The following is a 56,771-nucleotide window of genomic DNA, read 5'->3' as shown; positions in this document are numbered from 1 at the left end:
TCTTCTGGACACATTCGGGAAAAGACAATGAAACACATCATCTCCGTTTTGCTGGAGAACGAACCGGGCGCGTTATCGCGCGTCGTCGGGCTCTTTTCGGCACGCGGCTATAACATCGAAACGCTGACGGTGGCGCCGACCGAAGACAGTTCGCTGTCGCGGCTGACCATCGTCTCCATTGGCTCGGACGACGTGATCGAACAGATCACGAAGCACCTGAACCGCCTGATCGAGGTGGTGAAAGTGGTCGACCTGACAGAGGGCGCCCACATCGAGCGCGAGCTGATGCTCATCAAGGTAAGGGCGGTCGGCAAGGAACGCGAAGAAATGAAGCGCATGGCGGATATCTTCCGCGGCCGCATCATCGACGTGACCGAGAAGACCTACACGATGGAACTGACGGGCGCGTCCGACAAGCTCGACGCGTTCATCCAGGCGCTCGACGCCACGGCGATCCTCGAAACGGTTCGCACGGGCAGCTCAGGCATCGGCCGGGGCGAGCGGATTCTCAAGGTCTGACGCCTTTCCAGTCAAAACGAAGCAAAGTAGCGCAACCAAATTCAACGCACGATCAAGGAACCACCATGAAAGTTTTCTACGACAAGGACGCCGACCTCTCCCTCATCAAGGGCAAGCAAGTCACCATCATCGGTTATGGCTCGCAAGGCCATGCACACGCGCTCAACCTGAAGGAAAGCGGCGTGAACGTGACGGTCGGCCTGCGTAAGGGCGGCGCATCGTGGAGCAAGGCCGAGAACGCGGGCCTCAAGGTGAAGGAAGTGGCCGAAGCCGTGAAGGGCGCGGACGTGGTCATGATGCTGCTGCCGGACGAGCAGATCGCTGAAGTCTACAAGAACGAAGTGCATGACAACGCCAAGCAGGGCGCGGCGCTCGCGTTTGCGCACGGCTTCAACGTGCACTACGGTCAGGTGATCCCGCGCGCCGATCTGGACGTCATCATGATCGCGCCGAAGGCGCCGGGCCACACCGTGCGCAACACGTACACGCAAGGCGGCGGCGTGCCGCACCTGGTCGCCGTGGCGCAGGACAAGTCCGGCTCCGCGCGCGACGTGGCGCTGTCGTATGCGGTGGCGAACGGCGGCGGCCGCGCGGGCATCATCGAAACGAACTTCCGTGAAGAAACCGAAACCGACCTGTTCGGCGAGCAGGCCGTGCTGTGCGGCGGTACCGTCGACCTGATCAAGGCCGGCTTCGAAACGCTGGTGGAAGCCGGCTACGCGCCGGAAATGGCGTACTTCGAGTGCCTGCACGAACTGAAACTGATCGTCGACCTGATCTACGAAGGCGGCATCGCCAACATGAACTACTCGATCTCGAACAACGCCGAATATGGCGAATACGTGACGGGTCCGCGCATCGTCACGGAAGAGACGAAGAAGGCGATGAAGGCCGTGCTGAAGGACATCCAGACGGGCGAATACGCGAAGAGCTTCATCATCGAGAACCGCGCCGGTGCGCCGACGCTGCAATCGCGCCGCCGTCTGACTTCGGAGCATCAGATCGAGCAAGTCGGCGAGAAGCTGCGCGCGATGATGCCGTGGATCGCGAAGAACAAGCTCGTCGACCAGTCGAAGAACTAAATCTTTCGCTAGTCACGCTTTTTGCTGCATCGAAAGCCGCCCGGATGCCCTGTGCGCCGGGCGGCTTTTGCTATCCTACGGTTTTTATAAAACACAGAACTCGTTCATGAACTATCCTCATCCGATCATTGCCCGCGAAGGCTGGCCGTTCATCGCCATCGCGGCTGTCGTCGCCATCCTCGTTCAGGCGATCGGCGGCTTTGGCTTCGCCTGGATCTTCTGGCTGATCGTGATTTTCGTCGTCCAGTTCTTCCGCGATCCGGCCCGCCCGATTCCGACCCAGCCCAACGCGGTGCTGTGTCCGGCGGATGGCCGCATCGTCGCGGTCGAAACCGCGCACGATCCGTACGTGGGCCGCGAAGCGCTCAAGATCAGCGTGTTCATGAACGTGTTCAACGTACACTCGCAGCGCTCGCCGGTGGACGGCGCCATCACGAAGGTGCAGTACTTTCCGGGCGCGTATTTGAACGCGGCCGTCGATAAAGCGTCGACCGAGAACGAGCGCAACGCGGTCGTGCTGCAGACGGCGGGCGGGCATACCGTGACGTCGGTGCAGATCGCGGGCCTCATCGCGCGACGCATTCTCTGCTACGTGCATGTGGGCGAGCCGCTCACGCGCGGCCAGCGCTACGGCTTCATTCGCTTCGGCTCGCGTGTCGACGTGTATCTGCCGGTTGGCAGCCGGCCGCGCGTGTCGATCGGCGAGAAGGTTTCGGCTTCGTCGACGATCCTCGCCGAATTCGCGGAATAACGCGGAGGATTCGATGGCGGCATTCAAACCGCGCCGTAATCGCGCGAACGCGACGCCTCCGCGCGCGTTCCGCCGCAACAAGGCCGCGCAGGACGTCGGCGCCGTGGAGACGCGGCGCGCGAAGCGGCAGCAGTTCCTCAGAAAACGCGGCATTTACCTGCTGCCCAACGCGTTCACCACGGCCGCGCTTTTTTGCGGCTTCTTCGCCGTCGTTCAGGCGATGAACGTGCGTTTCGAGATCGCGGCCATCGCCATTTTCGTCGCGATGGTGCTCGATGGCATGGACGGACGCGTCGCGCGCATGACGCACACGCAGAGCGCGTTCGGCGAGCAGTTCGACAGCCTTTCGGACATGGTGTCGTTCGGCGTCGCGCCGGCGCTCGTCATGTACGAATGGGTGTTGAAGGATCTCGGGCGCTGGGGCTGGCTCGCCGCGTTCGTCTACTGCTCGGGCGCGGCGCTGCGGCTCGCGCGCTTCAATACAAACGTCGGCGTCGTCGACAAGCGGTACTTCCAGGGCTTGCCGTCACCGGCCGCGGCTGCGCTGATCGCCGGTTTCGTCTGGCTCGCGACCGACAATCGCGTGCCGCTCAAGCTCGTGTGGCTGCCGTGGGTCGCGTTTGCGCTGACCATCTACGCCGGCGTGACGATGGTATCGAACGCGCCGTTCTACAGCGGCAAGGCGCTCGACGTGCGCTATCGCGTGCCGTTCGCGGGCGTGTTGCTGATCGTGGTGGCGTTCGTGCTGGTGTCGTCGGATCCGCCGGTCATGCTGTTCTGCCTGTTCGTGCTGTACGGCTTCTCGGGCTATATCTGGTGGGGCTATCTCGCGATCCGCGGACGGCCGAATCCCGCGCGCAGTTCGCAGCGGGAACACTAGGCCTCGACGCTTTCAAACAAAAAAGGCGGCAACCGATGAGGTTCGCCGCCTTTTTGCTTCTTGCGCGCCGATCAACCCGCGACCAGCGTGCCGTTCTGGATATGCACGCGCTCGCCTTGCTGGAACGGCGGCGGATTCTTGTACGTGAAGGTCCGAGTCTTGCCGTTTTCCATCCGCACGTGCACCGAGTAATCGGTTTCGCTGCGGATATGCTTTTCGACCGAATTGCCGGCCAGACCGCCGCCGAGCGCGCCGAGCAGCGTCATCGCCGTGCGCCCGCCGCCACGGCCGAACTGATTGCCAACGACGCCGCCCGCCACCGCGCCGCCGACCGCGCCGATGCCGGTGCCGTGGCCTTCATGCTTGACGGCTGAAATCGACTCGACGGTGCCGCACGTCGAGCAATACGCCGGATGCTGCGGCGGTTGCTGCGCATACGATGGCTGCGCGGGTCGTGGCTGCGCCGGGGCCGGTTGCGCCTGCTGCTGTGCCGCTTGCTGTTGCTGGGCGGCTTGTTGCTGCGCCGCCTGCTGTTGAGCGGCGGCTTGCTGCTGCGCCGGGCTCGGCGCGGCGGAATCGACTACTGGCTGCTGCGCGACCGCCGCCGTCTGTGTCTGCGGGTTCTGCGAGGAATTGCTCGATGCTCTCGGGAACAGTCCCGTCATCGCGGCGGTAGCCACGAGGCTCGCGACGATGACCGCGCCCGCCGCCGTGGCGATGAGCGGATGCAGACGCCGCTGCGGCGGCTGAGCGCTGCCGGAAGAGGGTGACGTGCCGAGTTTGCTGGTTCCGTTATCCATTATCGAACCTCCGTTTCGAGGCGAACTGCCGCTACCGATGTCGGCAATCACGCCCATTCTCGGGGAAGCGCCGACTTTCCGCTTTTTCGGCGTGTAACAAATTCCCGGAGATTGTCTCTTTCGATGAAAGCAGGAGCAATGCCAATCGCGATGGCTCGCGGCTGTGCGCCCTTCCGGGCCGAATACGGCTTGAAATTTTTACCAGCGGTTACAACAACGATCGTTCCATCGAAAAAAAACGCGCCTCGAAAGGCGCGCTTTTTTCGCTGAAAACCGAGGCGAAAGCTCAGTCCTCGCGACGCAGATGCGGGAACAGAATCACGTCGCGAATACTCGGGCTGTCGGTCAGCAGCATCACCAGACGGTCGATGCCGATGCCGCAACCGCCCGTCGGCGGCATGCCGTATTCGAGCGCGCGGATGTAATCGGCGTCGAAGTACATCGCTTCTTCGTCGCCGGCGTCCTTCTGGTCGACCTGCTTCTGGAAGCGCGCGGCCTGATCTTCCGGATCGTTCAGCTCCGAGAAGCCGTTGGCGATTTCGCGGCCCGTGATAAAGAGCTCGAAACGCTCGGTGATGCCCGGCACCGAATCCGACGCACGCGCGAGCGGGGACACTTCGATCGGATAATCGACAATGTACGTCGGCTCCCACAATTGCGATTCCGCCGTCTCTTCGAACAGCGCGAGCTGCAGCGAACCGAGACCGGCGTTGAGGAACGCGGGCTGCGTCGTATCCACACCGAACTTCTTCAGTTCCGTGCGCAGGAACGCGGCATCGGACAACTGCGCGTCGGTGTATTGCGGCGCGTACTTCTGAATCGCCTGATTGATCGTCAGACGATGGAACGGCTTGCTCAAATCAAGCTCGCGCCCCTGATACGTGATGGTGGCGGTGCCGAGCGCATCGATCGCGGCCTGGCGGATCAGTTGCTCGGTGAAGTCCATCAGCCAGCGGTAATCGGTGTACGCGGCGTAGAACTCCATCATCGTGAACTCCGGATTGTGACGCGGCGACACGCCTTCGTTCCGGAAGTTACGGTTGATCTCGAACACGCGCTCGAAACCGCCGACGATCAGCCGCTTCAGATACAGCTCGGGCGCGATGCGCAGGAACATTTGCATGTCGAGCGCGTTGTGATGCGTGGTGAACGGCTTGGCCGCCGCGCCGCCGGGAATGGGGTGGAGCATCGGCGTTTCGACTTCCATGAAGCTCGCCTGCGCCATGAAATTGCGGATCGACGTGACGGCTTTCGTGCGCGCCATGAAGGTCTTGCGCGATTCCGGCGTGACGATCAGATCGACATAGCGCTGGCGATAGCGCGTTTCCTGATCGGCGAGGCCGTGGAACTTGTCCGGCAGCGGACGCAGCGCCTTCGAGAGCAGACGCAACTCCGTGCAGCGCACCGACAGCTCGCCCTTGTTCGTGCGGAACAGCACGCCCTTGGCGGCGACGATATCGCCCAGATCCCACTTCTTGAATGCGTCGTAGGTTTCGGCGCCGACGTCCGCGGGCGTCACGAAGAACTGGATCTGGCCGCTGCCATCCTGAACCGTCGCGAAGCTCGCCTTGCCCATCACGCGCTTCAACATCATCCGGCCGGCGATCGCGACGGGCAGGGGATTCGCTTCGAGCGCGTCTTTATCCGTTTCGGCGTAGTCGCTCTGCAGCGCGGCGGCCTGATGCGTCGGGCGGAAGTCGTTCGGATAGGCGATGCCTTGCTCGCGCAACGCGCGCAGCTTGTCGCGTCGCTCGGCGATGATCTGGTTCTCTTCCAGTTCGGGAGCGGCGCCCGGTTGAATCGGTTCGGTCATGATGATTGTGGCTTTTTGATGCGAGGCGGGCTGAATTGAAAACGCGGATATCGAAGTCGATACCCGCGTCGGCGAATTAAACGCCCTGTTTCAGACTCGCGCTGATGAAGTCGTCGAGGTCGCCGTCGAGCACGGCGCGCGTGTTGCTCATTTCCACGTTGGTGCGCAAGTCCTTCACGCGGCTCTGGTCGAGCACGTAGGAGCGGATCTGATGGCCCCAGCCCACGTCGGTCTTGCTCGATTCGAGCTTGTCTTGCTCGGCCTGACGCTTGCGCATCTCGAATTCGTAGAGACGCGCCTTGAGCATTTGCATGGCTTCCGCGCGATTGCGGTGCTGCGAACGGTCGTTCTGGCACTGCACGACGATGCCCGTCGGCGCGTGCGTGAGTCGCACGGCGGAGTCGGTCTTGTTGATGTGCTGGCCGCCCGCGCCGGATGCGCGATACGTGTCCGTGCGGATATCGGCGGGATTGATCTCGATCTCGATCGAATCGTCGATTTCCGGATACACGAACACCGACGAAAACGACGTGTGACGCCCACCCGACGAGTCGAACGGCGACTTGCGCACGAGGCGGTGAATGCCGGTTTCGGTGCGCAGATAGCCGTATGCGTATTCGCCCTCGACCTTGATCGTCGCGCTCTTGATGCCCGCGACGTCGCCTTCGGACTCTTCGAGCACTTCGGTCTTGAAGCCCTTGCGTTCGCAGTAGCGCAGGTACTGGCGCAGCAGCATGGACGCCCAGTCGCACGCTTCGGTGCCGCCCGCGCCCGCCTGGATGTCGATGAAGCAGTTGTTCGGGTCGGCCGGGTTCGAGAACATCCGGCGGAATTCCATGTCTTCGACGCGCAGGCGCAGCGCATCCGCATCGGATTCGGATGCGACGAGCGTGTCCTCGTCGTTTTCCTCGCGCGCCATGCCGAACAGTTCGTCCGCGTCGCGCAGGTCGTTGTCGAGGGCGGTGAGTGCGGAGACCACGCCGTCGAGCAGCTTCTTTTCGCGACCGAGCGCCTGGGCGTTCTTCGAGTCGTTCCAGACGTTCGGGTCTTCGAGTTCCTTATTGACTTCGGCTAGACGCGCGGACTTGGCGTCGTAGTCAAAGATACCCCCGTAGCTCGCCCGCGCGGCGGCGCAGGTCGGCCAGAAGGCTTTCGATCGCGTTGAGACGTTCCGCTTCCATTGTCGATCTTCGGCTTCGTAAAAAGATGAAATTATAGCCGATCGACAGGGTTTCCCCGGCCTTCGGGGTGCGCGGCGGGCCGCTCAGCCCGCGTGCTCCACGATCAGCTGCACCCGCGCGACGCCATTCCACGAATCGCTGACGAGCCGGTACGCGACGGTCGCGCGCGGCGGCAGCGGATCGACGTGGTTGAACCAGATCGCGTTGAAACGCTGCCGCCCGCGCAACAGTGACAGCTTCAGATGCTTGTCCTTCACGAGCGCCTGCGACGCGACTTCGAACTCGCCGGAGAAGGTCGGCGCGGGAAAGCCCTGTCCCCAGACGGCGGCGTCGAGCATTTCGACGAATTGCGGCGTGAAGTACGCGTCTTCGAGTTCGCCATCGGTTTCGACGGTGCGCGACAGCGCTTCGGCCGTCAGCCATTCGCGCCCGATCGCTTCGAACGCGGCGGTGAAGCGCGGGATGTCGGCGGTGGAAAGCGTCAGGCCCGCGGCCATTGCGTGTCCGCCGAACTTGTGGATGAGGCCGGGCTCGCGTTTGGCGATCAGATCGACGGCGTCGCGCAGATGAAAGCCCGGAATGGAGCGGCCGGAGCCCTTGCTGAGCGTGCCGCTGTCGTCGGCGTGCGCGAACGTGAACGATGGCCGATGAAACCGCTCCTTCAGCCGCCCCGCGACAATGCCGATCACGCCCTGATGCCAGCTCGCGTCGTAGAGCGTGAGCGTGGCGCGCTCGCCCGGATCGATCGTCTGCAATTCGGCGAGCGCCTGCTGCTGCATGCCGGCTTCGATTTCGCGACGCTCGCGGTTCATCGAATCGAGTTGCTGCGCGAGCTCCCAGGCGCGGCCGACATCGTCGGTCGTCAGGCATTCGATGCCGAGCGACATGTCCGACAGCCGTCCCGCCGCGTTGAGGCGCGGCCCGAGTGCAAAGCCGAGATCGAAACCCGACGCCGCGCGCGCATCGCGGCCGGCGGCGCGAAAGAGCGCGGCGATGCCCGGCTGCATGCGGCCCGAGCGAATCCGCTTCAGGCCTTGCGCGACGAGAATGCGGTTGTTGCAGTCGAGCTTCACGACATCGGCGACGGTACCGAGCGCGACGAGATCGAGCAGGCCATCGAGACGCGGCTCGGGTGTGCCATCGGCATAAGCGCCGCGCCGCCGCAACTCCGCGCGCAACGCGAGCAGCACGTAGAACATGACGCCGACGCCCGCGATGCACTTGCTCGGAAACGCGCAGCCCGGCTGATTCGGATTGACGATCGCGCGCGCGGCGGGCAGCTCGTCGCCGGGCAGGTGATGATCGGTGACGAGCACGTCGATGCCGAGCGCGTTCGCCGCCGCGACGCCATCGACGCTCGCGATGCCGTTATCGACCGTGATGAGCAGATCGGGCAGGCCGCTCTTCGAACGCGACGCCAGCTCGACGATTTCCGGCGTCAGCCCGTAGCCGTATTCGAAGCGGTTCGGAACCAGATAGTCGATGTTCGCGCCGAACATCCGCAGCCCGCGCACGGCGACGGCGCATGCGGTCGCGCCGTCGCAATCGTAGTCCGCGACGACGAGCATGCGCTGTCCCGAGACGAGCGCATCGGCGAGCACGACGGCGGCGGCGTCGCAGCCTTTCAGGCCAGCGGGCGCGTGCAGGCGCTTGAATTCGGTTTCGACTTCATCGGGAGAAGTCACGCCGCGCGATGCGTAAAGACGCGCGATGACGGGATGCAGGCCGTGGCGCATCAGCGCTTCGGCATCGGCGGGAGAAGAAGCGCGCGTAACGATTCGCGTCATTGCAAAGTGCCTTATTCGATGAAGAGCGCCGCGATCGGCCGGCGCCGCCAGAACTTGCGCAGATCGGCGCGCGTGACCGAGAGCGTGACCGAGCCGGTATCGCCGCAAAGCGTGAGACTCAGGCGGCCGAGCGAGCCGTCGAGAAGCGCCTGCAGCGCGGGCGCGAACCACGCGTTTTCCAGCGCCTTGAGCGCATCGTTCCAGCGCGCCCAATCCTGTTCGATGAACGGCGCGGAGAACGCATCGAGCTCGACGAGCGTCGCGTCCTGCGCGTCGTCTTTCGAGAGCGATGCAAACGATTCCGGCGGCATCGACGGCTTCACGCCGGAAGCGAGCGCGAGACCGCGCGTCGCGGCCGCATCGGACATCACGCGCGCGAACGGGCTTTGCACGGGCCGCATCGCGCCTTGCCCGTGGAGCCAGATCGAATTGATCGCAGGCAGGCCGCGCGATTCGCGTTCCAGATTCAGCGGATGTTCGAACCATGCCATCTGCACTTCGTTCTGCAGCTTCATCCACGCGCGCGAGCGATCGCCGGTGCGGGCCTCGTGCGGCAGCCAGATTTCGATGTTGCGCCCGGTCGCGCGCAACGGCGATGCGCCCGCGAGCGCGCCCAGCGCTTCACCCGACACGTACCAGCGTAATGGCGTCGGCGCTTGCAGCGTCACGCCGAGCGCTTCGATCACCGGCCGCGCGGTCTGGAGCAGGGCGCGCGCTTCTTCCGTGTGCACGCCGAGCGTGTCGGGATCGATCAATACGAGATGATCGTGCGCGATACGGACATGAACCGGCTCGATGCAGGCCCAGAGCGCATCGCCGGGCGTGCCGCCGTCGGCGAGCAGCATGAAGGGCGCGAGCGGGGCGTCGTCGGCATAGCGCTGATCGGCGGGCGTCACCGCGCCGAAGCGGCGCGCGATCCAGCGTTCGTGCGGCAGCGTGCGCTGAAAATCCTCGCCAATGACGCGTTCTTCGAGCGTGGCGCGGGCGAGCAGCTTGTCGAGCGCCGCGCTCTCCAGTCCGTGCAGGGCGGTGGCGGCGTCCGCGGCCGAAGGCAGGGCGAACGGCAACAGGAGATGGAGATGATGAACGGGCATGATGCTCGGCATTGTAGGGCAAAGCGCCTTCTCCGATCAGGCTCGGCGCGCCGTTCCCGCCTCGCGGACGAAGGCTGCCAGTGCGTGGCTTTCGCGACATATGGCAAACTTTCGCAAATTTGCTTCACCGGACTCAACAACGCTGGAACAGCAGCAGAAAGGAATCGCTTGAAACTTCCGTACGAATGGCAGATCGGCTGGCGCTACACGCGCGCCAGCAAACGCACCACGGGCAACGGCTTCATCTCCTTCATCGCGCTCGTTTCGATGGCGGGCATCGCGCTCGGCGTCGCCGCGCTGATCGTCGTGCTGTCGGTCATGAACGGCTTCCAGAAGGAAGTGCGCGACCGCATGCTGTCGGTGCTCGCGCACGTCGAAATCTTCTCGCCGACGGGCTCCATGCCCGACTGGCAACTGACCGCGCAGGAAGCGAAGCGCAATCCGGAAGTGATCGGCGCCGCGCCTTATGTCGAAGCGCAGGCGCTGCTCACGCGTCAGGGCGCCGTGAGCGGCGTCGCGCTGCGCGGCGTGGAGCCCACGCTCGAGCCGGAAGTGTCCGACATCGGCAAGGAAATGCGCGCGGGCAAGCTCACGGACCTGAAGCCGGGCGAGTTCGGCATCGTGCTCGGCAAGGATCTCGCGGCCAACCTCGGCGTGACGCGGGGCGACAAGATCACGCTCGTCGCGCCCGAAGGCACCATCACGCCGGCCGGCATGATGCCGCGCCTCAAGCAGTTCACCGTCGTCGGCGTTTTCGAGTCGGGGCACTACGAATACGATTCGACGCTCGCGCTCATCGAAATCCGCGATGCCGAAGCGCTCTTTCGCCTGCCCGCGCCGACCGGCGTGCGCCTGCGCCTGAAGGACATGCAGCGCGCGCCCGAAGTCGCGCGCCAGCTCGCGGGCACGCTGTCGGGCGATCTGTACATTCGCGACTGGACGCAGCAGAACAAGACGTGGTTCTCCGCCGTGCAGATCGAGAAACGCATGATGTTCATCATCCTCACGCTGATCATCGCGGTAGCGGCGTTCAATCTCGTGTCGTCGCTCGTGATGACCGTCACCGACAAGCAGGCCGATATCGCCATTCTGCGCACGCTCGGCGCGCAGCCGGGCTCGATCATGAAGATATTCGTCGTGCAGGGCGTGACGATCGGCTTCATCGGCACGGCCCTCGGCGTGACGCTCGGCTGTCTGATCGCGTGGAGCATTCCATGGCTCGTGCCGATGATCGAGCATCTTTTCAACGTGCAGTTCCTGCCGTCTTCGGTGTATTTCATCAGCGAACTGCCGTCTGAGCTCGTGCCGGGCGATGTCGTCAAGATCGGCGTCATCGCATTTTTGTTGTCGTCGCTCGCCACGCTCTATCCGAGCTGGCGCGGCGCGAAGGTTCGTCCGGCGGAGGCGCTGCGCTATGAGTGATCTGATTCCGGCCAACAACATCGTGCTGCGGGCATCGGCGATTTCGAAGACGTTCGTGCAGGGCGGCTTCAACGTGCAGGTGCTCAACAACGCGCAACTCGACGTGATGAAGGGCGAAAAGCTCGCGATCGTCGGCGCATCGGGCTCGGGTAAAAGCACGCTGCTGCATGTGCTCGGCGGGCTCGACGAACCGAGCGCGGGCAAGGTCTCGCTGCTCGGCAAGCCGTTCACCGAACTGAAGGAAAAGGAACGCAACGAGCTGCGCAATCGCGCGCTCGGTTTCGTGTATCAGTTCCATCATCTGCTGCCGGAATTCACGGCGCTCGACAACGTCGCGATGCCGCTGCGCATCCGCCGCATGCCCGAGGAAGACGCGCGCAAGGAAGCGCTTGTCATGCTGGAGCGCGTGGGCATCGGGCATCGGGCGAAGCATCGGCCGGGCGAATTGTCGGGCGGCGAGCGTCAGCGCGTGGCGATCGCGCGGGCGCTCGTCACGCATCCCGCATGCGTGCTCGCCGACGAACCCACCGGCAATCTCGACGGCGGCACCGCCGATACCGTCTTCAACCTGATGCTGGAGCTGTCGCGCACGCTCGAGACGAGCTTCGTGATCGTCACGCACGATCCCGATCTCGCCGCGCGCTGCGACCGCATCCTGCGCCTGCGCGACGGCGTGCTGCACGAAGAGCCGGTCGTGCCGGTCTGAATCTTTCGCGACGCGCGGAGGCCGCCATGTGGATCGATACGCACTGTCATCTGGATGCCGACGAATTCGATGCCGACCGCGATGCCGTCGCCGATGCCGCGCTCGATGCGCTCGTGACGCGCATCGTGATTCCGGGCGTCGGGCGCTTCAACTTCGACACGGTGCGGGCGCTGGCGCATCGCATCGAAGGCGGCGCGTACGCGCTCGGCATTCATCCGCTCTTCACGCCGGGCGCGCACGAAGACGACCTGCGCGCGCTGCGCGAGGAAATCGAAGCGAGCATGGACGATCCGCGCTTTGTGGGCATCGGCGAAATCGGGCTGGATTACTTCGTGCCGACGCTCGACGACGCCCGCCAGCAGTTCTTCTACAACGAGCAACTGAAGCTCGCGCGCGAGTTCGATCTGCCGGTCATCTGTCATGTGCGCAAGTCGCAGGACAAGGTGCTGAAGGGCTTGCGCGCGCACGACATTCATCGCGGCATCGCGCATGCGTTCAACGGCAGTTTCCAGCAGGCCGAGGCGTTCATCGCGCAAGGCATGCATCTCGGCTTCGGCGGCAATCTCACGTTCGAGCGCGCGCTGCAGATCCGCCGGCTCGCGACGGAGCTGCCGCTCGACGCGATCGTGCTCGAAACCGATGCGCCCGACATCGCGCCGTCCTGGCGCTACAAGCAACGCAACACGCCGGACCAGGTCGCGCGCATCGCGCAAGTGCTCGCGCAACTGCGCGGCATCGACGAAAACGTGCTTTCCCTAGGCACAACGGCTAACGCTCACGCTGCGCTCCCACGGCTCGCGCTCGCCTCTTCATAATCGTTTCGATGGACGCATCGGCTGCATGCGTTCGCCGTGACGAGGAACGAAGAGGGAAGACGTGCGGGCGATTGTGCTGGGATTTGCATTGGGTGTCTGGTGGTTGCAGCAGCAGGCTCGCTTGCCGGATGTCATCGCGTGGTGCGCGTGCTGCACGGCGTTCGTCATCGCGATTGCGTTGGGCGCGATCGAGCCGCGTGCGCGCATCGCGAGCTTCGCGCTGGCTGCTTGCGCGCTGGGTTTCGCGTATGCGGCGATACGCGCGGATGTGCGGCTGCGCGAACAATTGCCAGCACGCTACGAGCAGCGCGACATCGAACTGACGGGTTTCGTGCGCGGCATACCCGAGCGACGGGCCGACGGTACGCGCTTTCTCTTCGAAGTCGAGGCCAACGGCGCGAAATTGCATGACTTTCCGCGCGTCGTGCGCTTGCTTTGGATGTCGGGCGATCATGTTCCGAACCTGCACGCCGGCGAGCGATGGAGCTTGATGGCGCGTTTGAAGCGTCCGCATGCCAACGCCAACTTCGGTCTGCGCGATGCCGAAGCAACGCTGCTCGAACGCGGCATTCGCGCGACGGGTTATGTATCGGCAGCACGCGAGCCGCGCCGTTTGCACGCCGATGCGTCGGGTCCGCGGCTGACGATCGACCGGCTGCGTGCGCGCGCACGCGAACGCATCGAGACCGTGCTCGGCGATGCGCCGCATCGCGGGATCATCGTCGCGCTCGCGGTGGGCGCGCAGGACGCCGTCAGCGATGCCGACTGGACCGTCATGCGCGCGACCGGCACGAGTCATCTCGTTGCGATATCGGGCTTGCATATCGGCTTCGTCGCGGGGCTGGCGGCGTTGATCGTCGGATTCGTGTGGAAGCGCGTGCGCTTGCGCGGCCTGAGCGCGCCGTTGATCGCGGCCACGCCGAAAGCGGCGGCCATCGGCGCGACCGTGTTCGCTGCGTGCTATGCCGCGCTCGCCGGTTTCAACGTGCCCGCGCAACGCACGCTGTGGATGCTGCTGCTCGTTGCGCTCGCGTTTTTCTTCGGACGACGGCCGTCGTCGTCGCTCGTGCTGCTTTGGGCGCTCGCGTTCGTGCTGATCGCGGATCCGTGGGCGGTGACAGCGCCGGGATTCTGGCTGTCGTTCTGCGCGGTGGCGGCGATTCTGCATGCGATCGCGTCGGCGGGACGTCGCGCGTCGCGGGCGCAAACGGAAGAACGGGACGACGTCGATCAATGGGATCGCGTCGATCCGAGCGAAGTCGGTCATCGTCCGCAACATGTCGCGAAGCGCAGGCCGCTCGCGATCGTCGCGCGGTTCGCCGCGCGCGCGCGGCGGTATATCGCGTCGAGCGTGCGTGTGCAGTACGCGGTGACGATCGCGCTCGCGCCGCTCACCGTCTACTGGTTCTCGCAGATTCCGCTGCTCGGTCCGCTCGCGAATGCGTTCGCGATTCCGTGGATCAGCGCGCTCGTGACGCCCGCGACGCTCGCCGGTCTCATGCTTCCCGCACCGCTCGATGCGCCGATGCTTCACGTCGCCCATGCCGCGTTGTCCGTGCTCTGCGACATGCTCGCGCGTCTCGCGAATGCCGCGCCCGCGTCGCTGTGGCTTTTGCCCCGGCCGGATGCGTTCGCGCTCGCGGCATCGTGCGTCGGCGTCGCATGGGCGCTCGCGCCGCGCGGCTGGCCGTTGCGCTTCGCCGCGCCGCTGACGTGGCTGCCGCTGCTCGCGCCCGCGATGCATCCCGCGCCGGTCGGCGCGTTTCGCGTCACCGCGCTCGATATCGGCCAGGGCTCGGCGCTCGTCGTCGAAACGGCGCGGCACACGTTGCTCTTCGACGCCGGTCCCGGTCCCGAATCGACGCATGCGGGCGAGCGGATCGTGGTGCCGTATCTGCAGGCTGCGGGCGTGCGCGCGCTCGATGCGCTCGTCATCAGCCATTCCGATTCGGATCACGCGGGCGGCGCGCCGGCGGTGCTGCAATCGATCGCCGTGCGGCAACTGCTCGCGTCGCTGCCCGCGCAGGACGCGTCGTGGTCCGATGCGCGCGCACGCGGCGCGCAGACGCTGCGTTGCGCGGCGGGGCAGCGCTGGACGTGGGACGGCGTCGAATTCCGAATGCTGTGGCCCGAGCCGGGACCGCTTTCGGGCAGGCCGAATCGGCAGTCGTGCGTGCTCAAGGTGACGAACGGGGCGGGACGCTCGGCGCTCTTCGCCGCCGATATCGAAGCGGACGTCGAACGCATGCTGATCGCGCGCGACGCGTCAGACCTGCGCGCCGATGTGCTCATCGTGCCGCATCACGGCAGCCGCACTTCGTCCACCGAGCCTTTCCTCGATTCTGTCGGGCCGTTGGCCGCGATATTTCAGGTAGGCTATCGCAACCGTTTCCATCATCCGCATCCGACCGTTTTCGCGCGCTACCGGATGCGCGACATCGTGCTTTCGCGCAGCGACGAAGACGGCGCGGCGCGTATCGAAATCGGTTCGCAGATTACGTTCGAGCGCTACCGGCAAAGCCGCGCGCGCTACTGGATGGCGCGCTAAACGCTAAAAAAACAAGAGACACGCTTGAAAGACATCATCCATTTCTCGCACGCGAACGGTTTTCCCGCATCGACGTATCGCACGATGTTCGCGGAGCTTTCCGACGAATACGAAGTTCGCAGCATCGAGCGCATCGGTCATGACGCGCGCTTTCCCGTGACACGCGACTGGCCGTATCTCGTCGATCAGCTCATCGACGACATGAGCCGCTATCGGCGCGAAGCCGACGGCGATCATCCGAAGGTGTGGCTCGTCGGGCATTCGCTCGGCGGCTATCTGTCGCTGATGGCGGCGCTGAAGCGCCCGGAATGGGTGAAAGGCGTGGTGATGCTCGATTCGCCGGTGATCGCGGGCTGGAAGAGCGGACTCCTGCGCGTCACGCAATGGACCGGGCTGGACGAGCGCCTGTCGCCCGCCGCCGCGACGCGCAAGCGCCGCACGCAGTGGGCGAGCCGCGACGAGGCGTGGCGGCATTTCCTGTCGAAACCGGCGTTCGCGCGCTGGGACGAACGCATGCTGTCCGACTATATCGATTTCGGCATTCCGCAGACCCATGCGAACGGCGCACGCTCGCTCGCATTCGATCGCCATGTGGAATATCTGATCTATCGCACGCTGCCGCACACGCTCGGCGCGCGGCTCGCGCACGGCGCGCCGGTGCCCGTCGGTTTCATCGCGGGGACGCATTCGCGCGAAGTGCGCCAGGTCGGGCTCGGGATGACGCGGCGCATCGCGGGCGAGCACATCGAATGGATGGAAGGCAGCCATCTCTTTCCGATGGAGCGCCCGATCGACACCGCGCGCGCCGTGCAGCGGCTGCTCACGGCCATGCAGACGGCGCGCTGAAAAGGGCGCGAGCACGCGCGCGGGACTTGACGAACGGCCCGCGTCACGTTCCGCAAAAATGACGCCGAAATGCGCGGATTTGTAGCCAATATCCGCGCCGGGCGCGCTTCGTGGGAACCGGCCTTTACGGTATAATCCGTTTTTCCCGCGAGCATCTAGCGATGACCAAATATGTATTCGTCACCGGCGGCGTAGTTTCGTCCCTTGGCAAGGGTATTGCCGCCGCCTCTCTCGCCGCGATCCTCGAATCGCGCGGTCTCAAAGTCACTCTCCTCAAGCTCGATCCCTACATCAACGTCGACCCCGGCACGATGAGCCCGTTCCAGCACGGGGAAGTGTTCGTGACGGAAGACGGAGCGGAGACCGACCTCGACCTCGGCCATTACGAGCGCTTCATCAGCACGAAGATGCGCAAGGCCAATAACTTCACCACGGGCCAGATCTACGAATCGGTGATCCGCAAGGAACGCCGCGGCGAGTATCTCGGCAAGACGGTGCAGGTCATTCCGCATATCACCAACGAAATCCAGGCATTCGTGGAGCGCGGCGCCGCTGCGGCGACGTGCGGCCAGCCGGACGTGGCGATCGTGGAAATCGGCGGCACGGTGGGCGACATCGAATCGCTGCCGTTCCTCGAAGCCGCGCGTCAGATGAGCCTGCGCATGGGCCGCAACAGCGCGTGCTTCGTGCACCTCACGCTCGTGCCGTTCATCGCGACGGCGGGTGAACTCAAGACGAAGCCCACGCAGCACAGCGTGCAGAAGCTGCGCGAAATCGGTATCTATCCGAACGTGCTCCTGTGCCGGGCCGACCGCCGCATTCCCGACGACGAGCGCGCCAAGATTTCCATGTTCTCGAACGTGCCCGAAGACGCGGTCATTTCCGTTTGGGACGCGGACAGCATCTACAAGATTCCGCAGATGCTCAACGACCAGCACCTCGACGACATCATCTGTGAAGAGCTGAAGCTCGCGCCGCCGCCGGCCGATCTGGCGATGTGGTCGAACCTCGTCGAGAAGCTCGAAAATCCGAAGCACGAAGTGACCATCGGCATGGTCGGCAAGTATGTCGAGCTCACCGAATCGTACAAGTCGCTGATCGAAGCGCTGCGTCACGCGGCCATCCATACGTCGACGAAGGTCAACATCGAGTACATCGATTCCGAGCAGATCGACGCCGAAGGCACCGACGCACTGAAGCACCTCGACGCCGTGCTGGTGCCGGGCGGTTTCGGCCGTCGCGGCACGGAAGGCAAGATCAAGGCGATCCGCTACGCACGCGAATCGAAGACGCCGTATCTCGGCATCTGCCTCGGCATGCAGCTCGCGGTGATCGAGTTCGCGCGCGATGTCGCCGGTCTCGCCGATGCGAATTCCACCGAGTTCGATCAGGACACGGGCAACCCGGTCGTCGCGCTCATCACGGAGTGGTACGACCGCGCGGGCCGCATCGAAAAGCGCAACGAAGAGTCGGATCTCGGCGGCACCATGCGCCTCGGCTCGCAGAAGTGCCCGATCAAGCCGGGAACGATGGCCGAGCGCATCTACGGCAGCGATGTGAACGAGCGTCATCGTCACCGTTATGAAGTCAATAACCGTTTCGTGCCCCAGCTCGAAGCCGGCGGGCTTATCATCAGCGCCCGTACGCCGAGCGAGGATCTGCCCGAGATGATGGAGTTGCCGCAGTCGCTGCACCCGTGGTTCGTCGGCGTGCAGTTCCACCCCGAATTCACGTCGACGCCGCGCGACGGGCATCCGCTCTTCAAGGCATTCGTCGATGCAGCGCGCGCGCACGCCGAAGGCAATGGCGTGAAGGCGCCGGCGAAAGCCACCGCGGGAGCGCAAGCATGAAGCTGTGTCATTTCGAAGCGGGCCTCGACAAGCCGTTCTTCCTGATCGCGGGCACGTGCGTCGTCGAGTCGGAGCAAATGACCATCGACGTCGCCGGCCGGCTGAAGGAAATCACGCAGAAGCTCGGCATTCCGTTCATCTACAAGTCGTCGTTCGACAAGGCGAACCGCAGTTCGGGCAAGTCGTATCGCGGTCCGGGCATGGACGAAGGCCTGCGCATTCTCGGCGAAGTGAAGAAGCAGCTCGGCGTGCCCGTTCTCACGGACGTGCACACCGAGGAAGAAATCGAAGCGGTCGCATCGGTCGTGGACGTGCTGCAAACGCCCGCGTTCCTCTGCCGTCAGACCGACTTCATCCACGCGTGCGCGCGCTCGGGCAAACCGGTCAACATCAAGAAGGGCCAGTTTCTCGCGCCGCACGACATGAAGAACGTGATCGACAAGGCGCGCGACGCCGCGCGTGAAGCGGGTCTGTCGGAAGACCGCTTCATGGCGTGCGAGCGCGGCGTGTCGTTCGGCTATAACAACCTCGTGTCCGACATGCGCTCGCTCGCGATCATGCGCGAAACCAACGCGCCGGTCGTCTTCGATGCCACCCATTCGGTGCAGTTGCCGGGCGGGCAGGGCACGAGCTCGGGCGGTCAGCGCGAATTCGTGCCGGTGCTGGCGCGTGCGGCGGTCGCGACGGGCGTGGCGGGCCTCTTCATGGAGACGCATCCGGACCCGGCCTGCGCGAAGTCCGACGGCCCGAACGCGGTGCCGCTGCATCACATGGAAGCGCTGCTTTCGACGCTCATCACGATCGATCGCGCGGTGAAAAGCGGTTCGTTCCTCGAGAACGACTTCAACTGAGCGTCGGCAGCAAAAAGTAGTACGGCGCGGGCGTCATCATGGGCGCCCGTGTTGCGAGATCAGGCCGTCCGGCGTCATCCGGGCAACGGAGGAGCGTGCAACGCATCGGGGCGGCATCCGCAACCGGCGGATGAGACGCCCGCTCCCACGAAAGCGATGCGGACCGGATTCGATCCGGTCCCGAAACGACCGCTCTTTGCGCCGGAGCTGAACCCGGCGGTCATCGAATGGGTCTGAGCGAAGCCAGTGAAGCGTGTATCGAAGTGTAAAAACAGGCGGCGCGCTTCGTTGTGACTGACAGAATTCATCGTCATTTCTTGAGGAAACCATGAGTGCTATCGTAGATATCATCGGCCGCGAGATTCTCGATTCGCGAGGCAATCCGACCGTCGAATGCGACGTGTTGCTCGAGTCGGGCACGATGGGCCGCGCGGCGGTGCCTTCGGGCGCATCCACCGGCTCGCGCGAGGCCATCGAATTGCGCGACGGCGAAGCGGGCCGCTACGGCGGCAAGGGCGTGCTTAAGGCCGTCGAACACATCAACACCGAGATTTCCGAAGCCATCATGGGCCTCGACGCCTCGGAACAGGCTTTCCTCGACAAGACCCTGCTCGAACTCGACGGCACCGACAACAAGTCGCGTCTCGGCGCGAACGCGATGCTCGCGGTGTCGATGGCGGTCGCGAAGGCTGCCGCCGAAGAAGCCGGCCTGCCGCTGTACCGCTACTTCGGCGGCTCGGGCGCGATGCAGCTTCCGGTGCCGATGATGAACATCGTCAACGGCGGCGCGCACGCGAACAACAGCCTGGACATCCAGGAATTCATGATCGTCCCGGTGAGCCAGCCGACGTTCCGCGAAGCGCTGCGTTGCGGCGCGGAAGTGTTCCACGCGCTGAAGAAGATCCTGGCCGAGCGCGGCATGAGCACCGCGGTGGGCGACGAAGGCGGCTTCGCGCCGAACTTCGGCAGCAACGACGAGTGCCTGTCGACGATTCTGCAAGCCATCGAGAAGGCCGGTTATCGCGCCGGTGAAGATGTGCTGCTCGCGCTCGACTGCGCGGCGAGCGAGTTCTATCACGACGGCAAGTACCAACTGGCTGGCGAAGGCTTGCAACTGTCGTCGACCGAATTCGCGGATTACCTCGCCACGCTCGCCGACAAGTTCCCGATCGTGTCGATCGAAGACGGCATGCACGAGTCGGACTGGGAAGGCTGGAAGACGCTGACCGACAAGCTCGGCAAGAAGATCCAGCTCGTCGGCGACGATCTCTTCGTCACGAACACGCGCATTCTGAAGGAAGGCATCGAGAAGGGCATCGCGAACTCGATCCTCATCAAGATCAACCAGATCGGCACGCTGACGGAAACCTTCGCGGCGATCGAAATGGCCAAGCGCGCGGGCTACACGGCGGTCATCTCGCACCGCTCGGGCGAGACGGAAGATTCGACCATCGCGGACATCGCGGTCGGCCTGAACGCCGGCCAGATCAAGACCGGCTCGCTGTCGCGCAGCGATCGCATCTCGAAGTACAACCAGTTGCTGCGCATCGAGGAAGATCTCGGCGATATCGCCAGCTACCCGGGCAAGTCGGCGTTTTACAACTTGCGCTAAAGCTTTTGCCGCTTTAGTCGATAAGGACGCTTAGTGGTCTTTGAAGCGTCATCTTTTGAAGCCCGTCGCCCGGGGCAGATTGCCGCCGGGCGGCGCTTATTTCGGCTACGTGAATGCGGCTCGTAACTGTCGTTCTGGTTCTTTTGCTGGTGCTGATCCAATACCCGCTCTGGTGGGGACATGGCGGCTGGCTGCGCGTGCATGAATTGCAGCAGCAGCTCGCGCAGCAGACGGACAAGAACACGAATCTGAGACTGCGCAACGAGCGCGTCCAGGGCGAAGTGCAGGACCTGCAAAACGGCACCGCCGCCGTGGAAGAGCGCGCGCGCTACGAGATGGGCATGGTGAAGGACAGCGAGGTGTTCGTGCAGTTCGTCTCGCCGAATTCGAACGCGCCCGTCAATTCCGCGAACGTGCCGGGCATGAACGGCTCGACGCGCGGTCAGGTTTCAGCGGCGCCGCTGCGGGTGGTGCCGAATCCCGTGTCGCGCTCGAAGCAGGAGTTGCGCGAGCTGGACAAGAAGGCGCAGAAGGAAAAAGCGGCCGAAGCGAAGAAAAAGCAGCAGGGCGCGGCGCAGTAAGACGCCGGCTGGTTGAGATAAAAAATGGCGCGGTCACGACCGCGCCATTTTTGTATTTGGCAGACAAAGGCGGATGGCCGCCTCGCCTACCACGAAGTGCCGAATCCGATGCCGGTGCCCCAGTACGGGCCGCCCCAGCCGCCGCTCGAATAGCCGCCGTAGACCGACACCGGCGCGGGCGCGTAGAACTGCGACATCGTCTTCGCGGCGTTGCCAGCCGCGGCTGCCTGCTGCGATTCGTTGAGCGCCTGCTTGTCGATGGCGTTGTAGCGGTCCATCTCCTGCTGCGGCGTGAGCGTCTGTTGCGGCGCAGGCGATGTGTCGGGCAAGCGGCTATAGATCGGCGACGGGCCGGGCGGATCCATCATGCAGCCGGCGACGAGCGCGACCCCGGCCAGACACGGCAGAAATTTCCAGTTGAGTGTTGCGGTTTTCATTTTGCGACCTCCAGCGGGCCGGACATCTGTGCAGGAGTCCCATCATAGCTTGCGGAATCTGTCGTGAGAGCCGGGCCGAAAGCAGGCCGCAAGCGGCGCGCCGTGCTTCGAGCGCCACCGGCGCGCGTGGCGAAACCTCGACTGGACAAGGCTTGCGCGGCGTTTCAGTGGCGCCGGTCCGACGCCGGGCTCACACCTTGTGAGAGTTCGTTTGCGACAAAAAGTTGCGCAACGTCGACGGAGTCGAAGTCATAGCGCTGGTTGCAGAACTCGCAATGCACTTCGACATTGCCGCGCTCCACGATCACGCTGTCGACCTCCTCGCGGCCGAGCATCTTCAGCATGCCGCCGACCTTCTCACGCGAACATGTGCACTGGAAGCGCGCCGCTGCCGGCTCGAAGTGCTGGACGTTTTCTTGCCAGAAAAGGCGCTTGAACACGGTATCCGGCTCTTCCTTCAGCAATTCCTCATTCGAAAGCGTGCTGCCGAGATGGCAGACGCGCTGCCACGTATCGGCGTCGTGCTCGCCCGGATGCGGAACGATGCCGCCATCGCCCGGCAGCTTCTGCAGCAGCAGGCCGACGGCGCGGTCGGTATCGGCGGCAAGCCACAAGCGTGTGTCGAGCTGCTCGGAATGATGCATGTAGTGCTCGAGCACTTCGGCCATCGACTTGAGCGCGCCATGCTCGTCCGACAGCGGCACGATGCCCTGATACGGTTGCTGCCCCGGCTTTTTGTCGGAGGGATCGAGCGTGATGACGCAGCGGCCGCGCCCGTGACGGTTCAGCAGGTCCGGCAGCGACATTTCGCTGTCGAGCTCGCTCTCGCCGCCATCGGCCAGCTTCGCCGTGGCGCGCAGCGACAGGTTCGAATTGCACTGCACGACCAGCATCTTCACGGGACCGTCGCCGTAGATCTGCATGATGAGCGTGCCGTCGAACTTGAGGTTCGCGGACAGCAGCGCGCATGCGGCCATCATTTCGCCGAGCACGTTGCGCACGGCCACGGGATACGAGCGGCGCGCGAGCACTTCCTGCCACGTATGACGCAACGAGACGATCTCGCCGCGCACTGGCGCCGCGTTGAACATGAATTTCTGCAACTGGTCGTTCACAACTCTTCCTTGGGTGTTGAGGCTGCTGCGCCGTCTCGTGCGGCGTCCGTTCAGCCGATACGCACGAGGTGCGCCTTGTAATATTCGCGACGGTCGGCATAACTCGCCGTGGCCGCACGCATGCGGGCGATATCCGCCTCGCCGATTTCCCGCACTGCCTTTGCGGGCGCGCCGAGAATCAGCGTATTGTCCGGAAACACCTTGCCTTCGGTGACGACGGCGCCCGCGCCAACCAGACAGTTGCGGCCGATCACCGCGCCATTCAAGACCACCGCCTGGATTCCGATCAGCGAGCCTTCCTTGATCGTGCAGCCGTGCAGCATTGCCTGATGGCCGACGGTGACATCGCTCTCGATCGTCAGAGGAAAACCCGGATCGGCGTGCAGTACCGCGCCTTCCTGCACGTTGCTGCCGCGTCCGACGACGATCGGCTCGTTGTCGCCGCGCAGCGCCGCGCCGGGCCAGACACTCGCGTTTTCCTCGAGCGTCACCCGGCCGATGATGGTCGCGGTGTCCGCGAGAAACACGCTTTCGTGGATGGTCGGGGCGTCGTCGCCGAGTTTGTAGATGGCCACATTGTCTCCTGAGGCGTGATGTCGTGAAGGTGGGACTACAATGCGCGCCTGCCGGTGAGGCGGCGCACGCGCGTCGTTGCGCGTTTTGAGGCGTCCGCCGGGATTACCATTTTAGCTGTTTGCCGTAAGCGTCCGCTGGAACGCAGTGTTCGACGCCCGTTTTCGAGACAGTCCGATGCACGACCTTGTCATTTCCCCGGATGCCGATGACTGCGCCCGCCGCGCAGCGCTCGCGGTCCTGCGCGAGCGCGATCCCGCGACGAAAGCCGCGCGCGCCGGCGCACTTCTCGATGCGGCGCGCGCCCAGCCGTCGCGGATCGATCCACGAGCCGAATTCGCGGAACCCGGCGATCTGCCTGGCCGGCCCGAGCGTCCGGCGCTCGTGGAGCCATCGTCGCTGAAGCGTCGCAGCATGCAGTCGGATGCGGGGCGCGCCGTGCTGTTGCACGCGCTCGCGCACATCGAATTCAACGCGATCAATCTCGCGCTCGATGCCGTCTGGCGATTTCCGTCGATGCCGCAGGATTTTTATCTCGACTGGTTGAAGGTGGCGGCGGAGGAGGCGCATCACTTTTCGCTGCTGAGCGCGCGCCTCGCCGATTTCGGCCACGCTTACGGCGACTTCCCGGCGCACGATGGGCTGTGGGACATGGCGCAACGCACGCGCGGCGATGTGCTGGCGCGCATGGCGCTCGTGCCGCGGACACTGGAGGCGCGCGGGCTCGACGCGTCGCCGCCGATCAGAAAGCGTCTCGCGCAGGCGGGCGATCACGCGTCCGCGGCGATCCTCGACGTCATCCTGCGCGATGAAATCGGCCATGTGTTGATCGGCAATCGCTGGTTCCGGTTTCTGTGCGACGCGCGAAATCTGGACCCGCACACGACTTACGAACGCCTCGCCGCGCAATATCACGCGCCGAAGCTGCGCGGCCCGTTCAATTTCGAAGCGCGCCGCGACGCCGGTTTCGACGAAGCCGAACTGCGCGCACTCGCCGGCCTCGACGATGCGAAGTAGGGCAGGTTCTTCGTCGCTATAATCGAACGATCATCCTTTTTTACTTCGAGACGACACCATGAAAGATTCGCGCTCCGAATTCGTCGACGCGCGCGGCGTGCGCCTGCACGTACGCCGCTGGGGCTCGCCCGACGCCCCGATGCTCTTCATGCTGCACGGCTGGATGGATATCGGCGCGTCGTTCCAGTTCGTCGTCGATGCACTCGCGGGCGACTGGCAAGTGCTCGCGCCCGATGCGCGCGGCTTCGGGCTCTCCGACTGGCCGGTCGCGCAGAAGGGCGGCGGCCATTACTACTTTCCCGACTATCTCTCCGATCTCGACGTGCTGTTCGACCATTACGCGCCGGGCGGTCAGGTGGACATCGTCGGCCACAGCATGGGCGCGAACGTCGCGCTGCTGTACGCGGGCGTGCGGCCCGCGCGCGTGCGCCGCGTGGTCGATCTCGAAGGCTTCGGATTGCCGGCGGCGCGCGCGTCGCAATCGCCGGGGCGCATTTCGCAATGGCTCGACGATCTGCGCGCGCCGCCCGCGCTGCGCAGCTACGCGAGCCTCGACGAAGTCGCCGACCGGCTGATCCGCACGAATCCGCGTCTGCCGCTCGCGCGTGCGCGCTATCTCGCGCAACACTGGTCCCGCGAGGAAGCGGATGGGCGCTTCCATCTGCTTGCCGATCCGGCGCACAAATTGCGCGGACCGACGCTGTATCGGCTCGACGAGGTGAGCGCGGCGTGGGCGCGCGTGGCGGCGCCCGTGCTGCACGTCGAGGCGAAGGATTCGCCGACGCTCGCGGCTTTCGCGGGCGAGACGCCCATCGCCGAATTCAAGACGCGCTTTCAGGCGTTTCCCGACTGGCGCGAGGAAATCGTCGACGAGGCCGGTCACATGATCCATCACGATCAGCCGGAGCGCGTCGCGGCGCTCGTCGAATCGTTCTGCGCGTGAGCGGCGCAGCACGGAACGAAGGAACTACATAATCGGCTTGTCGCGCCGATACAGTTAGAATGTGAGTGAAGCCCGATAAACGACGATGAACGCCGATCTGCATTGCCATTCCACCGTGTCCGACGGACAGTTTGCGCCCGCCGATGTCGCCGCGCGCGCGCACGCGAACGGCGTCACGCTATGGTCGCTGACGGATCACGATCAGCTCGGCGGGCAGGACGAAGCGAAGAAGGCCGCCGAGGCGCTCGGCATGCGCTATCTGCCCGGCGTCGAGATTTCGGTGACGTGGGCTTCGCGCACGGTGCATATCGTCGGCATGAACGTCGATCCACATAACGATGCGCTGCGCAAGGGGCTCGAATCGACGCGCAACGGGCGCGCGGCGCGCGGCGTGGCGATCGGCGAGGCGCTCGCGGCGGTCGGCATTCCGGATTGCTACGAAGGCGCGCTGCGCTTCACCGACGATCCCGACATGATCTCGCGCACGCACTTCGCGCGGTATCTGGTGGAGGCGGGGTATGCGCAGTCCACGTCGGATGTGTTCGCGCGCTATCTCGGCGACGGCAAGCCGGGTTTCGTCGGGCATTGCTGGGCGAAGCTCGCGGACGCCGTGAAATGGATCAAGGATGCGGGCGGCGAGCCGATCATCGCGCATCCGGGCCGCTATGACTTCACGCCGGTCGAATTCGCCGCGCTCTTCGATGAATTCATCGAGCTCGGCGGCCGGGCCATCGAAGTCGTGACGGGCAGCCATACGCCCGACCAGTACCGCGAATACGCCGATGTCGCGCGCCGCTATGGGTTCGAGGCATCGCGCGGCTCGGACTTCCACGGCGCGGGCGAAGGGCGCGTCGATCTCGGCCTGCTTCCGCCGTTGCCCGACGATCTCACGCCTGTCTGGGAGCGCTGGCTTTAGCGTTCCCGCGGCGCGCGTCTTTCTGCTCGCGCGCACGGTCTTTGCATCACCTGTGATTTTCCGCACGCGCATCGCGCAGGGCGCGCTCGCGCGCGAGACAAGAAGTCGCGCGCCGCTCGGCCCATCGCGATAACGATCGAAACAATAAGGCGTCGCCATGTCTCAATTCTTTCGCATTCATCCGGATAATCCGCAGCCGCGGCTCATCAATCAGGCCGTGCAGATCATCAAGGACGGCGGTCTCGTCGCGTTGCCGACCGATTCGAGCTACGCGCTCGGCTGCCATCTCGACGACAAGGACGCGGTCGAGCGATTGCGACGCGTGCGCGGCATCGACGACAAGCAGTTGCTCTCCCTGCTCGTGCGCGACCTCTCCGAGCTGTCCAATTTCGCCATGGTCGACAACCAGCAGTATCGGCTGATCAAGTCGGTGACGCCTGGGCCTTACGTTTTCGTGCTGCAGGCGACCAAGGAAGTGCCGCGGCGGCTTTCGCATCCGTCGCGCAAGACGATCGGGCTGCGCGTGCCCGATCACGCGATCACGCTCGCGTTGCTGGAGGCGCTCGGCGAACCGCTGCTTGCATCGACGCTGATCCTGCCGCCCGACACCGAGCCGCTCAACGACGCCGAGGAAATCCGCGAACGCCTCGAAAAACAGATCGAACTCGTGATCGATGCCGGCGCGTGTCCGGCGGAGCCGTCCACGGTGATCGATCTTTCTTCGGGGGAGCCAGTGCTCGTGCGCGCGGGGAGAGGCAGTCTCGAACCGTTCGGGCTCACGGCGTAAGCGCCGCGCAGTAGCGCACACGGGCATAAGTCCCGATTAAGCGTTTGCTCACACCATGGGCGAAATAGTGCGCGCACGGCGCCGCCGTGCGTGTCTGATCCAACCTGCCTGCTTGTTACAATACCGCCCTATGGATGCTTCCCTGATACAGACCATCGCGGTCTACGCGCTCCCCGTGATTTTCGCGATCACGCTGCACGAGGCCGCGCATGGCTACGCCGCGCGACTGCTCGGCGACAACACGGCCTACGTTCTCGGCCGCGTTTCGATGAACCCGATGCGCCACATCGACCCGATCGGCACGATCGTCATTCCGATCGTCCTTTACTTCGTGACGAGCGGTGCGTTCATGTTCGGCTATGCGAAGCCCGTGCCCGTGGCGTTCGGCAACCTGCGCAATCCGCGCTGGGGCAGCCTGTGGGTCGCGGCGGCCGGGCCGGGCAGCAACTTCGCCCAGGCGATCGTCTGGGGCGTGATCTTCGTGCTGCTGCGGGCCTTTCACATCGACGAGCCGTTCTTCACGGGCATGGCTCAGGCGGGCATCAGCGTGAATCTCGTGCTCGGCGTGCTCAATCTCTTTCCGTTGCCGCCGCTCGACGGCGGGCGTGTCGTCATGGCGCTTCTGCCGGTGCGCGCGTCCATCGCGTTTTCGAAGCTCGAGCCGTACGGCTTCTTCATCGTGATGGCGCTCGTCGTGACCGGCGTGCTGACGCGCTTCTGGCTCGGGCCGCTCGTGAACGTCGGCTATACGGCGGTGTCGGCTATCTTGAATCCCCTCGCTTCACTATTCCCATAACATCATGTTCCCTGACCGTATCTTCTCCGGCATGCGGCCCACCGGGTCGCTGCACCTCGGCCACTATCACGGCGTGCTGAAAAACTGGGTGCGGCTGCAGTCCGAATATCCGTGCTTCTTCGCAGTGGTCGACTGGCACGCGCTCACGACGCACTACGAGACGCCCGAGGTCATCGAGAAAAACGTCTGGGAAGTGCTCATCGACTGGCTGGCGTCCGGCATCGACCCGGCACAGGCGACGCTCTTCATCCAGAGCCGCGTGCCCGAGCACGCCGAACTTTCGCTGCTGCTCGGCATGGGCACGCCGCTCGGCTGGCTCGAACGCGTGCCGACCTACAAGGAGCAGATCGAAAAGCTGCGCGAAAAGGATCTGTCGACGTACGGCTTCCTCGGCTATCCGGTGCTGATGGCGGCGGACATCCTGCTGTATCGCGCGTCGCTCGTGCCGGTGGGCGAGGATCAGGTGCCGCACGTGGAAATGACGCGCGAGATCGCGCGCCGCTTCAACTATCTCTATGGCAAGGAGCCGGATTTCGAGGAGAAGGCGCTCGAAGCGGCCAAGAAACTCGGCGGCAAGCGCTCGAAGCTGTATCACGAGCTGCGCGTCGCGTATCAGCAGGAAGGCGACGACGAAGCGCTCGAACAAGCGCGCGCGATGCTGCAGGAATCGCAAAGCCTGTCGATGAGCGATCGCGAGCGTCTGTTCGGCTATCTCGAAGGCGCGCGCAAGATCATTCTGGTCGAGCCGCAGGTTCTCCTGACCGAAGCGTCGCGCATGCCGGGCCTCGACGGCCAGAAGATGTCGAAGTCGTACGGCAACACCATCGGCTTGCGTGAGGACGCGGCGACCATCGAGCAGAAAGTCCGCAAGATGCCGACCGACCCGGCGCGCGTGCGCCGCACCGATCCGGGCGATCCCGACAAGTGTCCGGTGTGGCAACTGCATCAGGTCTACACCGACGAAAACACGCACGAATGGGTGCAGAAGGGCTGCCGCAGCGCGGGCATCGGCTGTCTGGAGTGCAAGCAGCCGGTGATCGAAGGCATTCTGCGCGAGCAGCAGCCGATGCTGGAACGCGCGCAGAAGTACATGGACGATCCGTCGCTGTTGCGCGCGATCGTCGCGGACGGCTGCGACAAGGCGCGCAAGTTCGCGACCGAAACGATGCGCGACGTGCGCGAGGCCATGGGGCTGTCTTACAACTGATGGACAGTGCGATCAGTCCGTGGGTCGCGCGCTGGGCGCATCTCGTCGCGCCCGGCGGCGCGGTCCTCGACGTCGCCGCGGGCAGCGGGCGCCACGCGCGCTGGTTCGCGGCGCGCGGTTTTTCCGTGCTGGCGGTCGATCGTGACGCGGACGCGCTCGCGTCGATGGCGGCGCTCGAAGGCATCGAAACGCTTGCCGCCGATCTGGAAAACGGCGCGCCGTGGCCGCTTTCGGGCGATCGAAAGTTCGATGCCGTCGTCGTCACCAACTATCTGCATCGGCCGCTGTTCGGGCACTTCATCGACGCGCTCGCACCCGGCGGCGTGCTGATCTACGAAACGTTCGCGGCGGGCAACGGCAGTATCGGCAAGCCGTCGAATCCGGCGTTTCTGCTCGAACCCGGCGAACTGCTCGAAGCGGTGCGAGGGCGACTGCGCGTGATCGGCTACGAAGACGGGTTCGTCGATGACCCGCGCCCTGCCTACGTGCAGCGAATCTGTGCGGTTCGCGCACCGCAGTCAGCGGAAAACCCACTCACGATTAGTAACATACCCCCGGGTCCGCCACGTTACGCGCTCGGCGGCTAATCCGCTACAATCGCGTAATATCGCTTTTTGCGATTAAATTCACGATTAAATTCATAGAGTTTCATGACAAACGGAACACACGGCGGCATCCAGATCCGCGGCAGTATCCCTGCCATCGTCACACCGATGCACGAGGACGGTAGTCTCGATCTGCCGGCGTTTCGAAAACTGATCGACTGGCACGTCGAACAAGGCTCGAACGGACTCGTCGTGGTCGGCACCAGTGGCGAGTCGGCCACTTTGTCGGTCGAAGAACACATCCTGATGATCCAGACGGCCGTCGAGCATACGGCCAAGCGCTTTCCGATCATCGCGGGCGCGGGCGGCAATTCGACCGCCGAAGCCATCGAGCTCTCGAAGCAGGCCAAAAAGGTCGGCGCCGACGCCACGCTGCAAGTCGTTCCGTATTACAACAAGCCGACGCAGGAAGGCATGTATCGCCATTTCAAGGCGATCGCCGAAGCCGTCGATCTGCCGGTGCTGCTCTACAACGTGCCGGGCCGCACCGTTGCCGACATGAGCAACGAAACGATCCTGCGCCTCGCGGACGTGCCGGGCATCATCGGCGTCAAGGAAGCGACGGGCAACATCGATCGCGCTGCGCATCTGATCAAGCACGCGCCGGCGCATTTCAGCATCTTCAGCGGCGACGATCCCACGGCGATCGCGCTCATGCTGCTCGGCGGACACGGCAACATCTCGGTGACGGCCAACGTCGCGCCGAAGGAAATGAGCCAGCTCTGCCGCGCCGCGATCGAAGGCGATGCGATCACCGCGCGCCGCATCCATCTGAAGCTGCTGTCGCTGCACAAGCAACTCTTCTGCGAATCGAATCCGATTCCGGCCAAATGGGCGCTGCAGGCGCTCGGCCGCATGGAAGGCGGCATCCGGCTGCCGCTCACGCCGCTCGACGCGCGCTATCACGACGTGGTGCGTGGCGCGTTGCGCGACGCCGGGCTCCTCGCCTGATCGCATGGGGCGGCGCGCCGAGTCACAAGGAATCGAAAGCCGCGCCGCCGCACGTGATCGAAATGAACCACACCTTCAGTCATCAACCGCCGCTCATTGGCCTCGACATTGGCCTCGCTGAGCCGCTCGCCTAGAGCGGGTTCGGCGCGAGGCAATGCGCATCAGCAGCAAAGAAGGACCTCATGAAACGTTCCGCTCTTCTTACTCGTGCCAAACGCCTGGGCGTGCTGTCGCTCGGCGCCGGTGCGGTCTTCGCGCTCGCGGGTTGCGACACGCTCAACGACTGGCTCGCGCCGGATCGCGTCAACTACAAGGCTGCTGAAACCGCACCCTCGCTGGCCGTTCCGTCCGACCTGACCACGGCCGACATCAGCCAGCGTTATGCCGCGCCGCCCAAGATCAACTCGCTCGGCGGCGCCGCGGAGCGAGCGGTCACGCCGGCCGGCAACGCGACGCTCGGCGTGCCGAACGCGCAGGATCCGTTCGGCATGCACATCGAAAGCGATGGCGATCACCGCTGGCTCGTCGTCGATGGCCGTTCGCCGGACCAGGTCTGGGGACCGCTGAAGGAGTTCTGGGAAGAGAACGGCTTCACGCTCAAGACCGATGCCCCGCAGACGGGCATCATGGCGACGGACTGGGCCGAAAACCGCGCGAACATTCCGAACGACTGGTTCAGGAACAGCGTGGGCAAGCTGCTCGACTTCGCGTACTCGTCGGGTACGCGCGACATGTTCCGCACGCAGGTCGATCGCGCATCCGATGGCTCGACCGACATCTCCGTCACGCACAGCGCGATGGAAGAAGTGCTGACGGGGCAGGACAAGACGTCGTCGCGCTGGGAGGCGCGTCCGCGTAATCCGCAGCTCGAAGCCGCGGTGCTCACGAAGCTGATGCAGAAGTTCGGCCTGACGGAAAAGCAGTCGCAGCAGTTGATGGCGCAAGCGCGTCCGATCGGCGCGAAGGTCGCGGTCGACCCGAGCGCGGGCGGCTCCACGCTCGATCTCGCCGAGCCGTTCGATCGCGCCTGGCTGCGTGTGGGCCTCGCGCTCGATCGCACCAACTTCACGGTCGACAATCGCGATCGCGACAAGGGCATCTATTACGTCCATTTTTCGGACTCCATGGCGGAGCTGAAGAAGGACGGCCTCTTCGGCAAGTTCTTCTCGAGCAACACGCCGAAGCCGACGCGCCAGTTCCTCGTCAACGTGAGGCCGAAGGCCGACTCGGTCACGCAAGTCGGCGTCGTCGATGCGAACGGCCAGCCGGACACGTCGTCCGATGCGCAGCGCATCGTTTCCTTGCTGCACGCGCAGTTGAACTAACGACATCCTGAAGTGAAGACATCGTGAGATTCGCCAGTCTCGGCAGCGGCAGCGAGGGCAATGCATTGCTCGTCGAGGCATCGAGCGGTACGACGACGACGCGCGTGCTGCTCGATTGCGGATTCTCCGGCAAGGAGGTCGAGCGCCGTCTCGCGCGTCTGAACTGCCGTGCCGAAGATCTCGACGCCATCGTCATCACGCATGAGCACACGGACCATATCGGCAGCGCGCTGACGCTGGCGCGCCGCTGGTCGATTCCGCTGTACATGAGCTGGGGCACGGCGCGCGCCATCGGCGCCGATGAAGCCAAGGTCGAATTGAACGTGCTATGGGGCGATGAAAGCGTCGCCATCGGCGATCTGAGCGTGCTGCCGTACACCGTGCCTCACGATGCGCGTGAGCCGCTGCAATACGTGTTCTCCGACGGCGCGAGCCGGCTCGGCGTGTTAACGGATGTCGGCGTGTCGACGCCGCATATCACGAGCGTGCTGAGCGGCTGCGACGCACTCGTGCTCGAATCCAATCACGATGTCGAGATGCTTGCCGCGAGCCGCTATCCGCCGATGCTCAAGGCGCGTATCGGCGGCACGCATGGACACCTGAATAACGAAGCGGCGGCGGCCATTCTCGCGTCGCTGGATCGCTCCAAGCTGCGCCATCTCGTGGCCGCGCATCTGAGTCAGCAAAACAATCTGCCGCACCTCGCGCAGGCGGCGCTTGCGTCCGTGTTGGGCGCGAGTGCGGTGGACGTCGTCGTCGCGACTCAGGCGGAAGGCTTCGACTGGCTCACGCTCTGAATCGAAGACGCCTTGCGCGCCGACCGACGCAGCAAGCAGATACAAAAGCAGATACAAAAAAACCGGCCCAAGGGCCGGTTTTTTCGTTGGCAGACCGCATGAAGCGGCCTGCGGCGTAGCGCTAGCCTTACTGGCTTGCGCCCGATGCCGGAGCGGCAGCCGAAGCGGCAGCGTCCGAAGCTGCGCCAGCAGCCGAAGCTGCGTCGCTTGCAGCGGCCGAAGCGCTCGATGCAGCAGCGTTTGCGTCCGAAGCAGCAGCAGCCGGAGCCGAAGCAGCCGACGTATCGCTTGCAGCGCTCGGAGCAGCCGTTTCGCTAGACTTGTTGCATGCAGCCAGAGCAACAGCAGCCAACAGGGATGCTACGAGGAGGGATTTCTTCATGATCACGTCCTTTTATGGTTAAAGGTAAGCAACAGCGCAAAGTACCGGTAATGTGTGCTCCAACACCGACCTGGGCCGCTGTGGAGACTCACAATTCTTTTTTATGTGAGACTTCCTACGGCTTGGCCGGAAATTATAGGCACTTTCGTAACGACCGTCGATAAATCAGGGGACGATACGTTGTCTTTCTCATACAAATTTTCATATTGCGGAACAGCAAATTTCTAGCATCTGCTGTATTCCGTGAAATCCTGTAAAGGCACGCCCGTCAAGGCAAAGCGCCCAAAAGAATCCAGCCCGCACGATACCATTCGTGTAGCAGCGCTGTCATTGTCGATTCGTCTGTAAGTGTTACAAAGCGTTTCGCCTCCAGAGACCGAGTATCGGCCAATTCAGGGAGCCACTTTTTCAGCTTCGACGACAAGACTTCCGCTTCGCCATTTACGAAATAAGAACGGGCGTTATAGAGCAAAATGGTCTTTCTATCCAGCCTGACGCCTGTCTTTTTCGCTCGTTCTACAAATTTTTGCTCATTCAGCGCACGGTCGGGTGCATCGAACACGACGTTCGCTTTCGGCTCGCTCAGATAAGTACCCAGAAACTCCGCGATGTCCTTTTCGTTCCAGTTCACGTTCGCAAGTATCGCGCCAACGCGGTCGATCAGCAGCGCGGGCAGCGCCGCCGGATTCGACACCGGCTCCTGCGTCGGATCGCGATACCGCGCGTTGCCGCGAGCACCCTCCGATGCTTCACCGGCGCGCTCGGCGAGGTGATAGAGGAACTGAGCCGTGAGCTCGTGCGACGAGGGCGCGCGAAAGCCTATCGATGCCGTCATGCATTCGCCCTCGGCGATGCCGTCGTGTGCGATATGCGGCGGCAGATAAAGCATGTCGCCCGGCTCCAGCACCCATTCTTCCTCGGGCTCGAAGTGCTGTAAAACTTTCAACGGCAGTCCGGGTTTTAGCGAAAGGTCGCGCTGCGCGCCGATTCGCCAGCGCCGCTTGCCATGGACCTGAAGCAAGAACACGTCGTAAGAGTCGAAATGCGGTCCGACGCCGCCGCCATCGGTCGCATAGGAGATCATCAGATCGTCGAGGCGCGCGTCCGGAATGAAGCGGAACCGGTTCATCAGCGCGTGTGCGCGGTCGTGATGCAGGTTCACGCCTTGCACGAGCAGCGTCCATTCACGCTTTTTGACCGATGGCAATTCGTCGGGCGCGAACGGTCCGTGCTCCAGATTCCACGCATTGCGAAAATGCGTGATGAGCCGTGCCTCGACGTCGTCGAGATCGGCAAGTTCGAACAGTTCGTCGCGTGCGAGCGGCGCCGCGATATCGGGAATCGCCTGCCGGATCAAGAGCGGTTTCTTCTGCCAGTAACGCCGCATGAACTGTCGCGGCGTACGGTTGCCCAACAGCGGTGTGAGTTCGTCCGGCAAAGGCGCGCGGGCATGCTCGGGAAGGCCGGAAACGGGGGACGGTGTTGCGTATGAGGGCCGCTTGGGCATCGTATAATCGAGGCTTGTATCTTGGAGGATCCAATGAAAATTGCGAAAGACACTGTCGTTTCGGTCGCTTACAAGCTATCGGATGCGCAAGGCAATCTGATCGAGGAGAGCGACGAGCCGATGGTCTATCTGCACGGCGGCTATGATGGCACGTTCCCCAAGATCGAGGAAGCGCTCGACGGTCACGAGGCGGGCTATGAAACGCTCATTCAACTCGAGCCGCAGGATGCATTCGGCGAGTACGATCCCGAGCTCGTGAAGGTCGAAGAGCGCAGCCGTTTTCCGGAGCCGCTGGAAGTCGGCATGCAGTTCGAAGGCACGCCCGAAGACGGCGATGACGATATCGACTCGCTCATCTACACCGTGACCGACGTCGCCGAAGACAAAGTGGTGCTCGACGGCAATCATCCGCTCGCCGGCATGGCGCTGCGTTTCGCGCTGTCGGTGCAGGAAGTGCGCACGGCGACGGACGACGAAATCGAACATCAGCACGCGCACGGCGCGGACGGCCTGCATGTCGTCGATGACGACGAGGACGATGACGACGCACCGCCCAAGGACGCAGGTCCGACGCTGCACTGAGCGCGTCGGTCGACGAAGAAAGCGCAGCTACGGCTGCGCTTTTTTATTGCCCGTTCGTCGCGCCGGTCCCGTTCTGCACGCCCGACGCGGGCACGGGATAGATCGGCGGCAACGACTGCGGCGGCGTGAGGATCGGCGGCAGGTCGGATGCCGGCAGGGGCATCGACGGCGGCGCCGGCAGCGACTCGGGCAGGTCGTTACGCGGCAACGCGGGCGGCGCTGATGCGGGCATCGTCGGCTGAGGCGCGGGGTAAGGAGCCGGGTAGGATGCAGCTGGCGTCTCTGGTGGCGCGACCGGTTCACGCGTGCGCGTGTCCTTCACATTCACATTCACATCGCGCACGCGCAGACGAAACGGCGGATGCCACTGCGCATCGCTCTGCACTTCGAGCCATTGCGATTGCGGCTTCTTGAACGCAATCGCGACGCGCGTGAGATTCGTAACGATCAAGCCCTTGTCGTTGCGCAAAGGTTGATCGATGTGAAAGCCGTTCGGCTCGGGCGCATCCGTGCCGTGAATCACGATCACGGGCCCGCGAAAACTTTCGGCCGCTTTCACGAGGCTGCGTTTCAATTCCAGAAAGCCATCGCGCGGCTGGTTCGTGCGCGAGAAGCGCAGCCACGCGAAGCGCTCGCGCCGTTCGTAGCGCGACAAATCGGGATCGCCCTGCAGCAGGATGACGAGCGCGCGCATCTCGGAACGTCGCGCCGATTCCGCCGCGTGTTCGAGCCAGAATGTTGTCGCGACGGCGCGATCCTCGAACTCGCCGTTGCGCCCGCCCGCGGTCAGATAGTGATTGTTCGGACTCGGTGCATTCAGCCCGATGAACGCGACGCCTTGCGCCTGCCAGCGCACGATTTCCCGGAAGGTCCGAAAGCGCGCGACATCGCTTTCGCGCGAGAGCGTAAGCGGGTTCTGCCCGAGCGACCCGGCATCGGCGAAAAAGAGCTGGCGCACGAAGTCGAGCCGCTCGACCGGATCGTAGGCACCCGCATGCGCGAGTCCGCAATCCGCCCAGTCGTGCTGGCCGAGCAGCAGCACGAGCGGCGTGCGCGACGCGTCGAGCAGATCGTGCCGCGACTGATAGACGCTGTCGCGGCACGGTTCGGCGCCGTCCTTCAAATTGCCGTCGTAGACGATGAACGCGATGTTGGGGTCGCGCCCGATCGCGTCGAGCATGCGGCGCACGGGCGCTTCGTCGGCGGGGCGGGAAATGGCGCCGGACAGAACGGCGAAGCCGAGCGGCGCGCTGCCCTCGGCGCGCGCCTGCGCGATCGTGCCGCACGCGAGTGCGGCGCCGATCGCCATGACGCGCGTCAAACATGTCGCGGCACGCGCAACGCGCGAAGTGTCACGCTCAACGCGCGGCATCCGGCGCAAGCTTCGCCAGTTCATGCAGTTCGTAGAGCAGATCGAGCGCCTCACGCGGCCGCAGATCGTTCGGATCGAGCGCGCGCAGTTTTTCCATCACCGGATGTTCGGGCGCTTCCTTCGCTGGCGCTTCATCTTCATAAGGCGTGTAAGGCTGGCTCGCGAACAGGTCGAATTGCGCGGCGGGCTGGCTGATCGACTGCTGCTCCAAATGGACGAGATGCTTGCGCGCCGCGCGGATCACGGCGCCTGGCACGCCGGCGAGCTGCGCGACCTGCAGACCGTAGCTCTGATTGGCCGGACCTTCGCTCACCGCGTGCAGGAACACGATGCCGTGATCGTGCTCCACCGCCGACAGATGCACGTTGGCCGCCTGCGTAAATTCCGCGGGCAACTGCGTGAGCTCGAAGTAATGCGTGGCGAAGAGCGTGTAGCAGGCGTTGTGCGTGAGCAGATGCCGCGCGATCGCCCATGCGAGCGCGAGGCCGTCGAAGGTCGACGTGCCGCGTCCGATCTCATCCATCAAGACGAGGCTCGACGCGGTCGCGTCGTTGAGAATCGCCGCTGCCTCCGTCATCTCGACCATGAAGGTCGAACGTCCGCCCGCGAGATCGTCGGCGGCGCCGATGCGCGTGAAGATGCGATCCAGCGCGCCGAAACGCGCGCGCTTCGCGGGCACGTAACTGCCGACGTGCGCCATCAGCGCGATCAGCGCGGTCTGACGCATGAAGGTCGATTTACCGCCCATGTTCGGGCCGGTGATGAGCAACAGCTTGCGGTCCTGGCTGAGACAACAGTCGTTGGCGATGAACTGCTCGACCTGCGCCTCGACGACCGGATGCCGGCCCTGTTCGATATCGATGCCCGCGTCGGCGCTGAATTCCGGTGCGACCCAGTCGAGCGCGCGGGCGCGTTCGGCAAACGCGCACAGCAGATCGAGTTCCGCGAGCGCGCTTGCGACGCGCTGACAATCCGCGATGAAGGGCAACAGGTTCTGCAAGAGCGCGTCGTACAGCGCGCGTTCGCGGGCGAGGGCGCGTTCCTGCGCGGAAAGCGCCTTGTCTTCGAACGCCTTCAGTTCGGGCGTAATGTAGCGCTCGGCGTTCTTGAGCGTCTGACGGCGGCGATAGTCGTCGGGCACCTTGTCGGTCTGCCCGCGCGTGACCTCGATATAGAAGCCGTGCACCTTGTTGTACTCGACACGCAGATTCGCGATGCCGGTGCGCGTGCGCTCGCGCGCTTCGAGATCGATCAGGAACTGATCGCAGTTCTCCGAAATATCGCGCAATTCGTCGAGATCGGGATCGTAGCCGCGCGCGATCACACCGCCGTCGCGAATCAGCGCGGCGGGTTCCGCTGCGATGGCGTTCGTCAGCAGATCGAGACATTCGTGCGGCGGTTCAAGCCCGGCGTCGATGCGCTCGAGCGCCGGCGCATGCGTGGCGACTGCGGCGACGAGGGCGCGCAGATCGGGCAGCGCGGCGAAGGTATCGCGCAGGCTCGACAGATCGCGCGGACGCGCCGACAGCAACGCGAGACGGCCCGTGATGCGCTCGATGTCCGAAATCTTGCGCAGCGCGCCGCGCAGCGTGTCGAGGCCGCCGCTCGTGGGCGCGTCGAGCAATGCGCCGATCGCCTGCTGGCGCGCCTGAGCGATCGACGCATCGCGCGGCGGATGATGCAGCCAGTGGCGCAACAGGCGGCTGCCCATCGTCGTACAGCAAGTGTCGAGCAGCGAGAACAGCGTCGGCGATTCGGTGCCGCGCAGTGTTTCGGTGAGTTCGAGATTGCGTCGCGTGGCCGGATCGAGCCCGATGTACTCCGATTCGTATTCGACTTTCAGACTGCGCACGTGGCGCAACTGCTGGCCTTGCGTGGCGGCGGCATAGAGCAGCAGCGCGCCGGCCGCACCGCACGCGCAGGTGAGCGTTTGCGCGCCGAAACCGTCGAGGCTCGCGACATCGAGTTGCTCTCGCAAGCGCTGCGTGCCCGAGCCGACGTCGAAGTGCCACGCCGGCACGCGCGTGGTCGCGCCGGGATGCGTCACGCCGAGCGACGCCTGAACGTCGGTGATCGAATCGGCGATGAGCGTTTCCGCCGGACGAATGCGCTCGAGCGCCGCGCTGACCTGATTCGGCGCGACTTCCGCGAGACGCAATGCGCCGCTCGCGAGATTGAGCCACGCGAGGCCGACGCTCGTCACCACGCCGCGACGGTTGTGCGCGGGGCAGAGCGCCAGCAGATAGACATCGCTCTTATCGGAGAGCAGGGCTGCGTCGGTGAGCGTGCCCGGTGTGACGACGCGCACGACCTTGCGCTCGACCGGACCTTTAGATGTCGCCGGATCGCCGATCTGCTCGCAGATCGCCACCGATTCGCCCAGCTTCACGAGCTTCGCGAGATATTGTTCGCATGCGTGATGCGGCACGCCCGCCATCCTGATCGGATTGCCGCCCGATGCGCCGCGCTGTGTGAGCGTGAGATCGAGCAGACGCGCGGCTTTCTCGGCGTCGTCGAAGAAAAGCTCGTAGAAATCGCCCATCCGGTAGAAAACGAGCGTGCCGGGATGCTCCGCCTTGATGCGCAGATACTGCTGCATCATCGGCGTGTGCTGCGACAGGTCCGCGAGCGGCGCGGCGGTGTCTGGTGAGGTGTCGGGAGTTGCCGTTTGAGTGCCCATCTTGCGTGCTTTGAAGGCCAGAATGACTAAACGGCCGGGCGCGACGTGCGCCGGCCGTCGTTCAGCCGATAGAGCAGGAGTTTAACCTGTCGCGAGATGACGGCGAGTCGGCCGAATGGCCAACGAGATGTGCCTAGTCGATATGCATTGCCCACGCGAACGCCGCCGCCGGCACGGGCGCGATGCCGTGCCGGCGGCGATTTCCGATGACGCCGGAGCGCGTCACGCGCGCCCGGCGAGATATCCGACGAGCAATGCGAGACCCGCCACCGCGCCGAGCGTGTGCCACGGCTTGTCGTGAACGAACTCGTCGGCGTAACCGGCTGCGTCGTTCAGTCTGCCGGTGAGCGCCGTGCCCGCGCCGTTCATCTGCGAACGGGCGGTCTTGAGGCGCGATTGCAGTTCCTTGCGCAGCTTGTCGGCATCGACGTCCCTTGCGCCGGAGATCGAGCTTTCCAGATCATCGAGCAGGCTGCGCAACTGGCTGCTCGCCGAATCGACCGCGTCGCTCGCACCGCGTACCGCGCGCTGGCCGACATCGGCTGCGCCATTGATCTTGCTGTCGAGCGTCGAACGTGTGAACAATCCCATTTCCATGCTCCTTTATTGACGTTTGCCGAGGAATGAATATCGCCGGGTCCGTCCGCGATGCGCCATGCGGATGCCCGCGATCGGCCGCGCCGGGCCGTACATGGCGTTACGACCCGACCCCGCCGCCGGCGTTCCTCCCATGGTTTCCTCGTGAGCCGGCGCCGGGGCATGAACCCAGAATACACCGTTCACCGTGGAGCAAGGTTCATTCCTCGACGAGCGCGACGAGATCGGTTTCGCGCTCGTTGTGCGTGTGGCGGCGCATCGCCAGCGCCATCATCAGGCACACGAAGACGCCGAACACGACGATGATCCACTGCACCGGCACCTTCTCCGTCAACAGCAAGGCGTAAGCGCCGAGCATTGCGAGCACGGCGAGATTCTGGTTGAAGTTCTGCACCGCGATGGAATGTCCGGCCGACAGCAGCGTCGCGCCGCGATGCTGCAGGATCGCGTTCATCGGCACGATGAAAAAGCCCGACAGGCCGCCGAGCGCGATCATCAGCGGATAGGCCATCAGGATGTACGCCGGCGCGAAGAGCGGACCGATATGCACGCCCGCGCCGGCCGGAAAGAGGTCCTTGTTGTAGAACGCCATCGCGACCGCGACCGCGCCGATCAGCACGCCGACCGGCAGCACTTTCAGCGATTGGCGCAGCACGATCCACGCGGACGCCGCCGCCGCGCCGAGCGCGATGCCCACGCCCGTCACGCCCTGCAGCACGGCGGCTTTGGAGAGCGACAGGCCGAGATTCGCATCGGCCCATTTCAGCACGAGCAATTGCAGCGTGACGGCCGCGCCCCAGAGCAGCGTCGTGACCCACAGCGCGATCTGCGCGAGCTTGTCCTTCCACAGCAGCATGAAGCAGCGCGAGAAATCGTGGACGAGCTTCGTCGGTTCGTTCAGCAGGTTCGGATAGCGCGCGCCGGTATCGGGAATGAACACGTTGATGACGGCCGCCGACGCGTAGATCACCATCACGGCGAAGAGCGCGGCGTGCGCGGCGCTGCTCACGAACGGCAGATGCGCGTGCTCGACCCAGCGCCCGACGACCTGGCTCACGAGCGCGCCGCCGATCACGGTGCCGAGAATCGTCGAGCCGACCGTCGCCGATTCGAGCCACGCGTTCGCCGCGATCAGCTTTTGCGGCGGCAAGAGCTCGGTGAGAATGCCGTATTTCGCGGGCGAATAAGCCGCCGCGCCGAGGCCGACGACGCCATACGCGATCATCGGATGCACGCCCGCGATCATCATCGCGCAGCCGGCCGCCTTGAGCGCGTTCGACGTGAACATGACGTGGCGCTTCTGGATCGCATCGGCGAATGCGCCGACGAATGGCGCGAGCAGAACATACGAAATCGTGAAGAAGATCTGCAACAGCGGCGTGACCCACGGCGCGGAATGCACGACGGCGAGCATGGCGATCGCCGCGATCAGGAGCGCATTGTCGGCGAGCGACGAAACGAACTGCGCGGCGATGATCGTATAGAAGCCTTTCTTCATGAGCGGGAATGACGTGGGGCGCGGCGCGCGGCGTGAGAGCGGGGCAGGCGGAAGAAAGCGCGCATCGCCGTTGCCGGAACGAGGGCAAAGCTTGCACTGTAACGGAGCCCTGCATTCGGTGCAGAGCAGGCGGCGCGCCCGGGATGCGGAAGAGGTCAAACAAAAGGGGCGCAAGACGCGCCCCCTCGATGCTGCTTATTCGCCGGTCAGGCGCGTGCGCGAGTACATGTCGAGGATCTTGACCATCTGCGCGTAGACCTTCGGATTGGCGGCGACGATTTCGTTTCTGAACAGGAAATCCGATTCGCCGGTGTAGTTGCCGACGAGTCCGCCCGCTTCGGTCACGATGAGGCTGCCCGCCGCCACATCCCACGGATGGATGCCTTGCTCGAAGAAGCCGTCGAGACGGCCGGCCGCGACGTTCGCGAGATCCAGCGCCGCCGCGCCCGGACGGCGCAGCCCTGCGCACGACAGCGTCATTTCGCTGAAGAGGCGCATATAGGCGTTCAGACCCTGGCCGTCGCGGAACGGGAAGCCGGTGCCGATCAGCGCATCCGACAGACGGTCGAGCTTGCCCACGCGAATGCGTCGCTCGTTCAGATACGCGCCGCGGCCGCGCGATGCGGTGAAGAGGTCGTTGCGCGTCGGATCGTAGATGACCGCCTGCTGCACGACGCCCTTGTGCGCGAGCGCGATCGACACGCAGTAGTACGGAAAGCCGTGGATGAAGTTGGTGGTGCCGTCGAGCGGATCGATGATCCACTGAAACTCCGACTCGCGATCCGTCGCGCCGGATTCTTCGGCGAGGATCGAGTGATCGGGATAGGCGGTGTGCAGCGTCTCGATGATCGTGGCTTCGGACGCCTTGTCGACTTCCGTCACGAAGTCGTTGTGCTGTTTCTTGCTGACCTGGAGACGATCCAGATCGAGCGACGCGCGGTTGATGATCTGTCCGGCGCGGCGGGCGGCCTTGACAGCGATATTGAGCATCGGATGCATGAGCGAAATCCTCTGACCGCCCAGCAGCTTCGTGTGGACGGGAAAATTGGCGACAACGACTATGTCGACGAAAGACGAATTGAATAAGAGCGGGGCGTTCGCGCGAAGGTTCTTTGGAAGCCATGCAAGAACCGTTCGCCGCGCGCGAAGGCGCCATTTTACCCGAAAGTGGCCGCGCGGTTCCGGCGCATGGCCAAAGCGCGTTAACATATCGGGTCGCACTTTCTTCAAAATTCAGCACGAACCGCGCCTTGGAACCCAACGAACTTTCCGCGCCCGCCGGCGGCTTCACGTCGACGCGCTTCATCCTTGTCGAGCCGAGTCATCCGGGCAATGTCGGCGCGGCCGCCCGCGCGCTCAAGACGATGGGCTTCGCGCGCCTCGTCCTCGTCGCGCCGCGCGTGACCGACGTCAAGAACGAGCCCGAAGCCATCGCGATGGCCTCCGGCGCCGACGACGTGCTCGCGTCCGCGCATGTCGTCGACACGCTCGCCGATGCGCTCGTCGGCGTGCGCTGGTCGGTCGCGCTGACCGCGCGTATGCGCGAATACGGGCCGCCGCAGATGCCGCCGCGCGCGCTCGCCGAACGCGCGCATGAATTCGTGCGCCACGGCGATATCGCGCTCGTGTTCGGCAACGAGCGCACCGGGCTTTCCAACGCGGACGTCGAAAGATGCAGCGCGCTCGCACATATTCCGGCCAATCCCGCCTACAGCTCGCTCAATCTCGCGCAGGCCGTGCAGGTGCTCGCGTATGAACTACGCGTCGCGTTCCAGACGTCCGCGAGCCCGCTTGCCGTGGTGGAATCGGCGGGGCAGAGCGCATCGAGCGATGAAATCGAAGGCATGTACGCGCATCTCGAAGACGCGCTCGTCGCGCTCGATTTTCTCGATCCGGCCAATCCGAAGAAGCTGATGTCGCGCGTGCGGCGGATGTTCGCGCGTTCCGGGCTCGAGCGCGAAGAAGTGAATATTTTGCGCGGCATCGCGAAGCACATCCTCCTTCGGACGAAAAAGGACTGACCGCGCTGGCGTCGGGGGCATCGGGCAGACTGCGCGCGCTCGTCCTACAATCGGCGAAAAACGGCGAACGCCGATAAGCTTTGCGCGATTCGTGCAAAGCACTCGTCCCCCTTTCAGAGACATCGCCATGTTCGACCGACTTCGCGAAGACATCGCCGCCATCCGCGAGCGCGATCCCGCCGCCCGCAGCGCCTGGGAAGTCGTCACCTGTTATCCGGGGCTGCACGCGATCGTCCTGCATCGCATCGCGAACGCGTGCTGGCGCGGACAGTGGCGCTGGCTCGCGCGGTTCGTGTCGCAGATCGCGCGCTTTCTCACCGGCATCGAAATTCATCCGGGCGCGACGCTCGGACGGCGCGTGTTCATCGATCACGGCATGGGCGTCGTGATCGGCGAGACGGCCGAAATCGGCGACGACTGCACGATCTATCAGGGCGTGACGCTCGGCGGCACGTCGCTCACGCGCGGCGCGAAACGTCATCCGACGCTCGGGCGCGGCGTGATCGTCGGTGCGGGCGCGAAGGTGCTCGGCGGCTTCACGGTCGGCGCGGATGCGAAGATCGGCTCGAATGCGGTCGTCGTGAAGCCGGTGCCGGCGGGCGGTACGGCGGTGGGCAATCCGGCGCGCATCGTGATGCCGGCCGTCGCGAAGAAGCCATCCGATGAAACCGCGAAGAGCGGCTTTTGCGCTTACGGCATTACGCCGAACGCGGACGATCCCGTGTCGCTCGCGATCCACGGGCTGATCGATCACGCGTCGACGCAGACGCAGCGCATCGACGACATCGTCGCGGCGCTCGAACGGCTCGGCGCGCGCGTGGAAGCGCTCAACGCCGTCGATGGCGCCGCGCTCGTCGATCTCAAGCGCCTGTGCACGTCGATGGATGGCAAGGCGGCGGACGAGCGCGCCGCGTCGCTCGAACGCGCGAGTTAAAGCGGCAGCGGGCGCACGCCTTCTTCATCGACGCGCAGATAGCCGCCGCGCGGCGGGTCCGCGTCGAGTTCCCAGTCGGGCAGAACCCAGCGCACGCCTGCGACTTCGCGATGCATCGCCGGACGATGCGTGTGGCCGTGAATCAGCGTGTTCGTGCGGCTATTGATGAAGAGTTCCGCGACCGCTTTCTTCGTCACGTCGTACTTCGCCTTGACGCCGGTGGTCACGCGCGCGCCCTCGCTTTTCGAGCGCATGCGCTGGCCGATGCCCAGGCGCGTGTCGAGCGGCAACGCCAGAAAGAGCCGTTGCGCGAGCTTGTTGCGCGCGAACGAGCGAAAGCCTTGATAGGCGCGATCGGCGGTGCACAGGCCATCGCCGTGGGCGAGCACGATGCGCTTGCCGAACGCGGTGATGACGAACGGATCGGGCAGCGGCAGCGCGCCTGCATCTTTCATGAAGCGCTTGCCCAGCAGGAAATCGCGATTGCCGTGCATCACATATAGGCCGATGCCGCGTTCCGAGAGCGTATGCATGAGGCGCGTCATGCGGCGCGCGAAGCTGGCGCGCGGGTCGGTCGCGGGGCCGTCGAGAATGTCGTCGCCGATCCAGAACTCGAACAGGTCGCCGAGGATGAAGACCGAATCGGCGTCGTTCGCCGTGACCTCGATGAAATGCTCGAAGGCCGCAACCGTTTTCGGAATCGCTTCGGAAAGATGCAGATCGCCAATGAAAAACAGCGGGCGCGCGTTTTTCGCTGTGCCCGCTGCTTCGCGATCGAATGAAGTCTTCGTATCGATCATGCAATGACCGTGATCAGACCACGACGGCCTTCTCGATCACCACGTCGTCGACCGGAACGTCCTGGTGGAAGCCCTTCGAGCCGGTCTTCACCTTCTTGATCTTCTCGACCACGTCCATGCCTTCGACGACCTTGCCGAACACGGTGTAGCCCCAGCCTTGCGGCGTCGGCGACGAGTGGTTCAGGAAGTCGTTGTCCTTCACGTTGATGAAGAACTGTGCAGTCGCCGAATGCGGGTCGTTCGTGCGCGCCATCGCGATCGAGCCGTTTTCGTTCTTGAGGCCGTTGTTGGCTTCGTTGTCGATCGGCGCATCGGTCGGCTTCTGCTTCATGCCCGGCTCGAAGCCGCCGCCCTGGATCATGAAGCCATCGATCACGCGATGGAACACGGTGTTGTCGTAATGACCCTTCTTCACGTAGTTGAGGAAGTTCTCGACCGTCTTCGGGGCCTTGTCGGCGTCCAGTTCAATCTTGATGACGCCGTGGTTCGTATGCAGTTCGACCATGATGATGTTCTCTCCATTATGTTTGATTGAGCCCTGGCGCAGCGCGCGCCAGGTCAGCGACAGGCGCTTACGGATTACTGCGGGACCACGGTGGCCGACTCGATCACGGTCGGCTTTTGCGGCACGTCCTGCATCGGGCCGCGCGTGGTGGTCGGGCTGCCTTCGATCTTCTTCACGACGTCCATGCCCGCGACGACCTTGCCGAACACGGCGTAGCCGTTGCCGTCCGGGCTCGGATAGTCGAGACCCGCATTATCGACGGTATTGATGAAGAACTGCGCGGTGGCCGAATTCGGATCGCTCGTGCGCGCCATCGCGAGCGTGCCGGTGGCGTTCTTCAGACCGTTCTTGCTTTCGAGCGGAATCGGCGCGCGCGTCGGCTTCTCGGCGAAGCTCGTGCTATAGCCGCCGCCCTGGATCATGAAGCCCGGAATCACACGATGAAAGATCGTGCCGCTGTACTGACCGGACTTCACGTAGTCGAGAAAGTTCGCGACCGTCTTCGGCGCTTTCTCGGGATACAGCTCGACCTTGATGTCGCCTTGCGTGGTCTTGAAGAGCACGGTGGGGTGCGCGGCCTGCGCGTTCGGCTGCGCTAACGCAGGCGTGGTCGCGATCAGGGCAGCGCTCGACAGCGCCAACATCAGGAATTTCATGAAGGATCGATCCTCGTGTGGTGAATGCAAACAGTCGGCCGCGAATGCGCCTGCTTATGGCTGCGCTTGCGGCGCGACGTATGGCGTGGCCGGCAGCGGGCTCGTCGGGCCGCCGAACGGCGCGTAATCGTCGGGACCGGGCATCGTCTGCGAGGCGGCTCCGGATGCCGGCGCCCATTCGTCCGCGGCCGGACTTGGCGCAATTGCCGCGCCCGTTCCCGACGCGCCTTCTGCCGCGCCCGCGCGCTTCTTCGGCGGGTTGTAGATGTTCTGAATCGCCGTGATGCGCTGGCGCGTGAGCGGACTCTTCGAGCCGAGCGATTGCGCGCGCTTGTACGACTCGCTCGCGAGACGAAGATAAAGATCGCCCAGGTTGTCATAGGCGAGCGCGTAGCCTGGATTCGCCTTGACCGCGGTTTCGAGCGCGACGCGTGCATCCTCGTAGCGGCCCTTCTTCGCATAGAGCGCGGCGAGGTTGTTGTACGGCTCCGGCAATTCGGGATAGGCCTGCGTGAGCTCGGTGAAGGCGGCGATGGCTTCGTCGTCGCGATTCAGGCGCGCGAGCACGGTGGCGCGCTTGAACTTTGCCTGCACGTCGCGCGGGTTGCTCGCGATGCGCGCATCGAGTTGTGTGAGCGCGGCGTTCCAGTCCTTGCCCGCGATGGCCGAATCGATCTGCGGCGTGTCGTCGCGAGTTGCGGTCGAGGTCTGCGCGAGCGCGGCCCCGGACATGCCGACACATGCGAAGCCGAGCGCCGCGATGGCGAGCGTCCGGGAAACGAGCCGGCAAGAGAGTTGCAGAGGCGTGCGCGCGTGGCGATGAGTCACTTGGAATCGAGTCAATGAATGAGGCGGCGAAAGAAGCCGTGGAAGCGGCGAAAGGGACGGCGAGCGCCCGAGCACGCGAAGGCGTGCGAGCACTGGAGAACGAGCGGAAATGCCCGATGCGGCGTCGTGTCCGGCAAGGCTTTCGGCCCGGCCCGGAGCGCGGCTTGCCATGCCCGCCGCGCGGCCGCTTCGAGATTTCATAGGCTCAAGTCCCGGTGTTATACTCCGACCCATTCTAACAAAAGGTCTGCACGTCCCGCGCACGAGTCTTGCGCCTGGATCTCCAGGCGAGCATCTCGCGCCGACTCCAGACTGTCTTTCGCCACTCGTGGCCGTCTCCGTCCTGGTCGCATGACCGTCGTGTTCGCGCTCGCGTGTGGGTCTCTTCGCTCCCGCGCGTATCGCTCACGGCGCTCGCTGCCCGGCACACGGTTGATTCCGGCCCATGCTTCGCCTTCTATGAACTCGCTGCGCATCTACAACACGCTCGCGCGTGACAAGCAAACCTTCACGCCGCTTCGCGCCGGCGAGGTACGCATGTATGTCTGCGGAATCACCGTGTATGACTACTGTCACGTCGGGCACGCGCGCATGTTCGTGGTGTTCGACATCGTTCAGCGATGGCTGCGCGAGATCGGCTACAAGGTGACTTACGTCCGCAACATCACCGACATCGACGACAAGATCATTCGCCGCGCGGTGGAGAACAACGAATCGATCAAGTCGCTCACGCAGCGTTTCATCGAGGCGATGTATGAGGACATGGACGCGCTCGGCGTCGCGCGTGCGGACATCGAGCCGCGCGCGACCGAGTTCGTGCCGCAGATGCTCGGCATGATCGATGCGTTGCACGCCAACGGTTATGCATATCAGGCCAAAGACGGCGACGTCAATTACTCGGTGCGCAAGTTCACCGACTACGGCAAGCTGTCCGGCAAGTCGATCGAAGACTTGCGCGCCGGCGAGCGCGTCACGGCCAACGACGCCAAGGAAGATCCGCTCGACTTCGTGCTGTGGAAGCAATCGAAGGCGGGCGAGCCGGAAGACACAGGCTGGAACTCGAAGTGGGGCCGCGGGCGTCCCGGCTGGCACATCGAATGTTCCGCGATGGGCTGCACGTTGCTCGGCGAACAGTTCGACATCCACGGTGGCGGCATGGATCTCCAGTTCCCGCATCACGAGAACGAGATCGCGCAAAGCGAAGGCGCAACCGGAAAGCAGTTCGTGAACTACTGGATGCACAACGGCTTCGTGCAGATCGACAGTGAAAAGATGTCGAAGTCGCTCGGCAACTTTTTCACGATCCGCGAAGTTCTTGAAAAATTTGATGCTGAAGTCGTGCGCTTCTTTATTGCGCGGGCACACTATCGGTCGCCGCTGAATTACAGCGACGTGCATATCGACGACGCAAAGAACGCGTTGACGCGCCTATATACGGCGTTGAAGGATGTCGAGCCGGACAATCAGCAACTTGACTGGAGCGAGGCGAACGCGCAGCGTTTCCAGTCTGCGATGAACGACGACTTCAACACGCCGGTGGCCGTGTCGGTGTTGTTCGATCTCGCGAGCGAAGTGAATCGTACGCGCGATGCCGCGCTCGCTCGTCAGCTCAAGGGTCTTGCGGGCGTGCTCGGACTGCTTCAGCGCGAGCCGCGTGCGTTCCTGCAGCGGGCGAGCGGCGCAGGCTCGAGCGAGGGACTCTCGCCGCAAGAGATCGAAGCGAAGATCGCCGAGCGCATCGCCGCGAAGCAGGCGAAGAACTATGCCGAAGCAGACCGGATTCGCGCTGCATTGCTCGAAGCCGGTATTGCGCTTGAAGACAAACCGGGTGGGTCGACCGAATGGCGCCGCGTTTGAGCGCGGCCCTTCGAACCCTCTGATCGACTCACCAGGCAGGAGGCAAGATGGCAACGGCCAGGAAGACGCCGGTCAAGCGACCCGCGTCTGTCAGCGATGCGTCGGGCGCAACGAAGCGCGCGAGCAGCGCACAAACGAAAGTGAACACGCAGAAGATCGATGGCGCAGGTGCGGCGGCCGGCAAGACGGCGAAGCCGGCGCGCAGCGTTGCGCTCAAGGCCGCGAAGCCGGAGACGGCAACGCGCCTGAACGGCGCTGCGCGCGCATCGAAAGCGGGCACGGAAGAAGCCGAAGCGTCGCCCGCGAAGGGCAACGGCCGCGCGGTCGCAGGCGATGGCGCGCGCGCTCAGGCGCTGGTCGCCGAACGCGGCGAAGTGGTGCGCAAGTCGCGCGTCGTCACATCGGATGCCGCGGTGCCCGTGCAAATCGGCGGACTCACGCGCGAAGCCGTTCGTCCCGACTACTGGGACCGCGCGTGCGCAGATTTGATGCGACGCGACCGCATACTCAAGAAGCTGATTCCGAAGTTCGGCGAGATTCATCTCGTCAATCTCGGCGATCCGTTCTCCACGCTCGCGCGTTCCGTTGCCGGCCAGCAGATTTCGGTGAAGGCCGCGCAGGCGATCTGGGAACGGGTGAAGGGCGCATGTCCCGAGGTTCATCCGGCGCACTTCATCAAGCTCGGTCACGAGAAACTGCAGGCGTGCGGCTTATCCAAACGCAAGGCCGAGTACATTCTCGATCTCGCGCAGCATTTCGAATCGGGCGCGCTGCACGTCGACGCATGGACGTCGATGGACGACGAAGCCGTCATCGCCGAGCTCACGCAGATTCGCGGCATCGGCCGATGGACGGCGGAGATGTTCCTCATCTTCAATCTGTCGCGCCCGGACGTCCTGCCGCTCGACGATCTCGGCCTGATTCAGGCGATCAGCGTCAACTACTTCAGCGGCGAGCCGGTGACGCGCAGCGAGGCGCGCGAAGTGGCGGCGAACTGGGAACCGTGGCGCACGGTCGCGACGTGGTACATGTGGCGCAGCCTCAATCCGATTCCGTCAGATCACTAAAATAACCACGCGAAAAGCGCGCGCTATCGTTGCTTTATAATCGATAGTTCACGCGCGAATTTTTGAGGGGCGGACGCGGTTAGAATACGCGCTGCCCGATGTTCCCAGGACTCGAACATATGAAGACCACGTTTCTGGATTTCGAGCAGCCGATCGCTGAACTCGAAGCGAAGATCGAAGAACTCCGCTTCGTTCAGGACGATTCCGCTGTCGATATTTCGGAAGAAATCGAGCGGCTGTCGAAGAAGAGCCAGCAGCTCACGAAGGATCTCTACGCAAACCTGTCGCCGTGGCAGGTTTCGCAGATTGCGCGTCACCCGCAGCGTCCGTACACGCTCGATTACGTCAGCGAGCTTTTCACCGATTTTCATGAATTGCATGGCGACCGTGCATTCGCGGACGACCTTGCGATCGTCGGCGGCTTCGCGCGCTTCAATGGCCAGCCGTGCATGGTGATCGGCCATCAGAAGGGCCGCGACACGAAGGAACGCGCGCTGCGCAACTTCGGCATGCCGCGTCCGGAAGGCTATCGCAAGGCGGAGCGCCTGATGCGTACCGCCGAGAAGTTCAGCTTGCCCATTTTCACGTTCGTCGATACGCCGGGCGCGTACCCGGGCATCGGCGCGGAAGAGCGCGGCCAGTCGGAAGCCATCGGCCGCAATCTCTATGTGATGGCGGAGCTCAAGACGCCGATCATCACGACGATCATCGGTGAAGGCGGCTCGGGCGGCGCGCTGGCGATCGCCGTCGCCGATACCGTGATGATGCTGCAGTTCTCCACGTACTCGGTCATTTCGCCGGAAGGCTGTGCGTCGATCCTGTGGAAGAGCGCGGCGAAGGCGCCGGAAGCGGCCGAAGCGCTCGGCCTCACGGCGCATCGTCTTAAGGCGCTCGGTCTCATCGACAAGATCGTGAACGAGCCGCTCGGCGGCGCGCATCGCGACGCGAAGGGCATGGCCGCGCTCCTGCGCCGCGCACTCGCCGATTCGCTGCGTCAGTTCCAGGGCATGAGCGTCAACGACTTGCGCGAGCGCCGCTTCGAAAAGCTGATGGCGTACGGCAAGTTCAAGGAATCGCTGCCGGGCGCGTAATCCGTTCCCGTCATCTTCGTCATCTCATCCATCACGAACTCTCGTGACATCCGATAACGAAACCCCGGCCGGCCGCCTCGTGTTACAGGCGGTGCGCGCGGCGGTTTCGGACGCGGACCTTTCCCCGGATTCACTTCTCGCGGTCGCATTGAGCGGCGGGCTCGACTCCACCGTGCTGCTCGACGCGGCCGTGAGTTGCTTCGGCGCGCGACGTGTGATCGCGCTGCATGTTCATCACGGTCTGAGTCCGAACGCCAACGCGTGGGCCGCGCATTGCGAGCGCTTTGCGGCGTCGCTCGGCGTGCGGTATGACGCGCGTCATGTCGATGTCGCGCGGACCGGCGGCGAGAGCCTCGAAGCCACGGCGCGCGACGCGCGTTATCGCGCGCTCGACGAGCTCTGCGATCAGCATGGCGCGGCGGCGCTGCTCATTGCGCATCATGCCGACGATCAGGCCGAAACCGTGCTGCTGCAACTGCTGCGCGGCGCGGGCGTCGCGGGCCTCGCGGCGATGGCGCCGCAACGCGCGGACGGCGCCGCGCCGCGTGTGCGTCCGCTGCTGCGCCTGCTGCGCGCGCAACTGGAGCAATACGCGCACGAGCGCGACCTGAGCTGGATCGACGACGAATCCAACGCCGACACGCGCTATTCGCGCAACGCGCTGCGCCATGACGTGCTGCCGATGCTCGCGGTGCATTTTCCCGGCTTTCGCGATGCCCTCGCGCGCACGGCATCGCATGCCGCGTCGGCGCAGCGGCTTTTGGATCAGCTTGCGCGCATCGATCTCGGACACGTTCAGAGCGCCGACGAAGAGGGCGCGCTCGTGCTCGACGCGTTTCTCGCACTCGACGACGAGCGCGCGATCAATCTCATGCGTTTCTGGATCCGCTCGCGCGGTTTGATGGCGGCATCGACGGCGCGCATCGCCGACATGTTGCGTCAGTTGCGCGATGCCGCCGCCGCGCGCGATGGCCACGCGCTGCGCGTCGATCATGCGGGGCACAGCTTGCGCGTGTATCGCAATCTGCTGTTCTGGGAAGCCGGCGACAGCGCCGATGCGCCCGATCTCGATGAAGGCGCGGCCGCGCTCAAAGTCGCGGCGGAACTGCTATGGCAGGGCGAAGAGGTGTGGCGTCTGCCGCAATGGCGCGGCTCGTTCGTGTTCGAGCCCGCTGATTCTTCCGCCGACGATGTCGTCGGGGAGGGCGTATTGCGCGCCGCGCCGCTCGTCGCGCGTTCGCGTGCGGGCGGCGAGCGCATGCGCGTCGCGGCCGAAGCGCCGAGCCGCACGCTCAAGAACCTCTTTCAGGAGCGCGGCGTGCCGGCCTGGAAGCGCGACGTACCGCTGCTTTTCATCGGCGAGGCGCTGCTGTTCGTGCCGCATCTCGGCGTGAACCGCGAGGCCGCGCCGAGCGCCGCGCACGGACCGCTGCGGCGCATTTCGTGGCGGCCGGATTTGCTGCTCGTGTGAGGCGCTTTGGGCAAACGTTGCGCCGAAGCCGGTAAAATCGCCGTCACCGGTGCCTCATCTTGTAATTTCAGCCTCGATCGGGTACGGTAACTCGTTTTCGCCCAAGCGCGTTTTTGCGCGGCATCTGCGTTCAAAAGACTCGATTTCGCCCGCAACGACGCATCCGCTCGCGTCGCTTATCAATGGCGCGAGCGTGCGAAGGGCGTGCGGCAGCGCCCGCGTATCGTAGCCGGCTTCGACATCCCCTGAAGCGATCGAGCGCGAGTCTCGAGCGTTCTCGCGTCAAAGCGCGTGAAGCGCGGTTTTCTCTCCAGTTCAAGAACGACAATGGCACTCATCGTACACAAATACGGCGGCACTTCGATGGGCTCGGTCGAGCGCATCAAGAACGTCGCCAAGCGCGTCGCCAAATGGCATAAGGCCGGCCACAAGATGGTCGTCGTGCCCTCGGCGATGTCCGGCGAAACCAATCGCCTGCTCGGTCTCGCGAAAGACATCAAGGCCGATCCGGACCCGCGCGAACTCGACATGATTGCCTCCACCGGCGAGCAGGTCAGCGTGGGCTTGCTGGCCATCGCGCTGCACGCGGAAGGCCTCGACGCCGTGAGTTATGCCGGCTGGCAAGTGCCGATCAAGACGGACAGCGCGTTCACGAAGGCGCGTATCAGCGAAATCGACGGCGAACGCGTGCTGAAGGACCTCGACGCGGGCAAGGTCGTGGTCATCACGGGCTTTCAGGGCGTCGATCCGGAAGGCCATATCGCGACGCTCGGACGCGGCGGCTCGGACACGTCGGCGGTTGCGATCGCGGCGGCGATGAAAGCGGACGAATGCCTGATCTACACCGACGTCGACGGCGTCTACACGACCGATCCGCGCGTGGTGGAAGAAGCGCGCCGGCTGGACCGCGTGACCTTCGAGGAAATGCTGGAGATGGCGAGCCTCGGCTCGAAAGTGCTGCAAATCCGCTCGGTGGAATTCGCCGGCAAGTATCAGGTGAAGACGCGTGTGCTCTCCAGCCTGACCGACCCGCTGATGCCGCTCGAAGCCGAAATGCACTCCGGCACCCTGATTACTTTTGAAGAAGACGAGAACATGGAAAAAGCAGTGATTTCTGGCATCGCGTTCCAGCGCGACGAAGCGCGCATCGCGGTCATGGGCGTGCCCGACAAGCCGGGCGTCGCGTATCAGATTCTCGGCCCGGTCGCCGATGCGAACATCGACATCGACATGATCATTCAGAACCAGAGCGTGAACGGCAAGACCGACTTCACGTTCACGGTCGGCCGCGGCGACTATCAGCGCGCGCTCGAAATCCTGAACAACCAGGTGAAGGGCCACGTCCAGGCCGAAACCGTGCTGGGCGACCCGAAGGTGTCGAAGGTGTCGGTGGTGGGCGTCGGCATGCGCTCGCACGTGGGTATTGCGAGCACGATGTTCCGCACGCTGTCGGAAGAGGGCATCAACATCCAGATGATCTCGACGTCCGAAATCAAGATCTCGGTGCTGATCGACGAGAAGTACACCGAACTCGCCGTGCGCGCGCTGCACAAGGCGTTCGAGCTGGATCGCGTGTAAGCGTGTGACGGAGATGTGAAGGCTCGCGGGCCTTCACATCGTTGCGGTTCGCTGAACGCGCGATTCCATATTGGCCGTTTCGAAAAAAATCGTCGTGTGAATTTGACCCCGGCCTGCGAACACGCTATTATCTCGATCTCGTTGCACTGCACTCCCGGTGCGGCGAAAAGTTTGGGAGACGTGGCCGAGAGGTCGAAGGCACTCCCCTGCTAAGGGAGCATCTGGCTAAAAACTGGATCGAGGGTTCGAATCCCTCCGTCTCCGCCAGTTGTCGTAGAAAGGCCCCGCAAGGTTAAAAACTTGCGGGGCTTTTTCTTTTTGCCGCGTTAGTCGGCGAAGTGCATTGCGACGAAGTGCATTGCGACGAAGTGCATCGCTTCGTCATCCTTCTGAATCGTCGCCGAAGAGAACGCGAGCGTCGCCGCTCGCGCTCAGTCACATCCTTACTTCCCTGACGCGATCCGGTCCTCGATATGCTTCGCGCGCGCCGGCGACGACGGATGCGAACTCAGCATGCTCGACTTGCCGCCATCGATGGTCGCGAGCTTCTGGAACGCCGTGACCAGTCCCTTCGGGTCGTAGCCCTTCTTCTTCTGCGTATCGAAGGAGTAATCGTCAGCGGCCGATTCCTGCGTTTGCGAGAACTGCGCGTTGACGAATTTTTCCGACAGATCGCCGAGCTGCGACGCCGACAGGCTTCCGACCATACCGCCCGCCGCCGAAGCCACCGTGCGCGCCGCCGACGTCGCGTACGCCACCTGCATCGCTTTCTTCGTATGGCCGAGCGCGACGTGCCCCATTTCGTGCCCGACGACACCGCGCACTTCGTCATCGTTCATCAGGTCCATGAGGCCGCTGTAAACGCGCACGCAGCCGTTCGCCATCGCCCACGCGTTGACGTCCTTCGTCAGATAGACCTTGTAATTGACCGGCACGCCGTTGATGTTGTCGCCGAGCTGCTTCGAGATCTTGTTCAGGCGCTGGGTGTACGGGCTGTTGGCCGCCGCGACTTTGTTTTCCTTGTCGAGTTCGGCACAAGACTTGTCGGACAGCGTGCGGACATCGGAGTCGCTCAGCGACAGCGCCTGAGTCGCCATTTGCCCGGATTGCATCAATTGGTTCGGATCCATGCTGCTCATGCTGCTGCACGACGCAAGTGTGAACACAGCGGAGGCCGCCAGCGCGATGCGGAAGATCGTCATAGTTTTACCTTTCGAATGTTGTTGTGATCGTCGTTCTGCGCAGAGTGCGCGAACGCAGCGAAATGCTAATGACAGTCGATTCGTAAGCTATTCGAAAATTCCGATTTTGTCGGCAAAAAAGATGAAAACGCCAGCGGAAACCGTGCATCAGTCGCGCACGGAACGCGAATCAATCGGTCGCGCGCCTGCAGGCGGCGCGCACGCGTGCGGCGACGGATGCGGCGGGTGCGGCGTCCATCGCGATCGAAGCCGCGTCCGGCAAGGCTTCGGCGGCAAGCTGCGTGAGCGTCTGTCCCGGCGGCATCTCGACGAACACCTTCGCGCCGAGTTCGGCGAGCGCGATCGTCGATTCGTGCCAGCGCACCGGATAGCGCAGATTGGTGGCGAGGTCTTCGCGAATGGCGTCGGCGCGACGCAGCACGCGCGCGCCGCGATTGCCGATGTAGGCGATGCGCGGCGCCTCGATCCGCACCTTGCTCGCCGCTTCGCCGAGCCGTTGCGCGGCGCTTTCCAGCAGCACGCAATGCGAGGGCACGCTCACGCACAGCCGTTCGGCGCGCCGCGCGCCGCGCGACAGGGCGATGTCGCGGACTTGCGCGAGCGCGGCGTCGCTGCCCGAAAGGACGATTTGACGCGGCGCGTTCAGATTGCCGATGTAGGCGTCGGCGCTGCAATCGGCGATCGCGCGGGCGATCTCGCTTTCGTTGAGCCCGAGCACCGCGAGCATGCCGTAGCCGCTCGGATACGCGTCTTCCATCAGCCTGGCGCGCAGGCGCACGAGTTCGAGCGCATCGTCGAAGCGAATCGCGCCGCACACGACCGCCGCGCCGAACGCCCCGACCGACAAGCCTGCGACGGCTTCCGGCTCGACGCCTTCCTCCGCGAGCGCGCGCGCCGCGGCCACGCCCGCGACGACGAGCGAAATCTGCACGGCGACGGTCGATTTGAGCGCGTCGGCGCTGTCGAGATCGCGGACGTCCGCGCCGAGCACATCGGATGCTTCGTCGAGCGTGCGGACGATCGCCGGATGCGGCTCGCCGCCGCCGAGCCGATGCAGAAAGCCCGGCGCTTGCGCGCCCTGTCCGGGAAAGAGATACGCGATCATGCCGCTGCCCACGGATTCGCGACGAGGCGCGGGCCGTCGGCGTGCCGCAGCATGACGCGTAGTCCGACGCGCGCGAACTCCGCGAGCGAGAAAGCCGCGTCGCATGTTTCGATCTGCACGTCGATGCGCGTGTCTTCGTTCTGCGCCGCTCGCGAGAGCGCATCGAAGAGCGCCGATGCGTCTTCGCGGGGCAAGGGCGTCGGCGCGCGCACGACGATATCGAGGTCGCTGTCGCGCGTGATCGCCGGCATCGCGCACGCGAGCTCGAAGCCCGCGCTGCCGGCCGGGCCCCATTCGAGACCGCATCCGTCGATGATCGGCGCGACCGCGCGCAACAACGCGAACGCGGGCAGGTCGCGACGCGCCGGATCCGGCGCGCGCGTGCGCAGCGCTTCGGGCGTGAGCATCGCGTCGATGTGACGCGTCTCGAT

At 64.3% G+C, this 56,771-nt stretch carries 53 protein-coding genes and 1 tRNA gene (1 of these 54 cut by a window edge); 32 read left to right on the top strand and 22 right to left on the bottom strand.

What is annotated here, in order from left to right; genetic code table 11:
* Window positions 1-27 precede the first annotated feature (27 nt).
* The 4 genes from ilvN to pssA all read left to right on the top strand — a co-directional run bounded on the left by ilvN (window position 28) and on the right by pssA (window position 3,232).
* Window positions 28-519, top strand: coding sequence for an acetolactate synthase small subunit (gene ilvN, locus NCS02_RS09415; protein ID WP_008341906.1), 492 nt, complete (start codon window positions 28-30; stop codon window positions 517-519).
* 65 nt (window positions 520-584) lie between these two features.
* Complete coding sequence (gene ilvC / locus NCS02_RS09410; protein WP_008341903.1) at window positions 585-1,601, top strand: ketol-acid reductoisomerase; 1,017 nt, start codon at window positions 585-587, stop codon at window positions 1,599-1,601.
* A 106-nt stretch (window positions 1,602-1,707) separates the two neighbouring features.
* On the top strand, window positions 1,708-2,352 hold the full coding sequence (locus NCS02_RS09405; protein ID WP_034473054.1) for a phosphatidylserine decarboxylase: 645 nt from the start codon (window positions 1,708-1,710) through the stop codon (window positions 2,350-2,352).
* Between the two features lie 13 nt (window positions 2,353-2,365).
* The gene (gene pssA / locus NCS02_RS09400) at window positions 2,366-3,232 is read left to right on the top strand and encodes a CDP-diacylglycerol--serine O-phosphatidyltransferase (protein ID WP_008341899.1); all 867 of its coding nucleotides are present in this window, start codon (window positions 2,366-2,368) and stop codon (window positions 3,230-3,232) included.
* A 71-nt stretch (window positions 3,233-3,303) separates the two neighbouring features.
* Here the strand turns inward: pssA and NCS02_RS09395 are convergent, their stop codons facing one another.
* The 5 genes from NCS02_RS09395 to NCS02_RS09375 form a co-directional block, all read right to left on the bottom strand.
* Window positions 3,304-4,032 (bottom strand): glycine zipper 2TM domain-containing protein, encoded by a 729-nt coding sequence (locus NCS02_RS09395; protein ID WP_250434909.1) that lies wholly within the window; start codon window positions 4,030-4,032, stop codon window positions 3,304-3,306.
* 286 nt (window positions 4,033-4,318) lie between these two features.
* The gene (gene lysS, locus NCS02_RS09390; RefSeq protein WP_008341896.1) at window positions 4,319-5,845 is read right to left on the bottom strand and encodes a lysine--tRNA ligase; all 1,527 of its coding nucleotides are present in this window, start codon (window positions 5,843-5,845) and stop codon (window positions 4,319-4,321) included.
* A gap of 76 nt (window positions 5,846-5,921) precedes the next feature.
* Window positions 5,922-7,026 (bottom strand): peptide chain release factor 2 gene (gene prfB, locus NCS02_RS09385; RefSeq protein ID WP_144403574.1). Its coding sequence is split into 2 segments (ribosomal slippage): window positions 5,922-6,944 and window positions 6,946-7,026, totalling 1,104 coding nucleotides; the frame shifts between segments, so codons are not numbered across the junction.
* Window positions 7,027-7,109: 83 nt separating this feature from the next.
* Entirely contained in the window at window positions 7,110-8,813 is a 1,704-nt protein-coding gene (gene recJ, locus NCS02_RS09380) for a single-stranded-DNA-specific exonuclease RecJ (RefSeq protein ID WP_008341891.1), read from the bottom strand.
* 11 nt (window positions 8,814-8,824) lie between these two features.
* Entirely contained in the window at window positions 8,825-9,919 is a 1,095-nt protein-coding gene (locus tag NCS02_RS09375; protein WP_250496882.1) for a regulator, read from the bottom strand.
* Window positions 9,920-10,075: 156 nt separating this feature from the next.
* Here NCS02_RS09375 and NCS02_RS09370 point away from each other — a divergent pair, with 156 nt between their 5' ends.
* The 9 genes from NCS02_RS09370 (at window position 10,076) to ftsB (ending at window position 21,138) form a co-directional block, all read left to right on the top strand.
* Window positions 10,076-11,329, top strand: a complete 1,254-nt coding sequence (locus NCS02_RS09370; RefSeq protein WP_033535777.1) for a lipoprotein-releasing ABC transporter permease subunit — start codon at window positions 10,076-10,078, stop codon at window positions 11,327-11,329.
* Window positions 11,322-12,035: a lipoprotein-releasing ABC transporter ATP-binding protein LolD gene (lolD, locus tag NCS02_RS09365; RefSeq protein ID WP_008341887.1), complete on the top strand. Its 714-nt coding sequence runs from the start codon at window positions 11,322-11,324 to the stop codon at window positions 12,033-12,035. Before NCS02_RS09370 ends, lolD begins: the two co-directional genes overlap by 8 nt.
* Before the next feature lie 26 nt (window positions 12,036-12,061).
* Window positions 12,062-12,850: a TatD family hydrolase gene (locus tag NCS02_RS09360; protein ID WP_008341885.1), complete on the top strand. Its 789-nt coding sequence runs from the start codon at window positions 12,062-12,064 to the stop codon at window positions 12,848-12,850.
* A 61-nt stretch (window positions 12,851-12,911) separates the two neighbouring features.
* Window positions 12,912-15,398, top strand: a complete 2,487-nt coding sequence (locus tag NCS02_RS09355) for a DNA internalization-related competence protein ComEC/Rec2 (protein WP_250523004.1) — start codon at window positions 12,912-12,914, stop codon at window positions 15,396-15,398.
* A 24-nt stretch (window positions 15,399-15,422) separates the two neighbouring features.
* Complete coding sequence (locus tag NCS02_RS09350; protein WP_008341881.1) at window positions 15,423-16,244, top strand: alpha/beta fold hydrolase; 822 nt, start codon at window positions 15,423-15,425, stop codon at window positions 16,242-16,244.
* Between the two features lie 161 nt (window positions 16,245-16,405).
* Window positions 16,406-18,094, top strand: a complete 1,689-nt coding sequence (gene pyrG / locus NCS02_RS09345) for a CTP synthase (RefSeq protein ID WP_008341880.1) — start codon at window positions 16,406-16,408, stop codon at window positions 18,092-18,094.
* Window positions 18,091-18,945, top strand: coding sequence for a 3-deoxy-8-phosphooctulonate synthase (gene kdsA / locus NCS02_RS09340; protein ID WP_008341878.1), 855 nt, complete (start codon window positions 18,091-18,093; stop codon window positions 18,943-18,945). The genes pyrG and kdsA overlap by 4 nt, the downstream gene beginning before the upstream one ends.
* A gap of 328 nt (window positions 18,946-19,273) precedes the next feature.
* Entirely contained in the window at window positions 19,274-20,557 is a 1,284-nt protein-coding gene (gene eno / locus NCS02_RS09335) for a phosphopyruvate hydratase (protein WP_008341877.1), read from the top strand.
* Window positions 20,558-20,670: 113 nt separating this feature from the next.
* Window positions 20,671-21,138: a cell division protein FtsB gene (gene ftsB, locus NCS02_RS09330; RefSeq protein ID WP_008341875.1), complete on the top strand. Its 468-nt coding sequence runs from the start codon at window positions 20,671-20,673 to the stop codon at window positions 21,136-21,138.
* 86 nt (window positions 21,139-21,224) lie between these two features.
* Here the strand turns inward: ftsB and NCS02_RS09325 are convergent, their stop codons facing one another.
* The 3 genes from NCS02_RS09325 to NCS02_RS09315 form a co-directional block, all read right to left on the bottom strand.
* Window positions 21,225-21,575, bottom strand: coding sequence for a hypothetical protein (locus NCS02_RS09325; RefSeq protein ID WP_250523003.1), 351 nt, complete (start codon window positions 21,573-21,575; stop codon window positions 21,225-21,227).
* 164 nt (window positions 21,576-21,739) lie between these two features.
* Complete coding sequence (hslO, locus tag NCS02_RS09320; protein WP_008341872.1) at window positions 21,740-22,690, bottom strand: Hsp33 family molecular chaperone HslO; 951 nt, start codon at window positions 22,688-22,690, stop codon at window positions 21,740-21,742.
* A gap of 50 nt (window positions 22,691-22,740) precedes the next feature.
* Window positions 22,741-23,265 (bottom strand): gamma carbonic anhydrase family protein, encoded by a 525-nt coding sequence (locus NCS02_RS09315; RefSeq protein ID WP_008341871.1) that lies wholly within the window; start codon window positions 23,263-23,265, stop codon window positions 22,741-22,743.
* A 175-nt stretch (window positions 23,266-23,440) separates the two neighbouring features.
* On the opposite strand from NCS02_RS09315, the gene NCS02_RS09310 reads away from it, so the two are divergent.
* From NCS02_RS09310 to NCS02_RS09265, 10 genes are all read left to right on the top strand, one after another.
* Window positions 23,441-24,280, top strand: coding sequence for a ferritin-like domain-containing protein (locus NCS02_RS09310; protein WP_250523002.1), 840 nt, complete (start codon window positions 23,441-23,443; stop codon window positions 24,278-24,280).
* Between the two features lie 58 nt (window positions 24,281-24,338).
* Window positions 24,339-25,223, top strand: a complete 885-nt coding sequence (locus NCS02_RS09305; RefSeq protein ID WP_250523001.1) for an alpha/beta fold hydrolase — start codon at window positions 24,339-24,341, stop codon at window positions 25,221-25,223.
* Between the two features lie 85 nt (window positions 25,224-25,308).
* Window positions 25,309-26,139: a 3',5'-nucleoside bisphosphate phosphatase gene (locus tag NCS02_RS09300; RefSeq protein WP_008341867.1), complete on the top strand. Its 831-nt coding sequence runs from the start codon at window positions 25,309-25,311 to the stop codon at window positions 26,137-26,139.
* A 157-nt stretch (window positions 26,140-26,296) separates the two neighbouring features.
* The gene (locus NCS02_RS09295) at window positions 26,297-26,926 is read left to right on the top strand and encodes an L-threonylcarbamoyladenylate synthase (protein WP_008341865.1); all 630 of its coding nucleotides are present in this window, start codon (window positions 26,297-26,299) and stop codon (window positions 26,924-26,926) included.
* Window positions 26,927-27,056: 130 nt separating this feature from the next.
* Window positions 27,057-27,722 carry a site-2 protease family protein gene (locus NCS02_RS09290; RefSeq protein ID WP_008341863.1) on the top strand — a complete coding sequence of 222 codons (666 nt, stop codon included), beginning with the start codon at window positions 27,057-27,059 and terminating at the stop codon, window positions 27,720-27,722.
* 4 nt (window positions 27,723-27,726) lie between these two features.
* Complete coding sequence (locus tag NCS02_RS09285) at window positions 27,727-28,929, top strand: tryptophan--tRNA ligase (protein WP_008341861.1); 1,203 nt, start codon at window positions 27,727-27,729, stop codon at window positions 28,927-28,929.
* Window positions 28,929-29,516 carry a class I SAM-dependent methyltransferase gene (locus NCS02_RS09280; protein WP_244807428.1) on the top strand — a complete coding sequence of 196 codons (588 nt, stop codon included), beginning with the start codon at window positions 28,929-28,931 and terminating at the stop codon, window positions 29,514-29,516. Before NCS02_RS09285 ends, NCS02_RS09280 begins: the two co-directional genes overlap by 1 nt.
* Before the next feature lie 63 nt (window positions 29,517-29,579).
* Window positions 29,580-30,485, top strand: coding sequence for a 4-hydroxy-tetrahydrodipicolinate synthase (gene dapA / locus NCS02_RS09275; RefSeq protein WP_008341856.1), 906 nt, complete (start codon window positions 29,580-29,582; stop codon window positions 30,483-30,485).
* A 182-nt stretch (window positions 30,486-30,667) separates the two neighbouring features.
* Window positions 30,668-31,810, top strand: coding sequence for an NlpB/DapX family lipoprotein (gene bamC, locus NCS02_RS09270; RefSeq protein ID WP_008341855.1), 1,143 nt, complete (start codon window positions 30,668-30,670; stop codon window positions 31,808-31,810).
* A gap of 23 nt (window positions 31,811-31,833) precedes the next feature.
* Complete coding sequence (locus NCS02_RS09265; protein WP_008341854.1) at window positions 31,834-32,607, top strand: MBL fold metallo-hydrolase; 774 nt, start codon at window positions 31,834-31,836, stop codon at window positions 32,605-32,607.
* Between the two features lie 127 nt (window positions 32,608-32,734).
* On the opposite strand, the gene NCS02_RS09260 is transcribed toward NCS02_RS09265, so the two are convergent.
* On the bottom strand, window positions 32,735-32,989 hold the full coding sequence (locus NCS02_RS09260; protein WP_074168913.1) for a hypothetical protein: 255 nt from the start codon (window positions 32,987-32,989) through the stop codon (window positions 32,735-32,737).
* A gap of 268 nt (window positions 32,990-33,257) precedes the next feature.
* Window positions 33,258-34,496 (bottom strand): cupin domain-containing protein, encoded by a 1,239-nt coding sequence (locus NCS02_RS09255; RefSeq protein ID WP_250523000.1) that lies wholly within the window; start codon window positions 34,494-34,496, stop codon window positions 33,258-33,260.
* Window positions 34,497-34,529: 33 nt separating this feature from the next.
* On the opposite strand from NCS02_RS09255, the gene NCS02_RS09250 reads away from it, so the two are divergent.
* Window positions 34,530-35,078, top strand: coding sequence for an FKBP-type peptidyl-prolyl cis-trans isomerase (locus NCS02_RS09250; RefSeq protein WP_008341850.1), 549 nt, complete (start codon window positions 34,530-34,532; stop codon window positions 35,076-35,078).
* A 43-nt stretch (window positions 35,079-35,121) separates the two neighbouring features.
* Here NCS02_RS09250 and NCS02_RS09245 read toward each other — a convergent pair whose 3' ends face one another.
* From NCS02_RS09245 to NCS02_RS09225, 5 genes are all read right to left on the bottom strand, one after another.
* Window positions 35,122-36,387: a hypothetical protein gene (locus tag NCS02_RS09245; RefSeq protein WP_250522999.1), complete on the bottom strand. Its 1,266-nt coding sequence runs from the start codon at window positions 36,385-36,387 to the stop codon at window positions 35,122-35,124.
* A 49-nt stretch (window positions 36,388-36,436) separates the two neighbouring features.
* Window positions 36,437-39,130 carry a DNA mismatch repair protein MutS gene (gene mutS / locus NCS02_RS09240; RefSeq protein ID WP_502800871.1) on the bottom strand — a complete coding sequence of 898 codons (2,694 nt, stop codon included), beginning with the start codon at window positions 39,128-39,130 and terminating at the stop codon, window positions 36,437-36,439.
* 222 nt (window positions 39,131-39,352) lie between these two features.
* Entirely contained in the window at window positions 39,353-39,721 is a 369-nt protein-coding gene (locus NCS02_RS09235; RefSeq protein WP_008341847.1) for an ElaB/YgaM/YqjD family protein, read from the bottom strand.
* Window positions 39,722-39,926: 205 nt separating this feature from the next.
* A complete protein-coding gene (gene lplT, locus NCS02_RS09230; RefSeq protein ID WP_250522998.1) occupies window positions 39,927-41,225 on the bottom strand; it encodes a lysophospholipid transporter LplT in 1,299 nt (432 codons plus the stop codon).
* A gap of 195 nt (window positions 41,226-41,420) precedes the next feature.
* Entirely contained in the window at window positions 41,421-42,224 is an 804-nt protein-coding gene (locus NCS02_RS09225; RefSeq protein WP_250522997.1) for an inositol monophosphatase family protein, read from the bottom strand.
* Window positions 42,225-42,346: 122 nt separating this feature from the next.
* Here NCS02_RS09225 and NCS02_RS09220 point away from each other — a divergent pair, with 122 nt between their 5' ends.
* Window positions 42,347-43,246, top strand: coding sequence for an RNA methyltransferase (locus NCS02_RS09220; RefSeq protein WP_244807423.1), 900 nt, complete (start codon window positions 42,347-42,349; stop codon window positions 43,244-43,246).
* A 127-nt stretch (window positions 43,247-43,373) separates the two neighbouring features.
* Window positions 43,374-44,180 carry a serine O-acetyltransferase gene (gene cysE / locus NCS02_RS09215; RefSeq protein WP_008341838.1) on the top strand — a complete coding sequence of 269 codons (807 nt, stop codon included), beginning with the start codon at window positions 43,374-43,376 and terminating at the stop codon, window positions 44,178-44,180.
* Here the strand turns inward: cysE and NCS02_RS09210 are convergent.
* The 4 genes from NCS02_RS09210 to NCS02_RS09195 form a co-directional block, all read right to left on the bottom strand.
* Entirely contained in the window at window positions 44,177-44,980 is an 804-nt protein-coding gene (locus tag NCS02_RS09210) for a UDP-2,3-diacylglucosamine diphosphatase (protein ID WP_250439948.1), read from the bottom strand. The two genes, cysE and NCS02_RS09210, sit on opposite strands and share 4 nt — an antisense overlap.
* 13 nt (window positions 44,981-44,993) lie before the next feature.
* Window positions 44,994-45,485, bottom strand: coding sequence for a peptidylprolyl isomerase (locus NCS02_RS09205; protein ID WP_008341836.1), 492 nt, complete (start codon window positions 45,483-45,485; stop codon window positions 44,994-44,996).
* A gap of 74 nt (window positions 45,486-45,559) precedes the next feature.
* Window positions 45,560-46,141: a peptidylprolyl isomerase gene (locus NCS02_RS09200; RefSeq protein ID WP_008341835.1), complete on the bottom strand. Its 582-nt coding sequence runs from the start codon at window positions 46,139-46,141 to the stop codon at window positions 45,560-45,562.
* Between the two features lie 54 nt (window positions 46,142-46,195).
* Window positions 46,196-46,873, bottom strand: coding sequence for a tetratricopeptide repeat protein (locus tag NCS02_RS09195; protein WP_175982736.1), 678 nt, complete (start codon window positions 46,871-46,873; stop codon window positions 46,196-46,198).
* Window positions 46,874-47,428: 555 nt separating this feature from the next.
* Between NCS02_RS09195 and cysS the strand changes: the two genes are divergently transcribed.
* From cysS to NCS02_RS09165, 6 genes are all read left to right on the top strand, one after another.
* The gene (gene cysS / locus NCS02_RS09190; protein WP_244807422.1) at window positions 47,429-48,826 is read left to right on the top strand and encodes a cysteine--tRNA ligase; all 1,398 of its coding nucleotides are present in this window, start codon (window positions 47,429-47,431) and stop codon (window positions 48,824-48,826) included.
* 47 nt (window positions 48,827-48,873) lie between these two features.
* A complete protein-coding gene (locus tag NCS02_RS09185) occupies window positions 48,874-49,893 on the top strand; it encodes an endonuclease III domain-containing protein (RefSeq protein ID WP_175982698.1) in 1,020 nt (339 codons plus the stop codon).
* Between the two features lie 119 nt (window positions 49,894-50,012).
* Window positions 50,013-50,984 (top strand): acetyl-CoA carboxylase carboxyltransferase subunit alpha, encoded by a 972-nt coding sequence (locus NCS02_RS09180; RefSeq protein ID WP_008341830.1) that lies wholly within the window; start codon window positions 50,013-50,015, stop codon window positions 50,982-50,984.
* A 43-nt stretch (window positions 50,985-51,027) separates the two neighbouring features.
* Window positions 51,028-52,455 carry a tRNA lysidine(34) synthetase TilS gene (gene tilS / locus NCS02_RS09175; protein ID WP_250522996.1) on the top strand — a complete coding sequence of 476 codons (1,428 nt, stop codon included), beginning with the start codon at window positions 51,028-51,030 and terminating at the stop codon, window positions 52,453-52,455.
* 327 nt (window positions 52,456-52,782) lie between these two features.
* Window positions 52,783-54,033: an aspartate kinase gene (locus tag NCS02_RS09170; protein WP_008341825.1), complete on the top strand. Its 1,251-nt coding sequence runs from the start codon at window positions 52,783-52,785 to the stop codon at window positions 54,031-54,033.
* 174 nt (window positions 54,034-54,207) lie between these two features.
* Window positions 54,208-54,300 (top strand) — tRNA-Ser (locus NCS02_RS09165).
* Window positions 54,301-54,476: 176 nt separating this feature from the next.
* On the opposite strand, the gene loiP is transcribed toward NCS02_RS09165, so the two are convergent.
* The 3 genes from loiP to NCS02_RS09150 all read right to left on the bottom strand — a co-directional run.
* Window positions 54,477-55,235 (bottom strand): metalloprotease LoiP, encoded by a 759-nt coding sequence (loiP, locus tag NCS02_RS09160; RefSeq protein WP_175982696.1) that lies wholly within the window; start codon window positions 55,233-55,235, stop codon window positions 54,477-54,479.
* Window positions 55,236-55,404: 169 nt separating this feature from the next.
* A complete protein-coding gene (gene mdcH / locus NCS02_RS09155; RefSeq protein WP_250522995.1) occupies window positions 55,405-56,340 on the bottom strand; it encodes a malonate decarboxylase subunit epsilon in 936 nt (311 codons plus the stop codon).
* Window positions 56,337-56,771: the 3' portion of a malonate decarboxylase holo-ACP synthase gene (locus tag NCS02_RS09150; protein WP_250522994.1), read on the bottom strand. 207 nt of this gene lie beyond the right edge of the window; 435 of the gene's 642 nt are visible here — the last part of the coding sequence; the start codon falls outside the window, past its right edge; its stop codon occupies window positions 56,337-56,339. The genes mdcH and NCS02_RS09150 overlap by 4 nt, the downstream gene beginning before the upstream one ends.

Origin of the sequence: Caballeronia sp. NCF2 (genome assembly GCF_023631205.1) — a bacterium.
Taxonomy (GTDB): domain Bacteria; phylum Pseudomonadota; class Gammaproteobacteria; order Burkholderiales; family Burkholderiaceae; genus Caballeronia; species Caballeronia zhejiangensis.
The sequence above is the reverse complement of the archived record's forward strand: the minus strand, read 5'-3'. Positions and strand labels throughout refer to the sequence as shown.

Bases quoted from the DNA above. Each gene is read 5' to 3' on its own strand.
- NCS02_RS09395 (WP_250434909.1), bottom strand. From the start codon at position 4,032: ATGGATAACGGAACCAGCAAACTCGGCACGTCACCCTCTTCCGGCAGC.
- ilvN (WP_008341906.1), top strand. From the start codon at position 28: ATGAAACACATCATCTCCGTTTTGCTGGAGAACGAACCGGGCGCGTTA.
- NCS02_RS09375 (WP_250496882.1), bottom strand. From the start codon at position 9,919: ATGCCGAGCATCATGCCCGTTCATCATCTCCATCTCCTGTTGCCGTTC.
- NCS02_RS09405 (WP_034473054.1), top strand. From the start codon at position 1,708: ATGAACTATCCTCATCCGATCATTGCCCGCGAAGGCTGGCCGTTCATC.
- NCS02_RS09250 (WP_008341850.1), top strand. From the start codon at position 34,530: ATGAAAATTGCGAAAGACACTGTCGTTTCGGTCGCTTACAAGCTATCG.
- NCS02_RS09280 (WP_244807428.1), top strand. From the start codon at position 28,929: ATGGACAGTGCGATCAGTCCGTGGGTCGCGCGCTGGGCGCATCTCGTC.
- pyrG (WP_008341880.1), top strand. From the start codon at position 16,406: ATGACCAAATATGTATTCGTCACCGGCGGCGTAGTTTCGTCCCTTGGC.
- NCS02_RS09185 (WP_175982698.1), top strand. From the start codon at position 48,874: ATGGCAACGGCCAGGAAGACGCCGGTCAAGCGACCCGCGTCTGTCAGC.
- lolD (WP_008341887.1), top strand. From the start codon at position 11,322: ATGAGTGATCTGATTCCGGCCAACAACATCGTGCTGCGGGCATCGGCG.
- NCS02_RS09180 (WP_008341830.1), top strand. From the start codon at position 50,013: ATGAAGACCACGTTTCTGGATTTCGAGCAGCCGATCGCTGAACTCGAA.
- dapA (WP_008341856.1), top strand. From the start codon at position 29,580: ATGACAAACGGAACACACGGCGGCATCCAGATCCGCGGCAGTATCCCT.
- NCS02_RS09245 (WP_250522999.1), bottom strand. From the start codon at position 36,387: ATGGCGATCGGCGCCGCACTCGCGTGCGGCACGATCGCGCAGGCGCGC.
- NCS02_RS09205 (WP_008341836.1), bottom strand. From the start codon at position 45,485: ATGGTCGAACTGCATACGAACCACGGCGTCATCAAGATTGAACTGGAC.
- ftsB (WP_008341875.1), top strand. From the start codon at position 20,671: ATGCGGCTCGTAACTGTCGTTCTGGTTCTTTTGCTGGTGCTGATCCAA.
- NCS02_RS09220 (WP_244807423.1), top strand. From the start codon at position 42,347: ATGCAAGAACCGTTCGCCGCGCGCGAAGGCGCCATTTTACCCGAAAGT.
- recJ (WP_008341891.1), bottom strand. From the start codon at position 8,813: ATGACGCGAATCGTTACGCGCGCTTCTTCTCCCGCCGATGCCGAAGCG.
- loiP (WP_175982696.1), bottom strand. From the start codon at position 55,235: ATGACGATCTTCCGCATCGCGCTGGCGGCCTCCGCTGTGTTCACACTT.
- NCS02_RS09195 (WP_175982736.1), bottom strand. From the start codon at position 46,873: ATGTCCGGGGCCGCGCTCGCGCAGACCTCGACCGCAACTCGCGACGAC.
- NCS02_RS09210 (WP_250439948.1), bottom strand. From the start codon at position 44,980: ATGATCGATACGAAGACTTCATTCGATCGCGAAGCAGCGGGCACAGCG.
- NCS02_RS09260 (WP_074168913.1), bottom strand. From the start codon at position 32,989: ATGAAGAAATCCCTCCTCGTAGCATCCCTGTTGGCTGCTGTTGCTCTG.
- pssA (WP_008341899.1), top strand. From the start codon at position 2,366: ATGGCGGCATTCAAACCGCGCCGTAATCGCGCGAACGCGACGCCTCCG.
- cysS (WP_244807422.1), top strand. From the start codon at position 47,429: ATGAACTCGCTGCGCATCTACAACACGCTCGCGCGTGACAAGCAAACC.
- NCS02_RS09290 (WP_008341863.1), top strand. From the start codon at position 27,057: ATGGATGCTTCCCTGATACAGACCATCGCGGTCTACGCGCTCCCCGTG.
- eno (WP_008341877.1), top strand. From the start codon at position 19,274: ATGAGTGCTATCGTAGATATCATCGGCCGCGAGATTCTCGATTCGCGA.
- NCS02_RS09300 (WP_008341867.1), top strand. From the start codon at position 25,309: ATGAACGCCGATCTGCATTGCCATTCCACCGTGTCCGACGGACAGTTT.
- kdsA (WP_008341878.1), top strand. From the start codon at position 18,091: ATGAAGCTGTGTCATTTCGAAGCGGGCCTCGACAAGCCGTTCTTCCTG.
- lysS (WP_008341896.1), bottom strand. From the start codon at position 5,845: ATGACCGAACCGATTCAACCGGGCGCCGCTCCCGAACTGGAAGAGAAC.
- NCS02_RS09235 (WP_008341847.1), bottom strand. From the start codon at position 39,721: ATGGGATTGTTCACACGTTCGACGCTCGACAGCAAGATCAATGGCGCA.
- mutS (WP_502800871.1), bottom strand. From the start codon at position 39,130: ATGGGCACTCAAACGGCAACTCCCGACACCTCACCAGACACCGCCGCG.
- lplT (WP_250522998.1), bottom strand. From the start codon at position 41,225: ATGAAGAAAGGCTTCTATACGATCATCGCCGCGCAGTTCGTTTCGTCG.
- NCS02_RS09170 (WP_008341825.1), top strand. From the start codon at position 52,783: ATGGCACTCATCGTACACAAATACGGCGGCACTTCGATGGGCTCGGTC.
- NCS02_RS09295 (WP_008341865.1), top strand. From the start codon at position 26,297: ATGTCTCAATTCTTTCGCATTCATCCGGATAATCCGCAGCCGCGGCTC.
- cysE (WP_008341838.1), top strand. From the start codon at position 43,374: ATGTTCGACCGACTTCGCGAAGACATCGCCGCCATCCGCGAGCGCGAT.
- NCS02_RS09310 (WP_250523002.1), top strand. From the start codon at position 23,441: ATGCACGACCTTGTCATTTCCCCGGATGCCGATGACTGCGCCCGCCGC.
- NCS02_RS09325 (WP_250523003.1), bottom strand. From the start codon at position 21,575: ATGAAAACCGCAACACTCAACTGGAAATTTCTGCCGTGTCTGGCCGGG.
- ilvC (WP_008341903.1), top strand. From the start codon at position 585: ATGAAAGTTTTCTACGACAAGGACGCCGACCTCTCCCTCATCAAGGGC.
- mdcH (WP_250522995.1), bottom strand. From the start codon at position 56,340: ATGATCGCGTATCTCTTTCCCGGACAGGGCGCGCAAGCGCCGGGCTTT.
- NCS02_RS09285 (WP_008341861.1), top strand. From the start codon at position 27,727: ATGTTCCCTGACCGTATCTTCTCCGGCATGCGGCCCACCGGGTCGCTG.
- NCS02_RS09225 (WP_250522997.1), bottom strand. From the start codon at position 42,224: ATGCATCCGATGCTCAATATCGCTGTCAAGGCCGCCCGCCGCGCCGGA.
- bamC (WP_008341855.1), top strand. From the start codon at position 30,668: ATGAAACGTTCCGCTCTTCTTACTCGTGCCAAACGCCTGGGCGTGCTG.
- NCS02_RS09255 (WP_250523000.1), bottom strand. From the start codon at position 34,496: ATGCCCAAGCGGCCCTCATACGCAACACCGTCCCCCGTTTCCGGCCTT.
- NCS02_RS09360 (WP_008341885.1), top strand. From the start codon at position 12,062: ATGTGGATCGATACGCACTGTCATCTGGATGCCGACGAATTCGATGCC.
- NCS02_RS09305 (WP_250523001.1), top strand. From the start codon at position 24,339: ATGAAAGATTCGCGCTCCGAATTCGTCGACGCGCGCGGCGTGCGCCTG.
- NCS02_RS09200 (WP_008341835.1), bottom strand. From the start codon at position 46,141: ATGAAATTCCTGATGTTGGCGCTGTCGAGCGCTGCCCTGATCGCGACC.